43 protein-coding genes, 2 tRNA genes and 4 pseudogenes (1 of these 49 cut by a window edge) are annotated in these 57,671 nt (G+C 54.7%); 31 read left to right on the top strand and 18 right to left on the bottom strand.

Annotated elements, in window-relative coordinates; genetic code table 11:
• Nucleotides 1-2,617, top strand: partial view of a GAF domain-containing sensor histidine kinase gene (locus HPC62_RS06800; RefSeq protein WP_172354327.1) — the 3' portion only. The gene continues 176 nt to the left of window position 1, outside the view; the window shows 2,617 of its 2,793 coding nt (coding positions 177-2,793); its start codon lies beyond the left edge, outside the window; it ends in the stop codon at nucleotides 2,615-2,617.
• A 59-nt stretch (nucleotides 2,618-2,676) separates the two neighbouring features.
• Here the strand turns inward: HPC62_RS06800 and HPC62_RS06795 are convergent.
• The 4 genes from HPC62_RS06795 to HPC62_RS06780 form a co-directional block, all read right to left on the bottom strand.
• Nucleotides 2,677-2,749: transfer RNA gene (locus tag HPC62_RS06795), tRNA-Trp, on the bottom strand.
• 129 nt (nucleotides 2,750-2,878) lie between these two features.
• Nucleotides 2,879-3,241, bottom strand: coding sequence for a 50S ribosomal protein L19 (gene rplS / locus HPC62_RS06790; protein WP_172354326.1), 363 nt, complete (start codon nucleotides 3,239-3,241; stop codon nucleotides 2,879-2,881).
• A gap of 164 nt (nucleotides 3,242-3,405) precedes the next feature.
• Nucleotides 3,406-5,142, bottom strand: coding sequence for a sulfotransferase family 2 domain-containing protein (locus HPC62_RS06785; protein ID WP_172354325.1), 1,737 nt, complete (start codon nucleotides 5,140-5,142; stop codon nucleotides 3,406-3,408).
• 137 nt (nucleotides 5,143-5,279) lie between these two features.
• Nucleotides 5,280-6,092, bottom strand: coding sequence for an ABC transporter ATP-binding protein (locus HPC62_RS06780; RefSeq protein ID WP_172354324.1), 813 nt, complete (start codon nucleotides 6,090-6,092; stop codon nucleotides 5,280-5,282).
• Between the two features lie 482 nt (nucleotides 6,093-6,574).
• On the opposite strand from HPC62_RS06780, the gene HPC62_RS06775 reads away from it, so the two are divergent.
• Entirely contained in the window at nucleotides 6,575-6,817 is a 243-nt protein-coding gene (locus HPC62_RS06775) for a hypothetical protein (RefSeq protein WP_172354323.1), read from the top strand.
• Nucleotides 6,818-6,963: 146 nt separating this feature from the next.
• Here the strand turns inward: HPC62_RS06775 and HPC62_RS06770 are convergent, their stop codons facing one another.
• Both HPC62_RS06770 and HPC62_RS06765 read right to left on the bottom strand, forming a co-directional pair.
• Entirely contained in the window at nucleotides 6,964-8,058 is a 1,095-nt protein-coding gene (locus HPC62_RS06770; protein ID WP_172354322.1) for a sensor histidine kinase, read from the bottom strand.
• 48 nt (nucleotides 8,059-8,106) lie between these two features.
• The gene (locus HPC62_RS06765; RefSeq protein ID WP_172354321.1) at nucleotides 8,107-9,579 is read right to left on the bottom strand and encodes a hypothetical protein; all 1,473 of its coding nucleotides are present in this window, start codon (nucleotides 9,577-9,579) and stop codon (nucleotides 8,107-8,109) included.
• Between the two features lie 456 nt (nucleotides 9,580-10,035).
• On the opposite strand from HPC62_RS06765, the gene HPC62_RS06760 reads away from it, so the two are divergent.
• Complete coding sequence (locus HPC62_RS06760) at nucleotides 10,036-10,602, top strand: DUF721 domain-containing protein (protein ID WP_172354320.1); 567 nt, start codon at nucleotides 10,036-10,038, stop codon at nucleotides 10,600-10,602.
• 638 nt (nucleotides 10,603-11,240) lie between these two features.
• Nucleotides 11,241-11,579 carry a hypothetical protein gene (locus tag HPC62_RS06755; RefSeq protein ID WP_172354319.1) on the top strand — a complete coding sequence of 113 codons (339 nt, stop codon included), beginning with the start codon at nucleotides 11,241-11,243 and terminating at the stop codon, nucleotides 11,577-11,579.
• Nucleotides 11,580-11,649: 70 nt separating this feature from the next.
• Here HPC62_RS06755 and HPC62_RS06750 read toward each other — a convergent pair whose 3' ends face one another.
• The 3 genes from HPC62_RS06750 to HPC62_RS23885 form a co-directional block, all read right to left on the bottom strand.
• On the bottom strand, nucleotides 11,650-12,726 hold the full coding sequence (locus HPC62_RS06750; RefSeq protein WP_216655339.1) for an AEC family transporter: 1,077 nt from the start codon (nucleotides 12,724-12,726) through the stop codon (nucleotides 11,650-11,652).
• A 188-nt stretch (nucleotides 12,727-12,914) separates the two neighbouring features.
• The gene (locus HPC62_RS06745; protein WP_172354318.1) at nucleotides 12,915-15,323 is read right to left on the bottom strand and encodes an IMS domain-containing protein; all 2,409 of its coding nucleotides are present in this window, start codon (nucleotides 15,321-15,323) and stop codon (nucleotides 12,915-12,917) included.
• Between the two features lie 1,060 nt (nucleotides 15,324-16,383).
• Nucleotides 16,384-16,509, bottom strand: a complete 126-nt coding sequence (locus tag HPC62_RS23885) for a hypothetical protein (RefSeq protein WP_267313432.1) — start codon at nucleotides 16,507-16,509, stop codon at nucleotides 16,384-16,386.
• Between HPC62_RS23885 and pdhA the strand changes: the two genes are divergently transcribed.
• Together pdhA and HPC62_RS06735 are read left to right on the top strand one after the other, a co-directional pair.
• On the top strand, nucleotides 16,508-17,536 hold the full coding sequence (pdhA, locus tag HPC62_RS06740) for a pyruvate dehydrogenase (acetyl-transferring) E1 component subunit alpha (RefSeq protein ID WP_172354317.1): 1,029 nt from the start codon (nucleotides 16,508-16,510) through the stop codon (nucleotides 17,534-17,536). The two genes, HPC62_RS23885 and pdhA, sit on opposite strands and share 2 nt — an antisense overlap.
• A 14-nt stretch (nucleotides 17,537-17,550) precedes the next feature.
• Nucleotides 17,551-17,808: a chlororespiratory reduction protein 7 gene (locus HPC62_RS06735; RefSeq protein ID WP_172354316.1), complete on the top strand. Its 258-nt coding sequence runs from the start codon at nucleotides 17,551-17,553 to the stop codon at nucleotides 17,806-17,808.
• A gap of 107 nt (nucleotides 17,809-17,915) precedes the next feature.
• Here the strand turns inward: HPC62_RS06735 and HPC62_RS06730 are convergent, their stop codons facing one another.
• Entirely contained in the window at nucleotides 17,916-19,268 is a 1,353-nt protein-coding gene (locus HPC62_RS06730) for a DUF58 domain-containing protein (RefSeq protein WP_172354315.1), read from the bottom strand.
• Between the two features lie 125 nt (nucleotides 19,269-19,393).
• On the opposite strand from HPC62_RS06730, the gene HPC62_RS06725 reads away from it, so the two are divergent.
• The 4 genes from HPC62_RS06725 (at nucleotide 19,394) to HPC62_RS06710 (ending at nucleotide 24,391) form a co-directional block, all read left to right on the top strand.
• Complete coding sequence (locus HPC62_RS06725; protein ID WP_172354314.1) at nucleotides 19,394-19,750, top strand: hypothetical protein; 357 nt, start codon at nucleotides 19,394-19,396, stop codon at nucleotides 19,748-19,750.
• Nucleotides 19,751-20,262: 512 nt separating this feature from the next.
• Nucleotides 20,263-21,822 carry an Ig-like domain-containing protein gene (locus HPC62_RS06720; protein WP_172354313.1) on the top strand — a complete coding sequence of 520 codons (1,560 nt, stop codon included), beginning with the start codon at nucleotides 20,263-20,265 and terminating at the stop codon, nucleotides 21,820-21,822.
• Nucleotides 21,823-22,476: 654 nt separating this feature from the next.
• Nucleotides 22,477-23,406: a glycine betaine ABC transporter substrate-binding protein gene (locus HPC62_RS06715; protein WP_172354312.1), complete on the top strand. Its 930-nt coding sequence runs from the start codon at nucleotides 22,477-22,479 to the stop codon at nucleotides 23,404-23,406.
• A gap of 10 nt (nucleotides 23,407-23,416) precedes the next feature.
• Entirely contained in the window at nucleotides 23,417-24,391 is a 975-nt protein-coding gene (locus tag HPC62_RS06710) for an ABC transporter ATP-binding protein (protein ID WP_172354311.1), read from the top strand.
• A 78-nt stretch (nucleotides 24,392-24,469) separates the two neighbouring features.
• Here the strand turns inward: HPC62_RS06710 and HPC62_RS06705 are convergent, their stop codons facing one another.
• Complete coding sequence (locus HPC62_RS06705) at nucleotides 24,470-25,552, bottom strand: aromatic ring-hydroxylating dioxygenase subunit alpha (protein WP_225906657.1); 1,083 nt, start codon at nucleotides 25,550-25,552, stop codon at nucleotides 24,470-24,472.
• Nucleotides 25,534-26,643 carry a RuBisCO accumulation factor 1 gene (locus tag HPC62_RS06700; protein ID WP_172354310.1) on the bottom strand — a complete coding sequence of 370 codons (1,110 nt, stop codon included), beginning with the start codon at nucleotides 26,641-26,643 and terminating at the stop codon, nucleotides 25,534-25,536. The genes HPC62_RS06705 and HPC62_RS06700 overlap by 19 nt, the downstream gene beginning before the upstream one ends.
• A gap of 129 nt (nucleotides 26,644-26,772) precedes the next feature.
• Between HPC62_RS06700 and HPC62_RS06695 the strand changes: the two genes are divergently transcribed.
• From HPC62_RS06695 to HPC62_RS06635, 13 genes are all read left to right on the top strand, one after another.
• Nucleotides 26,773-26,845, top strand: a tRNA-Ala gene (locus tag HPC62_RS06695).
• A gap of 278 nt (nucleotides 26,846-27,123) precedes the next feature.
• Nucleotides 27,124-28,086 carry a DUF4007 family protein gene (locus tag HPC62_RS06690; RefSeq protein WP_172354309.1) on the top strand — a complete coding sequence of 321 codons (963 nt, stop codon included), beginning with the start codon at nucleotides 27,124-27,126 and terminating at the stop codon, nucleotides 28,084-28,086.
• Nucleotides 28,087-28,091: 5 nt separating this feature from the next.
• Nucleotides 28,092-31,025 carry a hypothetical protein gene (locus HPC62_RS06685; RefSeq protein ID WP_216655338.1) on the top strand — a complete coding sequence of 978 codons (2,934 nt, stop codon included), beginning with the start codon at nucleotides 28,092-28,094 and terminating at the stop codon, nucleotides 31,023-31,025.
• 59 nt (nucleotides 31,026-31,084) lie between these two features.
• A protein-coding gene (locus tag HPC62_RS06680; protein ID WP_172353248.1) for an ISKra4 family transposase occupies nucleotides 31,085-32,145 on the top strand; the annotation gives its coding sequence in 2 pieces (ribosomal slippage) (nucleotides 31,085-31,241 and nucleotides 31,241-32,145; 1,062 coding nt in all).
• A gap of 16 nt (nucleotides 32,146-32,161) precedes the next feature.
• Nucleotides 32,162-32,704 (top strand): hypothetical protein, encoded by a 543-nt coding sequence (locus HPC62_RS06675; RefSeq protein ID WP_216655337.1) that lies wholly within the window; start codon nucleotides 32,162-32,164, stop codon nucleotides 32,702-32,704.
• A 68-nt stretch (nucleotides 32,705-32,772) separates the two neighbouring features.
• Complete coding sequence (locus HPC62_RS06670) at nucleotides 32,773-33,747, top strand: transposase (protein WP_172358810.1); 975 nt, start codon at nucleotides 32,773-32,775, stop codon at nucleotides 33,745-33,747.
• 136 nt (nucleotides 33,748-33,883) lie between these two features.
• Nucleotides 33,884-34,690: a phosphoadenosine phosphosulfate reductase family protein gene (locus HPC62_RS06665; protein ID WP_172354308.1), complete on the top strand. Its 807-nt coding sequence runs from the start codon at nucleotides 33,884-33,886 to the stop codon at nucleotides 34,688-34,690.
• 50 nt (nucleotides 34,691-34,740) lie between these two features.
• Nucleotides 34,741-35,337, top strand: coding sequence for a Uma2 family endonuclease (locus HPC62_RS06660; protein ID WP_172354307.1), 597 nt, complete (start codon nucleotides 34,741-34,743; stop codon nucleotides 35,335-35,337).
• A gap of 23 nt (nucleotides 35,338-35,360) precedes the next feature.
• The gene (locus HPC62_RS06655; RefSeq protein WP_172354306.1) at nucleotides 35,361-36,308 is read left to right on the top strand and encodes a DUF4007 family protein; all 948 of its coding nucleotides are present in this window, start codon (nucleotides 35,361-35,363) and stop codon (nucleotides 36,306-36,308) included.
• 286 nt (nucleotides 36,309-36,594) lie between these two features.
• Nucleotides 36,595-37,908: an NF041680 family putative transposase gene (locus HPC62_RS06650; protein ID WP_172353244.1), complete on the top strand. Its 1,314-nt coding sequence runs from the start codon at nucleotides 36,595-36,597 to the stop codon at nucleotides 37,906-37,908.
• A 171-nt stretch (nucleotides 37,909-38,079) separates the two neighbouring features.
• The gene (locus HPC62_RS06645; RefSeq protein WP_225906658.1) at nucleotides 38,080-38,337 is read left to right on the top strand and encodes a helix-turn-helix transcriptional regulator; all 258 of its coding nucleotides are present in this window, start codon (nucleotides 38,080-38,082) and stop codon (nucleotides 38,335-38,337) included.
• Nucleotides 38,338-38,559: 222 nt separating this feature from the next.
• A protein-coding gene (locus tag HPC62_RS06640; RefSeq protein ID WP_172353248.1) for an ISKra4 family transposase occupies nucleotides 38,560-39,620 on the top strand; the annotation gives its coding sequence in 2 pieces (ribosomal slippage) (nucleotides 38,560-38,716 and nucleotides 38,716-39,620; 1,062 coding nt in all).
• Between the two features lie 54 nt (nucleotides 39,621-39,674).
• A complete protein-coding gene (locus tag HPC62_RS06635) occupies nucleotides 39,675-40,418 on the top strand; it encodes a DEAD/DEAH box helicase family protein (RefSeq protein ID WP_172354305.1) in 744 nt (247 codons plus the stop codon).
• Nucleotides 40,419-40,515: 97 nt separating this feature from the next.
• Here the strand turns inward: HPC62_RS06635 and HPC62_RS06630 are convergent, their stop codons facing one another.
• Nucleotides 40,516-41,829, bottom strand: a complete 1,314-nt coding sequence (locus tag HPC62_RS06630; protein ID WP_172353244.1) for an NF041680 family putative transposase — start codon at nucleotides 41,827-41,829, stop codon at nucleotides 40,516-40,518.
• A 265-nt stretch (nucleotides 41,830-42,094) separates the two neighbouring features.
• On the opposite strand from HPC62_RS06630, the gene HPC62_RS06625 reads away from it, so the two are divergent.
• The 5 genes and pseudogenes from HPC62_RS06625 to HPC62_RS06605 form a co-directional block, all read left to right on the top strand.
• Complete coding sequence (locus HPC62_RS06625; RefSeq protein WP_172354304.1) at nucleotides 42,095-42,937, top strand: DEAD/DEAH box helicase; 843 nt, start codon at nucleotides 42,095-42,097, stop codon at nucleotides 42,935-42,937.
• A 75-nt stretch (nucleotides 42,938-43,012) separates the two neighbouring features.
• Complete coding sequence (locus HPC62_RS06620; protein WP_172358810.1) at nucleotides 43,013-43,987, top strand: transposase; 975 nt, start codon at nucleotides 43,013-43,015, stop codon at nucleotides 43,985-43,987.
• A gap of 109 nt (nucleotides 43,988-44,096) precedes the next feature.
• On the top strand, nucleotides 44,097-44,516 hold the full coding sequence (locus HPC62_RS06615; RefSeq protein ID WP_172354303.1) for a hypothetical protein: 420 nt from the start codon (nucleotides 44,097-44,099) through the stop codon (nucleotides 44,514-44,516).
• Nucleotides 44,494-45,240, top strand: coding sequence for a Uma2 family endonuclease (locus tag HPC62_RS06610; RefSeq protein WP_172354302.1), 747 nt, complete (start codon nucleotides 44,494-44,496; stop codon nucleotides 45,238-45,240). Before HPC62_RS06615 ends, HPC62_RS06610 begins: the two co-directional genes overlap by 23 nt.
• Nucleotides 45,237-46,352, top strand: a pseudogene (locus tag HPC62_RS06605) (cysteine desulfurase family protein); the annotation flags it as partial. The gene HPC62_RS06610 and the pseudogene HPC62_RS06605, both read left to right, overlap by 4 nt.
• Before the next feature lie 36 nt (nucleotides 46,353-46,388).
• On the opposite strand, the pseudogene HPC62_RS06600 reads toward HPC62_RS06605, so the two are convergent.
• Together HPC62_RS06600 and HPC62_RS06595 are read right to left on the bottom strand one after the other, a co-directional pair.
• Nucleotides 46,389-46,583, bottom strand: a pseudogene (locus HPC62_RS06600) (ISKra4 family transposase); the annotation flags it as partial.
• A gap of 120 nt (nucleotides 46,584-46,703) precedes the next feature.
• A complete protein-coding gene (locus HPC62_RS06595; protein ID WP_172353244.1) occupies nucleotides 46,704-48,017 on the bottom strand; it encodes an NF041680 family putative transposase in 1,314 nt (437 codons plus the stop codon).
• Nucleotides 48,018-48,101: 84 nt separating this feature from the next.
• Between HPC62_RS06595 and HPC62_RS06590 the strand changes: the two are divergent.
• Nucleotides 48,102-48,566, top strand: a pseudogene (locus tag HPC62_RS06590) (NF041680 family putative transposase); the annotation flags it as partial.
• Nucleotides 48,567-48,684: 118 nt separating this feature from the next.
• Here HPC62_RS06590 and HPC62_RS06585 read toward each other — a convergent pair.
• Nucleotides 48,685-49,547, bottom strand: a pseudogene (locus tag HPC62_RS06585) (ISKra4 family transposase); the annotation flags it as partial.
• A gap of 427 nt (nucleotides 49,548-49,974) precedes the next feature.
• On the opposite strand from HPC62_RS06585, the gene HPC62_RS06580 reads away from it, so the two are divergent.
• Together HPC62_RS06580 and HPC62_RS06575 are read left to right on the top strand one after the other, a co-directional pair.
• Nucleotides 49,975-51,399 (top strand): sensor histidine kinase, encoded by a 1,425-nt coding sequence (locus HPC62_RS06580; protein ID WP_172354299.1) that lies wholly within the window; start codon nucleotides 49,975-49,977, stop codon nucleotides 51,397-51,399.
• Nucleotides 51,400-51,498: 99 nt separating this feature from the next.
• A complete protein-coding gene (locus tag HPC62_RS06575; RefSeq protein ID WP_276568594.1) occupies nucleotides 51,499-52,173 on the top strand; it encodes a response regulator transcription factor in 675 nt (224 codons plus the stop codon).
• An 18-nt stretch (nucleotides 52,174-52,191) separates the two neighbouring features.
• On the opposite strand, the gene glgP is transcribed toward HPC62_RS06575, so the two are convergent.
• Together glgP and HPC62_RS23880 are read right to left on the bottom strand one after the other, a co-directional pair.
• Nucleotides 52,192-54,822, bottom strand: a complete 2,631-nt coding sequence (gene glgP / locus HPC62_RS06570) for an alpha-glucan family phosphorylase (RefSeq protein ID WP_172354297.1) — start codon at nucleotides 54,820-54,822, stop codon at nucleotides 52,192-52,194.
• Nucleotides 54,823-55,201: 379 nt separating this feature from the next.
• Entirely contained in the window at nucleotides 55,202-57,664 is a 2,463-nt protein-coding gene (locus tag HPC62_RS23880) for a calcium-binding protein (protein ID WP_172354296.1), read from the bottom strand.
• Nucleotides 57,665-57,671 lie beyond the last annotated feature (7 nt).

The raw sequence follows: 57,671 nt of genomic DNA, 5'->3' as shown, positions 1-57,671 counted from the left end.
GCACTGTCTGCGCGGGCGGGGTGGGCGCGTGCCCAATGGTGACACCGGCCCCCTACGGCAGCAGTTTGGGCTAAATCCGGGCGATTTAATGGAGCAGGTGGTGATTCAGCAGCGGCCGATGGGCGTGCCGGATCTGCGCGAAGAGATGCGGGCAGGCGACTGGCGCAAGCTGGCCCAAAAGTATGCCATCCAGGGAGCCTCCATCTTTCCCTTACGGCATCGGGATCAATGTCTGGGTGTGGTAATTTTGGGGTCGTTTCTCTGGGGGGTGTCGCCCCATGCCGACGAGCGAACCCGACTGTCGATGGTCTTTGGGGCGCTGGCATCGTCGCTCTTTCAGCTTGAAGCAGAGCGACAGCGGCAGCAGACCAAGCGCCCCGCCGAGCCGCTCTTGGCGCTGTTGGGCAAGCTGCGATCGCTCCCAGATCTCTCCGCTCGTCTGGCGGCAGTGGTGGACGAAACCCAGCGCTTTGTCGCCCCTACGCGCACCAACGTCTACTGGTTTGAGACTGAGCGACGCTACTTTTGGCTGCGGGCCAGCAGCCGCGATGGCAACGGCTACGGCAGCGGACAAGCCATCACGGGTTTTACTGCCCAGGAAGTGAACAGCTTTTATCAGGCGTTGGCGGCGGATCAACTGGTGTCGGTGGGCGAGGCCCATAGCTCGCTCAAGGCAGAAGTGACGGGGCGACTGATGCAGCAGATTCAGGCGCGATCGCTCTTGGTGGCTCCCATTCTGCTGCACAACGAGCTACACGGCTTTTTGGCCGTCGAGGGCAGCGAACCCCGCATCTGGTCAGACGAGGAAAAGAGCTACGTGCGCGGCGCGGCTCAACTGATCGCCCTGACTGCGCCCCTGGAGGGTATGGAGGAAACCATTCAGCAGGTGAAGCTGGATCAGGCGCTCACGGCTGAACTGTCCACCGCCATCTTCAGCGACTATGACTGGAACCAAACCCTGAAGCGGGCCTCCGACTTGCTGAGCCAACGGCTGCGGGCCGAAACCTTTGCGGTGCTGCTTTACAGTTTCGATCAGGAGGGCTTTGAGGTGGTCTATCAAAGTCATGGGTCGCAGCGACGCAATTTGCCCCCCTGGCTAGACGCGCTCAACCAGGTCGATTGGCAAATGCTGGAGCGCAGCACCGACCCCGTCGGCATTGAAAACCTGACCGAAGACCTGAAGCTGATGGCTTGGCGGCAGGCGTTTCTGGATGCGGGGCTGCAATCAGTCGTGGTGTGCCATACCGCGATCGGGCGATCGCTCGAAGGGCTGGTGGTCTTGGGTCACGACCTGCCCCGCACCTGGAACCGCGCCGAACGGGCCGTGCTGCGCGTCGCTAGCCAGCAAATCGGCGTAATCCTGCACCAGTGGCAACTCCAGCGGCAGACCGAGCAACAGCAAAAGATCAACCAGACGATTCAGTGGGGCATGACCACCCTCCAGCAAATCCACACCCTGGAAACGCTGGAGCGCTCAGCCATGCAGCAAATTGCCCAAATTCTTGAGGTTCCCTTGGCGGCGCTAGTCACTTGGCAGCCGGGCCGCAATCTGGGATACATCACCTCCGCCGTGGTCGGCAATGCTCGCTTTTCGATTCATCTGGATGCGGCGGTCGCCCTCCATTCTGACTCACTCGTGCAGTGGGCCAAGCACACCGACGGACTCCTCCCGCTTACCATCGACGACATCGATGCCGAAACGCGCCGCTGGCTCAACGGCAGCGACATTGGGCAAATTCTGGTCATGGCGCTGCGAACCACGCCTGAGCATGAACCGGGTGGCATGGTCATCGTGGCAGATCACCTGGATCGCTACTGGCACGAGCGTCAGCTCAATGCCTTTGGCACCCTCGTTAGCCAGCTAGCCTGGTCGCGACGCTACCTCATCCTGTCGGAAGCCCTCACCCTGCGACAGCGCGATCTAGAGCAAATCAACTGGTATAAGCATCGGCAACTGGAAGAGATCTACCGGGCGCTGGGCATTGGGGTGAAACGGCTCAACGAACTCAGCAACCAAAAAGACCCCCTGGCCAACAACCGCTATCAGCAGGTCGTGCGGCAACTGGGGGGTCTGCTGTCGGCGATCGCCCCAGTGCTGAAAAACGAGCAGTGGCAACTCCACAGCGAATACGAGACGACCCCCCTGGCCTCGCTGCTCAAGCGGGCAATGGAGCGCGTCGAGCCGCTGATTCGCCAGCGCCAACTCTGGCACCAGGTTCACAACGAGGAAAGCAGCCTGAATATCGGCGGCGACCTGACCAAGCTAGAGCTCGTGCTGCACGAAGTGTTGACCAATGCCTGCTTGCGATCGCCCGCGGGCAGCCGCCTCGACGTATGGTGTCGCCCGCTGGATGCCCGCTGGCTGGAGTTGTCCATCACCGACAACGGCATCATCGAACCGCGACTGCTTGAAGAACTGCAAACGGGCCGCCCCGAAGATCTGCTAGCGCCCTCCATCCTCGACACCCCACCTGGGCTGCACCTGGAAATCTGCCAGGCCCTCATGCAGCAGATGGGCAGCGAACTGAGCCTGTATCAGCTTGAAGACGGCCGCATTCTCAGCCGGATGTTGCTGCCAATCGCCCTGGGAATGCCGCCCGACAAGCCAAAACCCTAAAAAGCCCAGAGCGCTGCGCCGAGCGGAGGCGACTGGATGAATATTTGAAAATTTGAAAACGCGCCCTGGAGGACTCGAACCCCCGACATCAGGTTTTGGAGACCTGCGTTCTACCAACTGAACTAAGAGCGCAAAGCTGTAGGTTTTTGACAGGATTTACTACAACTAGCAAAGCCTGTTTACCCAAGTCTATCAGGTTGCGATCGCCCAGCCTAGCCCAGTGTTGAAGATTTCTGAGCGATCGCCCCTGAGAAACCAGACCTAGAGCGGGCGATCGAAGCGCTGCTTCAGACGGGTTGCCTTGCCCACGCGATCGCGCAGATAGTAGAGCTTGGCGCGACGGGCCTTGCCTCGGCGCAGCACCTTGATGCTGGCGACGCGGGGCGAATGGAGCAGAAACACCCGCTCTACCCCAACGCCCTGAAAAATTCGGCGAACCGTGATGGTTTCATTGATGCCGCCATTCCGCATGGCGATCACGGTGCCCTCATAGGGCTGAACCCGCTCCTTGCCACCTTCTTGAATCACAACTCCGACCTTGACCGTATCGCCGACGTGGATGACGGGCAGATCGGTCTTCAACTGTTCCGACTCAATGGAGCGGATGATCTCCTGGGCTTTCATGGCTCTCTGGCTCTTTGCAAAAACTCACAGTCTTCTATAGTAAACTGCTGGGTCGCTTTGCGTCTAGTGCGATCGCCCAAATCAAATATTTTTTCTCGACGAGTAGATGACTAGCCCCAGGCTCAGCCATGACGACGAAGCTACGATAACCCAGATTGCCTGCATCAGGATCGCTTCAAGCTGGCAACCTTTTGGCGGAGGCTATTGAGGTAGCGACCGACGTAGAGATGCCGGACATCGGGCGTGAAATAGGATAGCGAGGGCACGTCTGGACGGCGGCGGACAAAGACCACGTACACCTCATTGGCAAACACTGGGCGAAAGCCGCAGCGGGCAAGTTGAAACAGCAGTGCCTCCACAGGTAGCGCCATGCCTTTGTGCAACACGAGCCAGTGATAGCGACCGGGCGATCGCAAAAAGTCTGCATATCCTTCTACCTGGCCCGAAAACGGTAGCCGAAACTGGGGTGGCGCGGCGATCTGCTCTTGGGGCTTGAGGCGATCGCGCATAAAGTCGATGGTTGCCGTGGTCAGGGCATCCTGCAAGAGCGATCGCAGCAGGCTGAATTCTGCTTCTCGCGCAGCGGGGAACAGTTGCAGGTAGCTTAGCGCCACGCCTACCAGCCGTTTATCTTTGGGGTCGGGATTCTTGTGGTTGATTGGCGCAACTCGGTCAACCTGAAGCGTGAGTTCTGCAAACAGTCGATCCGGCGGTAGCCAATCTGCTGGAATTTGCGCCTGATAGAGCCGCGTGGTGTCGCTGCTATAGGCGATCGCCAGCTCGCTTGGATGCCCATTGACCAGACATTTCAGGCTATCCAGCACCTCCGGTGCGGTGGCCCAGACTTGAGTTACCTGAAACTCGACTCGATAATCGGTCGGCGTGGGGGCAATAGGCAAATCTAGAGTTGACATGGTGACGGGGCCCGTCCAGCGATGGGCGGCGTTGGGCCGGTTCTGGTCACAGTCGCGCCGCTGCCAGCCCAGCCCTCGTAGCGGCTGACAGAAGTTGTAAACCGACACCTCCGAAGGGGGCGGGTTTTGCGCCTGGTAGCGGTCTTGGGAGTGCCATTCCAGCAGTTGTTGCAGCGTGGCAAACTCCAGCACTTGACCCGGTGGCGGCGCATCTAGAGCGAGGCGATCGCCATAGCGCTGCACCAGATCTTGCTGCATTTCGTCAAACCGCTGCTGGAAAATCTCGCAGCCATCGTCATATAGCGCCCGATCCAGCGACATGGCTTCCCGAATCCGCGCCAGCGCTTCCGGCGGAATCTCGCTCAGGGGCGTTTTGGATTTGGCGACGTTTTCGCGGCGGCTGTTGACAATTGGCTTCCAGCCAAAAATGTAGGACAGCAGAAACAGCGACTCTTGAAATCGCTCTAGAATTCCAGCAAAAGCGCACAGATTCAGGCTTTTTTGCGCCAGCGACAGCGCCTCTTCTGGCTCCAGGCTGCCAATGTCGTATTGCAGCAGCCGCGCAATGTGGTATACCTGCACGTTTTTCCCGATGCGCCCTGGCCCTTCGCCCGTGGCGAACTCCTCCAGCGACATCTGGCTGACGGATTCGTAATAGGGGTCATCCGGCGTGCGGCGGATGTATTCGTAGTGCGAAATCACCCGCGACACGGGTTCGCGCAGCACGGTTACCTTGATCAGGTTTTTGCCTGCCAGCAGCCCCGGAATGTTGACAAAGCCCAAATGCCCGCGAAACAGGCGATATTCGCGCAGTTGCTCTGGTGTGTAGTCGGCAATCTGGTTGGACAGCGTGGCTGGGCAAATCTCCTCGCAGGCGAAGTAATCTTCCAGAATCGTCCGAAACGTCATCCCTGCCGTTTTGGGAATGTGGCAGAAATAGAGCGTGTCGTCGGGCTGCAAGTCGTATTGAGCAGGAAAATGTCTCATTGTTCCCCAGAGCTTTCCAGAGCGATCGCCCGGCTGCCGCATTACGGTAAAACTATACCAGGCGAACCGTATCAGGCTAAAACGAGTCCGGCCGAAACCAGACTAGCCGAAACCAGACCCGCCAAAACCTGGCCGGGCTAGAACAGCGGCCCGCTGACCTTTTCTGAAAGCTTGCGGCGATTGATGCGTTTCCCTGCGGCGGCGATGTCAAGCTGGGCGGCGGCGGTATAGGCTTCGGCGACCTCGGTGGCGCTGCCGATCATTTTCACATGGTGGTCTTGAATCCACAGAGCGCGATCGCAAATTTCCGAAACGCTCGTCATGGAGTGGCTCACCAGCACAATCGTCACGCCGCTATTGCGGAACTCCGCCATTTTGTTGATGCACTTTTGCTGAAACCGGATGTCGCCTACGCCCAGCACCTCGTCGATCAGCAAAATCTCTGGGTCGAGATGTGCCACCACGGAAAAGCCCAGCCGCGCCATCATGCCTGTAGAGTAGGTGCGAATTGGCCGTTCAATAAATTCGCCCAGTTCTGAAAACTCGATAATTTCCTCTAGTCTTGCCTTTACCTCGCGGCGGGTCAGCCCCAGCAGCACCCCATTGAGCAAGATATTTTCGCGGCCCGTTAGCTCTGGATGAAAGCCCGTGCCCAGCGCCAGCAGAGGCGAGATCCGCCCGCGCACCACCACGCGCCCACTGCTGGGCTTCAGCACGCCCGCAATCAGCCCCAGGGTGGTGCTTTTCCCTGCGCCGTTATAGCCTACAATGCCAAACTTTTCGCCGCGATAGACCTCAAAGCTAATGTTGTTCAGCGCTTCAAACTGCTGCCTGCGGAGAGCCTTCAGGTTGTGGGGAAAGTTGAACATCAGGTTTTTGACCCCCCGGACGTGGTGATACATCGGGTAGGACTTGTAGACCTGATCGAAGCTGATAACCGGTTCTTCCATAACACATCCGCAGGCTGTAAACAAACGGCGCTCTCTTCTCTTTAGTAAGACTGCGCTTCCTGAATGCTATGTTGCCAGAGGGCGATCGCCCTATGCCTGGAACATACGCTATCGAAGCATTCGAGCGCATTAAAAACGCCCGCTGGCGAAGTCTAAAGCCAATCTTAAAAACGTGGCATTCCAAGGCTGATAATACTCTACTCCTGCCCGCTGCGACATCCGGCAAGTTTGTGGCGGTGAAGGGTAGGGCACAATGCACCTGGACTTGGGGCGATCGCGCTCTTGCCGGACTGTTGACCTTCGCTCCCAAAGCAAGAGGTTTAGAACTTACGAAGTCGTCCACAATCCAGAAAGCCTATTGCAACTGCATATACTCTGAGGTTATTAAAAGATTCTGGTTAAATTTGGGGCGACCGTGACCCCACCGTGTAGAGTGCTAGTATGCTCTATAACCTTACAGGATTAAGTTTTTCAAAGTTCTTATGGAAATCGAGCGTCCGAATGCAAAACCGCTGACCCGCGAAGACCTGGCAAACCTAGATCGCCTCAAGGCAGTAATTGAAAGGGCGATCGCCGATGGAGTACTAACCGCAGACGAGCAATACAGAATCAAGCAGGTCATTTATAGCAACCACGTTGTGAGTCCTGAGGAAATGGAGCTAGTGCGGGAACTCATCTGGAACAAGCTAAGCAGCGGTGAACTGGTTCGGGATTGGGGCTGGTAGCATTTTATGGCAACTTTAGGTACGGCAACTTTAAAACACCCTCAGAACACCTTTAGAACTGTTAGATAGGTAGAACTGTTAGATAGAATTGTTAGAATTGGCGGTTCCCAGGCTTCTATTTCTGATTCTTCTAGGCTGCATTCTGTTCAGGCAAGCGGGAGCGAAAATCGGAACGTGCTGCCCTTGCCCACTTCGCTTTCCACCTCGATCTCGCCCCCCTGAAGCTGCACTAGCCGCTGGGAAATGGCCAGCCCCAGTCCCGTGCCTCCAGAGTGGCGATTGCGGGAGCGATCGGCCCGCCAAAACCGCTCAAAGACGTGGGGCAGGTCTTCGGGCGCGATGCCCTGTCCCGTATCGCTCACGGCAATCCAGGCGTGGGTTTCGGTATGCCAGACTCGGAGCGTAATTTTGCCGACGGGCGTGTAGCGTAGCGCGTTGCTCAGCAGGTTGACGAGAATCTGCTCGACCCGGCCAGCATCGGCCAGCACCAGCGGCGTTTCCGGCGGACATTCCAGGCTGATCAGCGGGCCGTCGCCGGTCAAAAGCTGGTCAGAAAATCGCTGCACCACTGAGGTCAGCAGCGGATACAGATCCATCTGCTGCGCGTCGATAGGCAAGTAGCCTGTTTCAATCTTGGACAGTTCTTGCAAATCATTGACTAGACGGCGCATTCGGACCGTTTCTTTGCCCAGCAGTTCATAAACCTCTGGAGTCGGGGCGATGGTTCCGTCTGCCAGTCCTTCCAGATAGCCCTCCAGCACCGTCAGCGGCGTTCGCAGTTCATGGGTCAGGTCGGTCACTAAGTCACGGCGGCGCTGCTCGACCCCCTGGAGGTCAGCCGCCATTCGGTTAAAGCTGGCAGCAAGCTGGTTGAGTTCTGGGATTTCGCTGGCGGGAACCCGCTCGTCGAGTTCTCCGGCGGCAAATTTCTGCGTAATCTCTTCCATCTGAATTAGCGGCTGCACAATCCGCTTGGCTACCAGATAGCTGAGCGCTCCGGCAGCACTGGCTCCCAGCGCCATTGACCAGAGTGCGCCCCGGCTCCAGGCAAACTCAAAGCCGCGCACGAGCTCGGTTCGCAGGGTTCGAATGCTGATGACGCGCCCTTCGATGTGCTGGAGATAAACTACAAAAAAGCGGGGTGACGACACCTTGCCAATCACCGTCAGCGTCACCAAACCCACCAGCATCACGGCAAAGTGAGAGAGGAAGAGGCGCGATCTCAAATCAGGCTTGGCCATGCCGTGTGGGGATTTGGATGGGACGCGATTAGATCAGGGCTGATAGGCTTAGGGCTGGTAGACTTGGGCGGGGAGTCCTTGCTGTTGGAGCGAGGCGGCCAGGTCGCGGGCGCTAGCGGCATCGCCAAATACGCCAAGCTGAATTTTTGCCCCATTGTCGAAGTTGCGAACCCAGGCATCGCCGACCACTTCGCGGGCTTGCTCTAGGCTGCGATCGCCGCTGAAGTCCACCACTACATAGTAGCGATTTGACGAGGGAGCCGCAGGACTAGGGGCGATCGCAGGCTGGCGGGGCGCAGTAGCTACGTCTTGAGGTGCAGCAGGCTCAGCACTGGGCACAGGACGCGGGGCTGGCTCGGCTGCTCGGCTGGTGGCGCTGGATGCGCTAGCACGGGGCGCTGGTGCAGCAGCGGTGGCAGCAGGACGGCTCTCGCTGCGGGAACTGGCGGCAGGCTGAGAACGGGCTGGGGCGCTGGGGCGGCTAGCGGGGCGAGGAGGGGTTGGGCTAGAAGGCGTGCTTCTAGCAGCAGGTTGGGCTGGTGCAACAGGCTCGGTTGTGGAAGCTTCGGCTGGGGCAGTGGGAGCCTCTGCGGGGAGCGGTGAACCCGACAGAACGGGCGGCTCGGACGATGAATCAGCCTCGGCCGAGGGTTCCAGAATGGCAGTGCGTCCGCTGGGAAGCGTACTTAGGGTATCCAGATTCACCTCAGGGAACTCTTGAGCAGATAAATCGGGAGAAATGGCGCTGTTCCCAGCCCCCGCATCCGCCGTCAAGGAGCCGTCTGCGCCCGCATTTGCCCCTGGACTAGAGCCGTCTGCCGTCCTGCGAGCCGCTTCGCCCAGACCAATGACGCTCAATCCAGCCGGGTTCATCACCAGATAGCCAAAGCTAAGGCTCGACAGTAGCAGCAAAATCATCGACCCGATCCCCAGTGGCGTGAGCAAGCTTTGCAGCATTCCTGGCTCTTGCTGGCTGGCCCGCAAGTCGCGCTCGTCTTCCGCCAGATTCCGCAGCAGATATTCAGAGGATTCCAAATAATCGTCTGGCTCGTCCGCTGGTTTGGCGGTGGGGTAGAGGTCGTGGTCATGCTGAGGATGCAGCGGAACTGCACCATAATCCGCAGCAGGAGGAGCCATTTGGGGGGCGATCGCCCCACCCAGCAGCAGTTCTGAGCGAGCTTGTGGCTCAGGGGCATACCCCAGATCTGGCAATGGGCTATGCGAATCGGTATTCCTGGCTGCGTCTGGTGCAAGCTGGAGATAGGGACGAGACTCAGCAGCACCCCTGGATGCCTCGTTCCATCTTGCCGGGAGCGATCGCGCTTCAGCCTGAGCAGTCAGGCTGTCTGCTCGTCGATTGCCCTGAAGCACAGGTGCAATGCCCCGCCGACCTTGCTGACGACGATAGCGGGCTAACTCATCTTCTAGCCGCAAATCCAGATTTTCAAAAATGGCTTGCAGCGCCGGGTGCAGCGGCGTAGAGGAGCTAGATTGGGACGGGGTAGCGGGTGAGCGACGCATCGCAGAACTCCTGGCAAGGCTAAATTTAAGTAGCGATTTATGTTGAAAGCTGTTTGATGAAACGTTGACGACTCCAGTACTGTTTCTAATCCCGTTTAGGTCAGCTCAGCACTGCTCAATCAAATTGAATACATAGAATACTATCTAGACGGTTGCGAGGGATTTGACGATTCTGGAGCAAGTCTTTCGACTAAACCTTCGACTCAACCAAGGAGCCACCGATAGCGGACGACCAAAGAAATTCTAGCGAAGGAGCTCCTGCGCGATATAAGGCTTTGTGCAAAAAGCCAAGCAAACACAGCGTTCGCTCGCCACGTAGAGGTTGAGTTAATCTTAATCACGCGCCAAAGCACGATACACCCAGGCTGCTTATAATTCTCGGTCAAAGCAGCTATCTGGAATTGTAATTAAAGAATCATCCCTTGTTGCATTTGCAATTCACAAATCTTGCCGCTCATGACGTTTCAATCTCTCCAGCGTGTTTTAGGTGACCTCGATCAGCAGTCCTCTTGGCGATCGCACCGACAGATCCAGCAGGTTCTCACGGTTTGGCCAGAACTGGTCGGCCCAGCGGTGGCAGCCCAGACTCGTCCGTGGGCCCTACAAGCGGGGGTGCTTCAGGTGGGCGTGTCTAGCTCTCCCTGGGTGCAAACGCTGATGTTTGAGCGGCTCCACATTTTAGAAAAGCTGAATGCTCGACTGCCCTACCGCATTACCGATATCCGCTTTTCTACGACCTGGTGGCATCGGCGATCGCTCCATAGCTCGGCCGAGTTGCAAACCGAATCCGCGCGAGTCTGGCGAGAACACCCTAGCCGACTAGACGGGACAGCGGGCGATCGCCCTCACCACGGCGCGGCTGCTCAACCCACAGACCCCGAATCAGCCTTTCGCGCCTGGGCCAACCAGATGCGATCGCGCACGGCTCAGATGCCGCTCTGTCCCCGCTGTCAGTGCCCCACCCCCCAGGGAGAACTTGAGCGCTGGTCTTGCTGTGGGCTGTGTGCGGTCAAGCAGTGGTAAACCGGCAATTGTAACACCGTAATTTCACGCTCATTTCACAGTAATTTCACCGTAACGGTCTTTGCGGAGGGCTGCTAGCCTTTAAACGGGCAGGCGTGGGCTAAAATCCGGGTGCTGAAATACGGGTTTAGTTCAACCAGTCAAGGCAGCCTGCGGATGCAGTTTTGGGCTGGTTGCGTTGATGCTTTCAAGGCTGCTTTGTGGCGATCGCCCATCGATGATCTTCTTGTGGTTCTACAGCGGGAAGCCGTTCTATTAGCCCGCTGCTCACGCCTCAAAAGTCTCTTATCTTTGCTTTTACTTACAGTTCTAAAGCTATTATTTTCAATTCTTAAAGGCATCCAAGAAAAATCATTTTTTTCTCATACACATCTCATTTCCTCGTGATCCCCGCTCAGTTTTAAGCAAAACTACGGGGTTTATTGGTGTGCTTGCTTGAATCAGGGGAATTCTAAATTTGGAGATCTCTCAGAATCTGAAGCTAAAAACAATCTAAATACTTACTTTTTATTTGGGATCGCTGAAAGGGTTGCCTGCTCTACAAAGCAACGTTTTTCTGATGATTTTTGACCAAATTTGTTGACTCAGAATAGTAGAGAAGATCCGGTCTTTGCCTCTCCTTTACCGCTCCTCTCGAAATGGATGATTTACATCACAGCATTTCTTCCTGCCGTCGTTGTGCCCATTACCACATTGAGGGGCGACGCGGCGGACATTGCCAACTCTTGGGGGTTCCCGTGCAGGGCGCTTGGGACGCTTGCCCGATGGCGCAGCCGCAGTTTTTGCCAGTGGCGATCGCCGCTGCGGTGGCAGATGTCGAGCAGGTGATTCATTGCCCGCCGCTTGTTCTTCCAGAACCTCAGCCCATTGCCCTACTGGTTGAGATGTTTGTAGACGAAACCCCGCGGACAGAACTGGAGCCTGTGGCGGCGGCTGCGGCTGTGGAAGCTCCATCGCTGCTGCCGAGATCCTTCTAGCGCTGGGTGCTGATCTGCCGAACCCAGGCTGGCTTTTGGGTTATCGCTATTTGGGTTATCGCTATCTGGGTTATCTAAGTAGCAGCCACACCGGAATGGTAAACAGCAGCGTGGCCGTTGTGAGGACAATGCTGCTGGCGATCAGCTCACGGTCGAGGTCGTATTCCTCAGCCAGAATGAGTCCGGCAAAGGCTGTCGGCATTCCCGACATCAGCACCAGTGCTAGTCTTGGCTCGGCAGACAGGCCCAGCAGCGTGGCTAGTCCGGCCACCCCAACGGGCAGCACCATGACCTTGAGCAATGCTGGGGCGATTGCCCCCTTGAGGCTACGCCAGCCGTGGATTTGCCGCAGCCGCAGCCCCATCAGCAGCAGCGCAGCAGGAATAATCACCCACCACAGCGCCCCCCGCAGCCCTGTATCGACTCTATCCGGCAGGGCGATCGCCCGCGTCAGCATTCCCAGCCCAAAGGCCCACAGCGAGGGCACTGTCAGCACGTCGCGCAGGTGAACCCACCAGGCTTTGCCGCCGTGCGATCGCCCATAGATGCTCGCCAGCCATACGCCCAGTCCGTAGGTTCCAACCACGTTCTGCGTGACGCTGTAGAACACTAGCCAGCCCAGGTAAGGCTCGGAAATCAGACTGGGGGCGATCGCCAGCCCCACAAAGCCCGTGTTGCCTAACACCGCAGAGATGAGGAAACTGCCGCGCCGGGCCGAATCTTCCCAACCGGAATCGACCGGGCGTGCCAAACCTGGCTCATCTAGCGCTGGAGTGGACGTTAGCGGGTCTACGCTTGCGGAGGAACTGGAAACGCTGGTCATGATCTTTGGCGGATTTGCGGCGAGGGGGTTCCAGGGCGATCGCCCTAGCTCAAGCCAGCGCAGCCCTTGCAGCGTCCCCCAGGCAACACCCAGCCCACCTACCAGGGCCAGCATGACCACCAGCGGAGCCAGCCCCACCTGCGACGAGAAATCCGTCTGCCGAGCCAGCGTAAAGATTTGTATCGGCACGCCCACCCAATACAGACCGCGCCCTAGCACGCGCGGCAGCGAATCGGGCAAGAGCGAACAGGACAGCAGCCCTAGCCCCGTCCAAAAGATCAGCGGCCCATAGGCATGGAGCAGCGTATCAGACATTTCCAGCATCAGAGTGTCAGCAATCAGCGCCTTCGACTACTGGGTACTTTACGGGAACAGCCGCCATTCGCCAAGCCAGTCCGCACTTAATACCCCGGTCATTAGCCAGATTATGGCTTGAGTGCATCTCAATGCCTCACTGAAATGCCTCACTGAAATGCCTCATCGCAAGGCCTCACCGCAATGCCTTGCGAACCCTAATTACTGGCATCTGCCGGATCGATTCTGCCAGAAGTTCCACTCCCCGCAGGAGCGGCATTAGGCGCACCGGGAACCGCGCTGCTTGGTGCAGGCAAGGAGCCTTCGGGGAGCGGGCTAGGGCCAGGGCTTTGGGGCAGCGCAGGGGAGGGCGCAGGCCGCAAGCCTGGAGAAGTCATAGGCAACGCAGCAGGGTTGCTGGCCGGGTCAGAGGGTTCATTGGTGGTCATGCTCTCTAGCGGCCCATCCGGCAAAATTTCATTGCTGCGAATCCGCCACTGTCCTCCTTGGCGAGTCAGGTAATAGCGGACATTTAGCGTATCGCCGTTTTCCACCACCACTGCATCGATCTGGGCTTCGTCGGTGCTGCTAGAAGCGGTCGGGGGCAGCACGTTGACCTGCTGAACCTGGTGGGTATAGGTCAGGGGTTCGCCCGCCAGTCGCGCCGCATCGGAGTTGCTGCGCCACTGCGACAGCATGGGATCTGCCAGGATTTGACCAAGCTGGCTGGTGTCGTAGCTGCTGCCCATTGCGGCAGATTTCGCCCGCAGCCAAGTTTCAACTAGTGTCTTCCCAGACTCAGCCGTGAGGGGGGTGCTGGAGTCAGCAGGGGAGGGCGACGGCTCTGTTTCTTCGGGAATTGGAACGACGGGTTCTGCAAGGCTGATGCTGAGCTGTTCGCCTTCCAGCACCGGGCCGCTGTTGAACGAACGGGCCACCCAGCTAAACAATAGCCACAGGAGTCCCAAGCTGAGCACGCCCAGCGCCAGCAGCAGCATCAGCCGATCCAGCCGCAGCGTAATGCCCCCGCCGCCGGAACTGCTGGGCAGCGAGGTGGTGGTGCGGCGGCTGCTGTCGCTGAAGGAAGTCCGGGGCGATCGCCCGCCGCCGTCCCCCGTGGTCAGCCGTCCCGAAGGAGACATCTGGGACACGCGCTCGGCTGTTGGAACGGCTGAAGTGCCGTTTGTGGCAGTGTAGGCGGCGGCCGCAGGCTCTAGCGTCGCCGTGCCACCCATGCCGAGTCCATTACCTGCCGTGCCGGCCTGGCCATAGCGGCTCTGGGGCGCAGTCGCCCGACGGGCAAAGGGCGTGGTCGTGCTGCCCACTGGAGCCGGAGCCGACTCCCACTGAGCTGTGTCCGGTTCGCTGGGCAGTTCCTCTAGATACGCCTGCACCTGATCGTCGGCAAAATAATCCTTCAGGGATGCCCGCTGCTGGGACAAGTCGCGGAAATGAGGGAACACCTCGTTTTGCAGCCAGCGTTCGCCGTAGAGACACAGCCCCGGCAGCAGGTCGGGTGAGCCTTGGGAATGTTCGCGAATGAAGGTCAGGGAATCATGCTCCTGGCTGCGTTCTAGGGCGCGGGTGGCTTCTTCGGTTTGCCCCAGCAGCAGGGCGCACACTGCCTGCTCTAGATACACATCCTGGCGCGTACCCAGACGCATCAGCATTTGCTTGGCGCGACGAATCAGGGCGGGCTGGCGATAGGCAAAGCCGCGGGCCAGCAGGGCATACACTGCCAGGTAGGTCGCCACAGCCGACGGGCGACGGGCTTCGACCTCAAACAGGGCGTGCTGCTCGGCGGCGGTGAGGTAGCCCCGGAGTTGCTGCATAAACCGCAGAAAATCTTCTACATTTAGCCCAGAGCGGTCGTCGCCGGTGCCGTCGATGCCGCCGCGATCTTGCAGCATGTCGCGCAGCAAGTTCATGCCCTGGCCCCGCTCAATCTCGTGGGCTTCGGGCAGCGCCAGCAGTTCCAGAATGCGGTAGGGGCGTAGCTTGTAGAGGTCGGACTGCATTTCGCCGCGCACTCCGGCAAACATGCCCTCCCGCAACAGCAGTTCTTGTCCTGCTTCTAGAGATTCGGCAGCGCTTTCGTACTGTCCCTGCTGCCACTGTTCGCGGCCCAGTTCTAGGTAGGCGAAGGCAAGTGTCAGCACGACATCTGACCGGGCAATATCGGCCTGGGCGCTGCGGCCCGCGCTGCCGCTGAAGGCGCTATTAGACAGGTAGGGATGCCCCAGCTTCAGCACCAGTTCGTACTCTCCCAACTCCAGCAGGATCAGCAGCGCCCCGACCAACTGGCTGTCGTCGATGTCGATGCTGGGGGCGTAGGGGTCTGCCTCGGTTTCTAGGGCGATCGCCCCCGATTCTGCCCCAGCAAAGCGATCGCTCGTTGGGTCGTAGCTGCTGGCGAGGAAGGTGGCATCGTAGGCGCGGCGCTGCTCCGGGTTCGACAGGGCGGCGTAGGCCTCGTCCAGAAGCTGCTTGCGAGAGGCGATCGCCGCTTCGGAATATTCGCGTCGGGGAAGCTGCTGCGTGCGATCGCGGTGGGCCTGCTGAAGCTGGTCAGCCGTTGCCTGAATAGGTAGCCCCAAAATGCGGTAATAATCAAGCGGAATTCTCACGGCCCACTTCCCCAAAACTCAACGTTATCAAGACATCTTCTAAATCGACCCATGCCAGCAGGCGGCATCACGTAGCCTTGTAAGACCAGCTAGACTAACTTCCAACAGGCTTTAGCACCTACCATATCCAGGCTCCCAAAGCGGCTTCTAAAAGCAGCATCTAAGCTCAGCAAGCTGACCTCAGATGCTATCAAGCAACGATTCACCCAACGATTCACCGACAAATCACCGAACGAATCACCAACAAAGACTCAACCCATGCTCAAGAAAACTCAGTGCGGGTAGAAGCACGTTTCGTAAACCCCTCGAACCCTGCATATTCCAGGCACTACTCCATTGAGCAGAATTGAGCAGACCCGTCAGGCGGACATTTGTTTACAGGCGGATGTTTACAGGCAGACACCTTCACAGGCGGACACCTATTATCAGCATTAACTGCTGGATGAGCAACCTCAACGTGTCCTCCGAACAAAAGTCCTGATTTGAGTTTTGCATTTGAGTTCCATGATGGGCCACGCCAGTCTATGCTACGTCAATCTCTCTTATCCCAGTCATCTTCTTCTCTTAGCAAACTGCGTCAAGTGAGCGACTCCTGAGACAAAATTTACTCATCAGCATACAAAAAACCTAGAAAAATGCCACAGGTTTTTAGCATTGTGCGAGTTTTGTGCAAACTTCTGTACAAACTTCATGGACGGCCAATGCACCCTGATACACCGATGCACCCGGTTCATTTCCAGTCCCTATAGTTTCCAGTCCCTATAGTTTCACGTAAACCCCTGCATTTGTCAGTGAAGGAAAAGGTTAAGGTTCGCGACACTATATTTCGCTGTATCCGAATATTCCGCCGCATCCAGCAACGCGAACCTCCGGCACAAACAAAACCGGCATCCATTTTAGTGTAGGCAACCGAATTCCTGTTACGATTTGTTACTAGGCAAGTCAAGCCATTGGCGGAGATCCAAGCCATTTGGCAAGTTGATGGCCCTTGGGTTTCTGGCGCTGGTTTCTGGCAGCGGCATTTGGCAGTGGCATTTGGCGAATAGGTCGCTCAGGTATTTTAATAGCCATAGCTGCTTTTCCCAGAAGCCCGCTGGCTTGTACGTGCCAGTTTGGGTTTGCCAAGTTTTTCTGTAGGGGCGATCGCCCTCGCCACATCCTTCTCAACCCCATAGGACAGTCTCATGGTTCAGGAACGTGTATTGCCCGCCTTTTCCGCTAGCCCTTCCCAGATCAGCCGGGAAGATGGGCTGGTGGTCTACGAAGACATGGTGCTGGGACGCACCTTTGAAGACAAGTGTGCCGAGATGTATTACCGGGGCAAGATGTTTGGCTTTGTTCACCTCTACAACGGGCAAGAAGCAGTGTCGTCCGGGGTGATCAAGGCTATGCGGAGCGATGACTATGTGTGCAGCACCTACCGCGACCACGTCCATGCGCTTAGTGCAGGCGTGCCCGCCCGCGAGGTGATGGCAGAGCTGTTTGGCAAGGCGACGGGATGCAGCAAGGGGCGCGGCGGCTCGATGCACCTGTTTTCGGCAGAGCATAACCTGCTCGGTGGCTATGCGTTTGTGGCGGAGGGCATTCCTGTGGCGACGGGCGCGGCGTTTCAAACCAAATATCGCCGCGAAGCGCTGGGAGACGAATCCGCAGATCAGGTGACGGCCTGCTTCTTTGGCGACGGCGCAAGCAACAATGGTCAGTTTTTTGAATGCCTGAACATGGCGGCGCTGTGGAAGCTACCAATCCTGTTTGTGGTGGAAAACAACAAGTGGGCGATCGGCATGGCCCACGACCGCGCTACGTCGCAGCCAGAAATTTACAAAAAAGCCAGCGTGTTTGACATGGTGGGCGTAGAAGTGGACGGGATGGACGTGCTGGCGGTGCGAGCCGTGGCCCAAGAAGCCGTGGCCCGGGCCCGCGCAGGCGAAGGCCCCACCCTGATCGAAGCGCTCACCTACCGCTTCCGGGGGCACTCCCTGGCTGACCCTGACGAACTGCGCTCTAAGGCAGAGAAAGAGTTCTGGTTTGCCCGTGACCCGATCAAGCGCCTTGCCGCCCATCTGATCGAGCAAAACCTGGCGACAGATGAAGAACTGAAGGCGATCGACCGCAAGATTCAGGCAACGGTGGAAGACGCAGTGCAGTTTGCGCTGGAAAGCCCTGAGCCAAATCCTGCCGATTTGTATAAGTATGTCTTTGCGGAAGACTAAAACCCATCCCCCTTATGCCCGACCCGATCATGTTTCGTGAGGATGCGTTTGTCGTGCTGGAAACTAACCAGCCAGAACAATTCCTCACTGCCGAGGAACTGTTGCAGAAGCTGGCATCGGTGCTAGAAACTATGCAGGATAGCTTGCCCCGCGAACTGCAAGACATTCCCACGTTGGCAGCGCAAGCGCGTCACTTGCTCGACACCGCCTGCGAACTAGACATCGGGCCGGGGCAGTTCTTGCAATGGTATGCAGTGCGATTGGAGAAGTAACGAGTGAAGTCACTGGAAGCACCGCAGACGCTCGACTAGCAGTCCAAAATCGCAAATCCGAAATTCAGAATCAATACAGTCCCGACTATCAGCCCGACCATACCCGACTATAAAAGATTTCGGGCTTTGAGTTGGAGATAGCGATCAACCAGTTGCGTGCTGATCCGATCAGCAGGTGCGTCTAGGATTAGCACGCCGCGCTGCTTTAGCTTGGCCAGGGCAAGCTGCCGCTGAGCCAAGAGATCGAGGGCAACAGCGCGACTATAGGCCGTCTGCACGTCTTCGGCGGGGTGGTTTGCTCGGTCGTCTACGCGGCGATCGCGCAGGGCCACGCAAAACGGCAGATAACGGGGTGCAAGCTGAGCCATCGCGCCGAAGAGTTCTGCCGAAGCAGTCTGGTCTATGATATCGGTCAGCAGCACCACCAAGGCGCGGCGGGTCTGGCGCTGGGCGACGGTGGTCACGGCGTTGAGATAGTCTGGCTCCTGGAATACAGGCTCGATGGGCGTGAGCTGAGCCAGCAGTTCTGGTAACTGGTGTGCGCCGCGCTCTGGCGGAATCCAGGCGTGCATTTGTTGATCGAAGACCCCAACCCCGACGCGATCGCCCCGATGCAGCCCCGCCAGCGCCAGCGCCAGCGCCGCATTCAGCGCCCAGTCAAACCGCGCCAGCCCCGCCACCTGCGCCGTCATCAATCGCCCCCGATCCAGCAAAATCACCAGGGTTTGCTCCTGCTCTGGCTCCAACACCCGCATCAGCAGATGACTTTTGCGGGCCGTCGCCTTCCAGTCCACAAACCGCAGGTCGTCCCCGGCGCTGTAGTCCCGCAGTTCCGTAAACTCCGTGCCCATGCCCATGCGCCGCGCCCGGCGGATATTGCCGCTGGTTTGCAGCGTCAGCCGCAGCGACAGTTCCCGCAGACCAATCAGGTCGGGATAGACCGCCACGGAAGCCGCCTGGGGAATGCGCCAGTCGTGCCATGCCAGCCCCCAGGGCCCAAGCTGTCGCAGATAGAGATCGCCCCAGGCGTAGACTCCGCGCTGCTTTGGGAAAACAGTGTAGGTGATTTCCCGCGTTTCCTGGGGAGCGATTTCACATTGGATTGCTTCGCGAAACGCCAGGGGTTCTTCCGCTTGCGGCCTGCCAAAGTCGGTCGGGTAGTCGTCTCGCAGTTTGATCAATGCAGGCGCGTTGCCCGCGGTCACGGTCAAATGCACCGGATTTTCGCGCCCAATCGAGAGCTTGTCTAACGGCCGCCGCGCCACGGACACCCGCCGCGATCGCCCCCGTCGGGCATCCACCACGCCCAGCCCCAGCACCACCCCGTCGTAGAGCAGCGTCAGCCCCAGCGCGATCGCCAGCCCAGAGGGACGAGTCTGACCAGACAGCAGGAGGGCGATCGCCAGTCCCGCACCCGTTCCAGCCAGAATCAATTGATACAGTCGCGCCGCAGGAAGCATAAGGGGTTTGAGTTAGGGGGTTGGGATTGTAATTATGACTTACTGAGTGCAAAAGTTTATATTCTGAAGTTCAACAACATTCATATCAGGGAATCTTAAGAGAGCTGTCAATTGCGAGTTTATCCATGTTACGCAATTTTATTGTCTCAGTAGCATTCATCTGCTTGCTGCTTATTATTGGTTCTATAGCTGTACCTGATAAAGCCATAGCCAACTCACAACAGCTTCAAATTGTATCGGCATACTTGCGACAAATTCCTGATGCTTCACCACGAAATGATCATGAGCTGATCATCGCATTCAACAGACCTTTGACTCGCGTAGAACTTAATCCTGCCGGGTTTCTTAGATATCCATACGGTATAAAATATTGGGTTGAGTCTTATACTGGATGGAAACATGAACCTTCAAGTATTGAAGGAATACAAGAGGGACTGGCGAGAGATGACAATCTTTCATATTGGCCTTTCATATTGGCTTGATAGCGAGAACTCATTCTATCCTATAGGTCGCTACAGCTATGACGAGGAAGTTGATAGATCCTTCAGAAAAGGAAACATTAAAAGCTTGCGCGTTGAGTTATACAAACAGGACAGGAAAAATCCTGATTCAGAATATCAACTGATTCAAACATTTGAAGCTAATGCTCTGTGAAAAATGACACTGGACTGCTAGGCGAGGATGAGCTTAACAGAGTCCTTGCGGACAGACATTTCGCAGTCCGAAGTCAAAATCGCCTAAAGTCTTTGTACGGCAGATGCTTTAGATATCTATTCTCCTTTCTAGAAACCAGTGCCGAAATCTGGCAATCTCATAAAGTTAACAAGCGGCTGATGGGAAATAGCGTACAACAAGCCAGGATATGGAGGCGGGGCTTTTTATCCTGCTGCCTTTTGAGGTTCACTCAATTTCGGCAAACCCTGCCTCTAACCCCTAATCCCTAACCCCTCCTTTTGCTAAGGTAGGCAATGTCGTAATTTTCTGCCGGATTGCTATGGTTCGTCGCATTGCCCCCCCTACTGGTTCCTCTGGCTGGCTCCAGCCGCTCGACCGGGTGGCTTGGCTGATGATGGCGGTGCTGCTGGTGCTGACGGGGCTGCTGCTGGCGGGGGGCGACCATGCTTCGCCACGGGTGCGCGATTTTAGCTGGGACGGGCGGCAGGTGGGCGCGGAAGATCGGGCGTTTTTGATGACCTTTAGCCGTCCGATGGATCGCCAGAGCGTGGAGCAAAATCTGCGAATTGAGCCGCCGCTGTCGGGCAAGATCAGTTGGGCGGGGCGGCGCATGGCCTACACGCTCGATACCCCAGCGCCCTACGGAACCGAGTATCAGGTGCGGCTTCAAGGGGCCCGCGATCGCTTCAATCAGTCCACCGATACCAACCTGCTGCAACCCTTTGAAAGCAGCTTCAAAACGCGCGATCGCGCTTTTGTGTATCTGGGTGCGGAGGGCGACGAGGCGGGGCGGCTGGTGCTGCAAAACCTGACCCGCGACGAAAAGACCATTCTCACCCCGGCGGATCTGGGTATTTTCGACTACGAGCCGTATCCAGAGGGCGATCGCATCCTGTTCTCAGCTGTCGATCGCAAACATCGCGCCGACGATATTAGCCCGTTTCTCTACACGGTCACCACGGGGCTGCTGCCGGAAGCACCCGCCCCCACCATTAGCCAAATCAAAGCGGGAGAACGAGTGAGGAGCGATCGCGCCCCCCAGCCCGCGGGCATCGTGCAACTGGTGCTGGGCGACAATGAGTACCAGAATTTGAAATTTGACCTGTCGCCCGACGGGCAGCGCATCGCCGTGCAGCGGGTCAATCGGCAAAATCCGGCCGAGTTTGGGCTGTGGGTGATCGAGCCTGGTGAGCCTGCCAAGCCCGTGCCGACTGAACCGGGCGGGGACTTTGTGATTGCCCCCGACGGCAAAACGCTGGCCATGGCCCAGGGCGAAGGCATGGCAATCCTGTCGCTCACGCCAGAGGAAGATGCAGCCGAAGAGGGCAAGCCGCTGGACTTTTTGCCAAAGTATGGCCTAGCGCTGAGCTTTAGCAAAGATGGCGCGGCGGCGGCGATGGTGCGCTTTAACCGCGACCCGCAGAACCCGACGCGATCGCTCTTTTTGGTCACCAATCAGGGGCAAGAAAAGGAACTGCTGACCACCGACGGCTCTATTTTCACCGCCCAGTTTGATCCTACAAACTCGCTACTCTACTGTCTGGTTTCCACCCGCCTGCCAGGGGATATTTACGTCGAACAGCCCTATCTCGTGGCCGTTAACCTAAAATCTGGGATTCGGACTGACTTGCTCAAGCTGCCCATCCAGCGGGATATCCAAATCGCGCTGGCCCCGGATGGATTGGGGCTGCTGTTTGATCAGGTGGTGTCCGCCTCAGATAACACTGAGGAAGGTATTGCTCAGGGCAGCGACGGACGGGCGATCGCCACCAGCCGCCTCTGGTTCTTGCCCCTACAGCTTGACGACGAGGGCAATCCCCAAAAAGTCGCCCCCCAGCCATTGGCGGTGGCAGGGCTACGACCGCGATGGTTACCGTAGGCTAGCCTGTCGGGAATGGGGTCTGCGAATGGAACCTTCAGGCACGACTCGCTCAACCCAGCGAAGGAGACGTGCTAAAATTTTTGCCCCCTTGGGCTGAGTTTGCCGGGCAAACGCCTGGATTTGGGCTGAATCCTTTATGATGAGTGAAACCTTTAGGACTTACGCAGTTGAACAATTTCTCGTGGACTGCGCCCGCGAGGAATTGTCCAAAATCCAGAGAACTTATCGCAAGTGCATAAGAGCTAATTTATGAAGCAAATCTTAAGAAGCCTGAAACTCTTGGCATGTGTGGCTTTGAGGTCATGTTTGCCCAGGAAAAGCGGTTTCTCGGAAATCCTTGATTAACAAGGCTTTCAGGCTCCTTTACAAATTAGCTCTAAGTCCTGACTTTTTTCGCTGAGCGATTTTTGGCTCAAAATCGGCCTCTAGACTTCCAATCTTTGGAGGTTGAAAGAAGTTGCAAAAAGTTTCAAGAGGTTGCAAGAAGTTGCAAGCTGCTGTTGCAAGTCGCTAGTGCAATCGTCAGAACAGATATAAAAACCGTTATTCAGAACAATTAGGAAGGTTCAGCAGCCTCGATTAAGCGGGCTTTCCGCACCCTGACTCCCACTCTTCTATCGCGCCCAAATCTAGACTATGCAAGGTTTCAATATGCACGTTTCCAAGTCCCTGCGCCGGCTGCTGATTTTGCCCCTAGTGGCGCTGTTTTCCGCCTTTGTCGTGGTGTCCTGCGCGGGCGGCAGTGGCGGCCCCAGCGGCTCCACCTCCGGAGGGACGGTCACGGTCGGCTCCAAGGACTTCACCGAAGCATTTATCATTGGCGAGATGTATGCGCTGGTGCTGGAAAAGGCAGGGTTGACGGTGAACCGCAAGCTGAACCTGGGGGGAACGCCCGTGGCCCAAGCTGCGCTGATGAGTGGCGAAATCGACTTGTACCCCGAATACACGGGCACGGGGCTGCTGACGGTGCTGAAATTGCCTGCCCGGAGCGATCGCCAGGCCGTGTTTGAAGCCGTCTCTAAAGGCTATAAAGAGCAATTTGACCTGGTGTGGCTGGAACCGTCGCCCATGAACAACACCCAGGCGCTAGCCATGACCCGCGCCAAGTCTGAGCAACTGGGCATTAGAACCATTTCTGAGATGGCTGCTAGAGCCAGCGAACTGACGATTATCGGCCCGCCAGAGTTTGAGCAGCGTGAAGACGGTCTCCCCGGCATCAAAAAAGCCTACGGCGACTTCCAGCTAAAAGGCTACAAAGCCGTTGATCCGGGTCTGCGCTACAAAGGGCTGGTGGATGGCGAAGCCGATGTGGCTGTTGCCTTTGGCACCGATGGCGAAATCGCGGCGTTTGACTTGGTGCTGCTGGAAGATGACAAAAATCTCTTCCCGCCCTATCAGGTTGCGCCCGTGGTTCGGCAAAAGGCGCTGGATGCCAATCCCCAAATTGCGGATGCGCTGAATGCCCTTGCGCCCAAGCTTACCGACGATGTGATGCAAACCCTCAACTTTGAAGTCAGCGGCAACCAGAAGGAACCCGCCGACGTGGCCCGCGAGTTTCTGACCAGCGAAGGGCTGATTTAGGGGCTACTCCATGAGCGCTATCCGATTTGACAATGTGCTGCTCCGCTTTCCGAGCATGGCGCGGGCGGCGGTGGATCACGTCAGTTGCGAGGTGGAGTCCGGCAATCTGGTCGTCATCTTGGGGCCGAGCGGCTGCGGCAAGACGACCCTGCTGAAGATGGTGAATCGGTTGTATGAGCCGACAGCAGGCACCATTTATCTGGGCGACACGGACATTCGCCAACTGCCGAAAACCCGGCTGCGCCAGCAGATTGGCTATGTGATTCAGCAGTCGGGGCTGTTTCCCCACATGACCGTAGCGCAGAACATTGCTGTTGTGCCCAGGCTGCTGGGCTGGGCCAATCCCCGCATTCAGGCGCGGATCGACGAACTGCTGGATCTGGTGGCGCTGCCGCCAGGGGAATATCGCGATCGCTATCCTGCCCAACTCTCCGGCGGACAGCAGCAGCGGGTGGGGCTGGCGCGGGCGCTGGCGGGCGACCCGCAGGTGATGCTGATGGACGAACCCTTTGGGGCGATCGACGCGATTACCCGCGCTACGCTGCAAGACGAAATTTTGCGGCTGCAACGGCAGTTGAAAAAGACGATTCTGTTTGTCTCACACGATGTTGAAGAGGCGCTGCGGCTGGGCGATCGCATTTTGATCATGAAAGCCGGCCAGATCGTGCAATACGACACGCCGTTCAATATTCTGACCAAGCCCACGAACGAGTTTGTGCATGACCTGGTGGGCGCAGACGACATGGTGCGCCAGCTCAGCCTGCTGCGCGTGTCCACCGCCATGACTCGCTTGCCCGACGGCTACGCCCTCAATGGACACAATGGACACCCCACTATCGCCCGCGAAGACAGCCTGCGCGATGCCCTGTCGCTGATTCTTCGCACAGGCGCACCCAAGCTCACGGTTTTAGAAGACGGTTCCCCCGTGGGCACGCTGACGCTAGAGCATATTCGCGACTCTGCTAGCGTGGGCGCGAGGGGCTAGAGGCGTATCGGAAGCGCGACGGCTTGTGTAAATCGTTGATCTTCCGCTGACCCATTTTCCGCGCTAACCCATTTTCCGCTAAGCCATTACGCCGTACTGCACCCCCAACTGCCGGAGCCACTTGCGATAGGCCAGCGACGTGCGATCGCCCGGCAGGTGAAACTCGACCGCAGGATTCAGCGGCAGTTGCGGCGGGTTGTGGGATTCCAGATTGTCTAAGTCTTGCTGCACGATGCGATCCTGAAAGGCAATCAGTTCTGCATCGGGAATCTCCTGCCCAAAGTTCAGCGCCATTGCCATCCAGCCGACGCACTCCGTCTCGCTGACAGGCGTGACGTGATACAGCAGCGCCAAGTTTGCGCCACTGGGATTGGGCTTGCGGAGGTGCGCCGTGAGCGGACGCTCCACGCGGTAATCGTAGACCACCTCGCTGCCGCTGCCTGTGCCATAGGGGTCGGGCTGCCAAATTCGCAGGTTGCGAGCCTCGATACCAGTGGGCGTAACCTGTACCTCATAGTCGGCGATTTCGGGGCGCTGGGGAGAACCCAGGATGTCGGCGTGTAGAATCGGCAGGTGGGTCACGTCCAAAAAGTTCTCGATTGCCCGCGGCCCGCTGGTGTGGATCGTGTAGGGCCCGGCGATCAGCCCGCGATAACCCGGTTCGTGCCATTCGGGAAAGTCCACTATTTCCTGCCCCGGAACACCCAGGCAGACATAGACTAGCCCGTAGCGCTCCTGCACTGCGTAGGTTTCGGCGTGGGACTGGGGCGGCGGCGTATAGCCGGGGTGCGCCGGAACCAACACGCAGCGCCCAGTGGGGTCAAATGCCAGCCCATGATAGGGACACACAAGGCGATCGCCCGCCACCCGCCCTTTTGACAACTGCACGCTGCGATGGGGACAGCGATCGCGCCACGCCTGCACCGCCCCATCTGCACTGCGCCAGAGGACGATGCCCGTATCGAGCAAGCGCGATCGCCCCACTGCGCCAATGGGCACATCCACCGACCGAGCCACCACATACCAGTCGTTCCAAATCACCGGGTCAATCGCCGCCGCAGTTGCCTTCAGTGGATTGGCAGCCGGATTGGCCGGGCGATCGCCAGACTCTTCAAGACCGCCCTCCACGCCCAGATCGAACCCTATTCTTCCAGTTGCCACAGCTCTTTATTAAAGTCTTCGTCCAGCACGCGCTTCGGCCGCATGATCAGCACCACTCGCCCCAGGATTGGCTTGGCAGGCGGCACGTCAAACCACTGAATATCCAAATGTCCTTCTTGGTCTACCACAAAGTAGCTGAACTCGTCCCACTGGCGCTGCGCCCGGTCAAGAATCACTAACACCGGCTCCGACGGGCCCTCCGGCACATTGGGCAACTGGTCGCTGTCGGTGATCAGCGCTACGGGGTCTTCGGCCGCCAAAATCACCTGCCAGCCGGGAACTGGAACCCACGCCCCTATGCCCGAAAATTTGACAATGCCAAAGGGTTCCTCCTCTTGCAGAATCGGCACCGCCTGGAGGTGGGCGCGAGACAGCGGCAGCCGACCCGCCACCGGAATCACCCTCGGCACCTCCGACTCCGTTTCCAGCCGATAAAACGGCAGCCGGGGAGCCTGCTGTACACGAGCCACGCCAAAATCCGTCAGCAAATGCTCGAGCTGCTGGCGGGCACTGTCGCTGCTGGCGAATTTCAACCCCTGGGCAATCAGGCGCGATCGCGCTTGCAGATCCGCCTGCTGCCGCGCCAGGTTCCAGCAAAAATAGGCCACCGCGTCGCCTGGTGCCTGGGGAAACTTCTCTGGCGGGGCCGCCAGCCGCGAATACTCCTTCACCGCCCGCACTAGATCCCGTGCCCCTTCCGAGTCCACGCCTTTTTGGACTACCAGTTCTGCAACCGCCGCGCGATCGCCCTGGCTCAGCACCCGAAACTCGTACAGCGTATCGCTACCCGTCCGCTCAAAACGGGCCCGCACCGCGTCCGACACGCCCACCTTCAGCATCGACAAATACACCTGCGCCGCTACTACAATCTGGTTTTGCTGCACAGGCTCAAACCCCGTTGCCTCAAAAATTTGCTGCGGCGAATACCCTGCTTTTTGCAACTGCAAGCAGGCTTTGCCCCAGTCCATCCAGGTGCCCTGCTTGCGCCGCAGCAACAGGATCAGCGCTTCTATGTCTGGCTCGGCGGGGGCGCGGTCGGGAGCGGGCGACGCTGGAGACGTTTCGGAAGGTTCGGGTGGCAGGTTAATCATAGAGTGTGAGGTTCTGTGCCGAAGGGCGAGCAACAAGGCTATTCCCCATTAAACGCCAAATCTCTTACTTGAAATCCAAAGATTAGTTGACGAAGTTACTGTTCGTCAGGCATTATAGGAAACGCACAAGGGGCTATAGCGCAGTTGGTAGCGCATCTCAATGGCATTGAGAGGGTCAGCGGTTCGAATCCGCTTAGCTCCATTCTTAAGTTCCGTTTGATTTTTCATAGCTCTGTTTCTCTGTTGCTGATTATGCCTGCGCCTAGGCTGCGGAAGTGCTAGCATCAGCCTATTTTCCAGACTCACTGCGAGCCTAAGGGCATCTCGAACTACCTTTCTGCGAATTATTGCTAGAGTTAGCCGTGCTGTATCAAATTTAAGATCAAGCTATTTTTAGCAAGCAACCCTATTTTTCGAGGTGCCCCCAAGCATCAGTGTTAGACAAACGTAGGCAAGTGGGAATGGGCGCTGCGTGAAATTATGGCAACAGAGTCTGTCAGTTCTACTACAGTCAACCAGGGACTAGCGGGCCGTGATGTTTCAAGGCCATGTATCTTTGCTCGTCATGAAACGTTTCACCCTCGCTTTGGTTGGTTGAAGAAGGGTTTTGATCGTGCCTCTATCGATTCAGAAATTTTCTTAAGGGAGGATGCCCCTGTTCGACTCGGCGTGGGAAAGAACATGGTGCGATCGATTCGGTACTGGTGTTCTGCCTTTAAGCTGCTGAAGGATGACCAGCCGACAGAATTTGGTCAGCAACTTTTGGGGCAGGACGGTTGGGACTCTTATTTGGAAGATCCGGCCTCCCTTTGGCTGTTGCATTGGAAATTGCTAGAAGCGCCTAACTTGGCAACTGCCTGGGATGTTGCCTTCAACGATTTTCGCCTGGTCGAGTTTACGGCTGAAGATTTGTTTTACCAGCTTTGTGAATACCGCGATCGGGTTGCGCCTCGTATTTCTGATTCTTCACTCAAAAAAGACGTGAGTTGCATTTTGCGGATGTATGTCGTGCAACCCAGTAAAAAAGCGAAGGTTAGCGAAGACTCTCTGGATTGTCCATTTACGGAACTGGGGTTAATTTACACCGCAGGGGATTCTCGACACTATCGGTTCCGCGTTGGGCAGAAGCCAAGCTTGCCCCCCGAAATTGTGGTCTACGCTTGCTTAGAGCACCACGCTCGAACGGGTAGCCCCGCCAAAACGATTCCAATTGCCAATTTGCTCTACGACCTTGGCAGTCCAGGGCTTGTTTTTAAGCTGACCGAGAGTGCGATCTGCGACGCGATCGAAGTTGTCGCCCGACGGTGGAATCAAATTCGCCTCTCGGATGCCGCCGGAAAGCTGCAATTTTCCTTTGAAGGGGAGCCACTTAAGCTGGCAGCGGCTATCTTAGACGGCTACTATCGGTTCTTCTGTGGAGACGCTCCGCGAACGGGAAGGTGAGCAAAATGACCAATCAGGTTCTATCAACCTATTTTGAGCTACACCGCCGCTACTACCGATCCGTCAATTTAGAGAGAGACTTAGATAAGCCTGATGCGGTTCAGGGCTATGTTCCGACGGAGCGATCGGCGATCGCGTTGCGACGGATTTTATCTGCCATTGGCGATCCGGCTGCTCACCGCGCCTGGACATTAACAGGAGTCTATGGAACAGGAAAGTCGGCATTTGCTCACTATCTGGCGGCTTTATGTGCGCCTGGAGGTAGTCGCGTTGCTGAGGCAGCTAGGGCGATCGCCGAATCCGTTTTTCCGGCTGACAGTCCTGAAATGGCTGTCATCACAAATGTTCCTCAGCCTGGATTATTCAGGGCTGTGGCAACGGCTCAACGAGAACCCCTAAGCTGGACGATCGTCCGTGCCTTATCGCGCGGGTTTGAGCTTTTTTGGAAAAAGAAGCGAAAGCCAGATTTTTGGATGGATCTCAATGAGTGGCGCTTTCAGGCGGAGGCGGGCAACTGCCAAGTGACTGACCAACAAGTGCTGAAATTGCTCCGAACGATCGCCCAGACGGCTGAAACCGATGTGCTGCTGATTATTGATGAGTTGGGCAAGAATCTGGAGTATGCGGCGCATCATCAGGGGATTCAAGATCTTTACCTGCTGCAACAGATTGCTGAACTAGAACTTCAGGGAGACTATCAGGTTCACCTGTTGGGGATTCTCCACCAGTCGTTTGCAGGCTATGGCGATCGCCTCTCCACAGCAGAACAAAGTGAATGGGTAAAGATTCACGGAAGATTCACCGACATCGTTCTCACTGAATCACCCAGCCAGATGACCCGCTTAATCGGGCAAGCTATTCGTTGCTCTGACCCAATCCGACCCAGGGTTTACAGCCAAGCTGAAAGCTGGTTTGATGCGTTGAAAGAGCTACTCTCGGAATACGAGATTTCAGCGAAGGTGCTAGCAGATGCTTACCCCCTGCACCCCCTGACGGCTCTGGTGCTGCCAATGCTCTGTGTGCGTTACGCCCAGAACGATCGCTCTCTATTTACCTTTCTCACGAGCGACGAGCCTTACGCTTTCAGTCAGTTTCTTAAAACTGCCACCCTTGAAGGAGATCAAATTCCTACCTTAAAGCTGCACCAGCTTTATGACTACTTTGTAGAGACCGTCGCCGGGCTGGCATCACGGCTTAATTTACAACGTTGGGTTGAAGTACAAGGGTTGATTCAGGATGCCAAAGACCAGAATCAGGATGTTCTTAAGGTACTGAAAACCATTGGAGTCCTCAATCTGGTCACCTCAACCGGAAGGTTTCGTGCAACGCCTGAATTAGTCGTGCTGGCATTGTGCGACTCTCCCACGGATGCGAAGGGACGTAAGCATTGGCAAAAGACGATCCAGCAACTCAAAGACAAAAGATTAATCACCCACCGCAGTCGAACTCAAGATGAATTGCGGATTTGGCAAGGCTCAGATTTTGACGTTGAAGCGGCAATTCAAACGCAAATCGCGCAAGCCTATCATCCCCTAGCCGATTTGTTGACTACAACCTATCCCTTAAAACCGCTGGTCGCTCAACGCCATTACACCACAACGGGCAACCTCCGCTATTTTGAGCAACGGTACATTGATAGCCGGGTTAATCTACAGACTTTGACGTGTACGACAACAGGGAGTGACGGCTTAATTGCTTACTGGTTAGATCCAGACCCTCTGAAAACCGTTCCACCCTTTACCGCAGATGGCAAGCCTTTAATTGTGATTACAGTTGCCAATCTTGACCTACTGCAAATGCGTAGTGAAGATTTTTTGGCACTGAAAAAGATCTGGAAAGATGCCCCTGAGTTGCAAACGGATGGCGTGGCAAAGCGAGAGGTGAGACAACGCCTTGTGGAAGCAGAGCAACTCCTAAATGAAACCGTTGCTCTAGCGTTCAACTGGTCAGCCCAAAAGAATACTTGCTGGATCGATGGGCGACTTGCTGCCATTGAGTCTGACCGGGGTTTTCAAGCTGCGCTTTCAGACTTGTGCGATCGCGCTTACAACAAAGGCCCAGTGCTGGACAATGAACTGATCAATCGCCGCGAATTGACCTCCCAAGGGGCAAAAGCACGACGTGAACTGATTGAGGCAATGCTGGAACGTTCTAGCCAAGAACGACTAGGGTTAGAAGGTTATGGGCCTGAAGTCGCTATATATGGTTCGGTGCTAGAGGCGACAGGGATTCACCGCCAGGAACAGGGAGTGTGGGGTTTCTATCCGCCTAACCCCGCATCAGGTGTGGCAACGACCTGGCGGGCGATCGCCCAGTTTTGTCTAGAGGCAAAGGAGCGATCGCGCAGCTTGGATCAGATTTACGCCGACCTGCAAGCACCCCCCTACGGAGTTAAGCCAGGAGTAGTTCCCGTCCTGATAGCTGCTTTTCTGCTGGCTCATGTTGACGATGTCGGAATCTACAAGGACGGCACCTACATTCCTGTTTTGGGAGCAGAGCATTTTGAGTTGTTGGTGAAATCGCCCTCGCGCTTTTCGGTGAAGCACTTTGAGATGACTGGACTGCGATCGCAAGTCTTCAAGGAACTGGAAACCGTTCTGAAATCTCCAAATGCCAAAACTCCTGATGGAGTGCGTAATGCATCATTGCTAGCAGTTGCTAAGCCCTTGTTTGGATTTGTCCGTCAACTGCCGGAATTCACGCGATCGACAAAGCGGCTGAGTGCAGAAGCACGAAACGTTTTACAGGCATTACAGACGGCTCAGGAACCTGATGCTTTACTGTTTGTCTCTTTACCAGAAGCTTGTGGGTTCAAGCCAATGACAACGGGTAGTGAGGAAAATGAACAGGAAGCAAAAGCATTTCAAAAGAAACTGGTGCAATGCATCCATGAGATTCAGAGGGTGCATCCCAGTTATGCAATGAGTAGAAGTGCTTAGTGCAGATTAAGGGCAGACGCCGTAGGCTCAGAGCAGTTGCTCTAAGGATAGTTGAAGCGATGGATGCCACCAAGGAAGCCCAAATCAAAGCCCATGCACTGGCGTTAGCGGAGTTGCTTTACGACGAGACAGACCCTGAACAAGTCAAAACATTGGCCGGGATCGAAGTCGCCGTTCGTGACCACCTACTGGAGTATGTGGGGCCTGAGATCGGAAATTTTTTATCTGCACAAGCAGCGGCACAAGCTCTGGGCGAAAGCGGCACATCCAGAGTATCGTCGGACGCTTAAGTCTGAGTCAGCGCCAGAGCCAGCGGCTTAAGGTCAAGGCCCGCACCCAGTGGAGTCCTCAGGTTGAGACGTGCTGCTTGCTGCTGAGTGCCAACGAAGCCTATGCGCGAGCTGCCGACGATATCGCTGTGCTCACCGGGGTGTGCGTGTCAGGGAGTACCCAGCAACGGCTGGTGCATCGTCAAGACCTAGAGCCACCAGCGGTGGACAGCGGGGTTAAGGAAATGAGCTTAGACGGGGGCAAAGTCCGTCTGCGGACTCCTCAGGGGCAGCCCTGCCAGTGGCGCGATTACAAGGGGGTAAACCTGCATCAGTGCAGCATTAGCGCCTTCTACAAAGACAACGACAGCTTGGTCAACTGGCTCAACCAGCAGCCCTTAGCGCATCCCCTCGTTTGTCTTGGGGATGGTCACGACGGCATCTGGAACCTGTTTTCACAGATCGGGCATCGCAGCGAGCGCCTTGAGATCTTGGACTGGTACCACCTGATGGAGAATTTGGGTAACGTGGGTGGGTCTCAACAGCGTCTTGATGCCGTCGAAGCCTGCTTGTGGCAAGGGGATGTGGATGGGGCGGTTAGGCTATTCGACGACTGGTCCCATGAGCGGGTAGACCAGTTTATCGGCTATCTGGCTAAGCATCGGCTCCGTATCGTTAACTACAGCTACTACCAAGCTGAGGGGATTTCAATTGGCTCGGGTGCCGTGGAGTCGACTATCAAGCAAATTGGTAGGCGGGTGAAAATTTCAGGCGCTCAGTGGAAGGAAGACAACGTTCCACAAGTCCTTCGCCATCGCTGCGCTTATCTCAATGGTCAATTCTCATCCTGAGTCTTGTAAGACTGGGATGCACCCGATTCAGACCGCTTACGACAATTTGCTGACTGACTGCCAAAAGCACCTTTATGAAGCATTTGGGGTTCGCAGCAAGGAAGCCAACTTAAGGGAGGATTTGCGAGTTCGTGCCAGCTACTTGATAGGGCAGTGCATCGATCCAGTACTGCGGCATTTTGTCGCTAAAGCTGTGGAAGAGGATTCGTCTGACAGAGATTGGCTAGAGGCACTCGTTAGAATTGTGGCGGACAAGCATCCAAAGGGTTGGATTGACGAGGACTTCAGTCGATATGAAATTGCTTTGAGTGATTTGGTTCGTCGGTTCGAGAATCTAGAAGCCCTTCGGACTGAAGTCAGGCGGCAAGGTAAAGGATTTGATGCTCTGCGAATTACGGTGACTGGGCCAAATGGTCAGGAAGTTCATGAAGTTGTTTGGATCGATGAAGAATATGAAGCGTTATTCGATCGCCTCACTGAAGAGGTGTTGAATACGCCAGCATTGAAAGACAATCCCCGGCTTCAGAAGGGCCTTTTAGCCAGAAGTGTTGAAAGATAGCTCAACATACAAAAAATAGGGGCAGAATATTGTATTCTAGCCCCCAGCAAACAAAAACAATGTTTAAGATGCTAGTGTCATTTCCTGCGCTTGTCAAACCGATACTCAAGCAGTTGTGCCCACATAACTATCCTGTTTTGAACTCTCGCTTATTCTTTGAAATCTGGTTGACCTTCGTTTTAGACCAGGGTTTAACGAGCATGAGAAGCCTGTTTTATCGTCTCAACAAAGCAGGAATCAAGGTTGATATTTCCACCTTTTCTAAAGCCTGCAAGACTCGACAGGATGAACACTTTTGTCGCATCTACGCTGAGCTCATAAGACAGCTAAAACAAAAAAATCCAGCGACAGCACAGATGCTGTTTTCCATTGATTCAACGGTCATCACATTGACAAGCAAGTTGTTCTGGATGCAAGGCTATCATCAAGTCAAATTGCTTAATGGAGTCAACTTAACGCAAGGTAATCCCAGTGAATGCCTGATTCATTTTGGTCAAGGACATGACGCAAAATTTGCTGACAGAGTGACAGGAATGATTCCTGAAGATGCCATCGGCGTCATGGATAGAGGCTTTGCCAGTTGGGATTTCCTTGACCAATTAAGCCAGGATCAGACTCGCTTTGTTGTCCGCCTTAAGAACACGATGAAGACCGAGTTTGAGCATGAGCGATATCGAGTGGTTTGGTTTTGTGACTTAGAGAGCCAAACGGAGTTTCGGCTGGCGACCAATGTAGAACTGATGACGAATGAAGAGATTAGTGAAGTCTATCGCCATCGGTGGCAGATAGAAGTGCTGTGGAAGTTTCTAAAGATGCACTTGAAGCTAGATAAACTAATCTCTAAGAGTGTCAATGGAGTCACCATTCAAATCTACATGGTGTTGATTGCCTATCTGATTCTGCAATTGATAGAAATTCCAGAGTTTTATGGTCATCAATTACTAGATAAGTTGCGCTATTTGCAACTTGAATTGAGTCGTCGTTGTTCGATTGTCCATTGGAGCTACGATCTGCTGCCAGAGACACTCGTAGGAGCTTCGTAGGGTTGAATGTAAAGTTTTATGTCTCAATTCAACACTTCTGCCTTTTAGCAAAGCTCAATGAAAAACTCTTGAGTCGCAAGGATGTTAATTCTCAAGGTGAATTTGGAAAACCTAAACGGAAGCGGGATCAGCCAGCATGAGTAAGAAGAAGGTTCGGCACATAGTAGGTCTCTCTGGTGGCAAGGATAGTACAGCCCTTGCTATCTTTATGCGTCGAGAATATCCTGACTTGGAAATCGAGTACTTCTTCTGTGATACCCATAAGGAATTGAAGGAAACTTACGAGTATCTAGGGCGAATTGAAGATTGGCTTGGGATTAAGATTAACTACCTCGAAGCAGAACGAGGCTTCGACCACTGGCTGGATGTATACGGTGGAGTATTACCGTCTCCCAAAATGCGATGGTGTACCAGGCAGATGAAAATCATTCCCCTGGAAAAGTGGGTAGGTGACGATGAAGTGATTACCTATATTGGTATTCGTGCCGATGAAAATCGAGATGGCTACATCTCGACCAAGCCCAACATCACACCTAAATTTCCTTTCAAAGAACACGGACTTGTTAAAGCTGACATTATCCGCTTACTTGAAGAAAGCGGAATTGGAATGCCTGACTATTACCGCTGGCGATCGCGATCGGGCTGTTACTTTTGTTTCTTCCAGCGCAAATATGAGTGGGTGATGTTAGCACAAGAGCATCCTGACCTCTTCCAAAAGGCGGTCGAATACGAGCAAAATCATCGAGACGGCAGAACTTACACCTGGACACAGGGCGAAACCCTGCTAGAACTATTAGCGCGAAAAGACCAGGTTATCGCTGACCATCACAAGGCAATGGCACGGGAAGCCCAGAAAAAGCCCGATCGCCCCTTGGTGGAAGCATTAGAAGCCGTTCTGGGCGAAGAAGACGAAACCTTACCCTGTCTCGCCTGTCATTTGTAAGCCGAACTCAAGGCATTTTGCACAGTCCTGGATGCCATCAAGGAGACTCAATGATAGTAGCCGCCACAAAACCCCTTCAAACGCCTCAACCCGTGCGGTTTACAGTGCAAGACTATCACCGTTTAGTAGAACTTGGCCTTTTGGGTGAGGATGACCACATCGAACTCATTCGGGGGGAGTTAATTCAAATGGCAGCACGAGGTACTGCCCACGAAACCTGTATCACTCGCTTACTCAGAGTCTTACCTGAGTTAGTGGGCGATCGCGCCACTCTCCGCTGCCAGTCTCCTATTACTTTATCCTTTGATGGGGAACCAGAACCCGATTTTTCGATTGTGCAAAACCGAGAGGATGACTATGAATCAGCCCATCCCACACCTGCGGAAACGCTCTTGGTTATGGAAGTAGCAGATTCGTCGCTGGAGTACGATCGCACAGTGAAGTTGTCTTTGTATGCAGAAGCCGGAATTCGAGACTACTGGTTGTTTAATGTGGTCGATCGCTACCTGGAAGCCTATAGCCAACCTGCTGAAGTGGCTCCTGGTCAGTTTGGGTATCTACATCGACAGATCGTCACAGCACAAGCTGCGATCGCCCTTCCCCCCTTTCCTGAGCAGGTCTTATCCCTGGATTGTATTTTTCCTTAGTCACTTCTGGTTTTTCACGCCCTATGCCTGGTTTACCCACCTCCTTACTGATTAAAGCTGACCTCCGAGTGCTGCTGGCTCAGAGTCTCCAGCCCAATGCCCCAACGGGTTCTTTGTCGGCTCAGGCGCGGCAGAGGGCAAAACAATGGGCGATCGCGGCAAATTTGCTAGACGATCGGGGTTTGACACCCGAAGGAAATCTGGTAGCGACCAAAGATCCTTACCTGGAAGCAACGGTGACAGATTGGTTGATTCATTTTTACTTAAGTTTGAATGATCGCAGTTTATGGCACTATTTCATGTGTGAGTTTTTACCAAACCATTCATCCTTCACTCAAGAGGAGTTAGTCAATAGCTGTATTGAAACTTTTCCAATTGAATCGCCAGAGACGTTAAAAAAGAGCATTCGATTAATCCTGAGGACCTATACAGAATCAGAAGCGATCGCGAAAATTGGGTTTCTGAGACAAGACAAAAAGATATATTCGATCAGTAGTCCAGATCTATCAAATCCTTATACGACTGGATATCTTTTTGCAAAGCTTTGGGAATATAACTACAACATTCGAGCATCTGTTCTAGTGAATGAGATTCTTGACACAGATATGGGTTTAGTTAGTGTTTTGGGAATTAATAAAGCACAGTTGAGACAGCAATTAGACATTCTGGAAAAACATGAAATTATCGAGCAGCGATCGGCAAAGCCACATCTTGCAGGAACAAAACCGCAAACAAAAGATGATGACGAATTTCCCTATCAAGTTCATCGTTGTTGGGATACGGCAATAGAGTTATTGAAGAAAGCATACGAAAATGATATGGCAACTCCAAATAGACCCTTAATTCAATCATTAGGAGAAATCCTTGATGATGACGATAACATTCCTGACTTCTCACAATTTTTAGAATGGGCTTCGAGATTAATAGCCCTGGATGGCGGATCAAACACGATTGTCAAATTAGTGTCGTGAATGTGCTGCCGTAAAAGGCGCAAGTAATTTTCTGCATCGCTTCGACGACGAAACCGATTAATTACGGTACGTTGCATATTGGGCAGCAGACGAACCACCGCCCAGACATGAAGCGGACTAGTATCCATAATATTCCTCAAAATCAACGCAAAGTTTAGCGAGACACTAGCTAAAGTGCCTCCCGAAGTCGTTTAATCTTTAGTTTGGACTAATGGTGAAGAGGAAGGCAGTCAATGAGAAGCACCGACTGCCGTAAGGTCAATGAAGTACAACCAACATTGACCCCATGATTTTCAACGAACTTCAGCAATTTCGCCAAACGTTGTATGCCAGCTTGGGAAACGCCAGAGATGCCCTGTTTGATCTGATGGATGCCGTGTTAGTGAGTGCGTGCATCGTGTCGTTTGTGAGGCTATCGCAGAGTCCTGTCTTTCGTCGCCAGTGGTCGAGCACCTATGAAGCGTTGCGCGATAGCCGCCTACCCCGATCAAAGGTGCTGAAGCTGTTGGTGCAGCAGATACCGACTCAGCAGCAACCGTTGTTGGCAGGTGATGCGAGTCGGTGGAACCGTCCTGCTGCCAGGCGTTTGAAAGACCGCACCTTATCAGGCAGAACAGGACATGCCCCGATAGCCGGACAAAACTACAGTACCTTAGCCTGGATTGCTGAAGACAGGGGCAGTTGGGCATTACCATTGCGGCATGAGCGCATCACCAGCTTTGAAACACCCGCCAGTAAAGCGGCATTCCAACTCAAACAAGTGACTCGGCAGTTAGCGGTGCGTCCGTTGGCGATCTACGACCGAGGGTACGGCAATGCCAGTTTTGTCAACCAAACGGCAGGGATTGAGGCAGACTTGCTGCTGCGGGTTACATCCAATCGATGTGTCTATGGCGCGCCCCCAGCGTATCGAGGGCGAGGCGCACCTGCCAAGCATGGACATAAGATGAAACTCAATGACCCTGACACTTGGAGTGTCCCGGTCGAAACCGTTGAAGTCGATGATCCCAACTGGGGACGAGTGCGGGTCAGTCGTTGGAGTGCATACCATTTCCGCAAATCCCCCAAACGGGCAATGGAAGTGTTGCGCGTGGAGGTGCTGGAGACACAGAGCAGCACGCGACGCTTGGCTCCTTTGTGGTTAGTTTGGCTGGGTGAGCAGATGCCTCCGTTAGAAACCCTGTGGTTGCACTACCTCCGTCGCTTTGCCATTGAACACTGGTATCGCTTTGCCAAGCAGAGGCTATATTGGACACATCCCCAGTTCAGTTCTGTATCGGCAACCGAACAGTGGAGCAGCCTGATGCCGTTGCTCAGTTGGCAGTTGTGGTTAGCGCGAAAGGACTGTACTGACCACCCCTTGCCCTGGCAGGCACCGCAAGAAACGTTGACTCCGGGTCGGGTCGCACAAGCGTTTGCAGGCATTTTGGCAGCGATTGGCACCCCTGCTCCTGCGCCTAAACCTCGTGGTAAATCGCCAGGACGAGGCAAGGGGCACAAGCCAACTCCTCGTCCCTGCTATCCGATGGTCAAAAAACGAGCCTCGAAACGCAAGACATCCGAACAATCCCTGAACAGTCCGGTTGCAACAGCAGCTTAACTGCGAGCAGGATTGTATCCAATTCCTTAAGTTCAACTGTTATGAACGGTTGAGCAGATTCTTTATGGCATCCTGTTGAGCATTATTGTGATGCCAGTTAGTCCAAACTAAAGTTTAATGGAGAATGAGAAAGAACCTCTTACTAGAAAAGTTTTCTAGAAAAGCGGGGAGTTGTCAAGTGTTTCTAAAAACTTTTTCCAGATGGAACAGGATCGACCAAAACTTACCCTAAAACAATTGAGGGAGAAAGCGGAACTCTCGCAGGAAGCTTTGGCACGTCTAGTCGGGGTTAGTAGCAAGACTGTCAGCAACTGGGAACGAGGAACCAATGTGGCTAGCTTGACAGTTCCTCAGATGAAAGCCCTTTGTGAGGCTTTAGGTGTAACACTCAATGAACTGCCGGATGACTTCAGTTCGGAGCGGGAATAATAGGGAATGCTCTCTTAATATATTTCTATGGATACTCCTGATCATCTTACTTCTCACGTTAGACATGATCGAGCCGCTGAAAGTAGTTCTAGTGAGGATTTGTTTATTGATATCTTTCAGGAGACGGGTGCATCCCAGTTATGCAATGAGTAGAAGTGCTTAGTGCAGATTAAGGGCAGACGCCGTAGGCTCAGAGCAGTTGCTCTAAGGATAGTTGAAGCGATGGATGCCACCAAGGAAGCCCAAATCAAAGCCCATGCACTGGCGTTAGCGGAGTTGCTTTACGACGAGACAGACCCTGAACAAGTCAAAACATTGGCCGGGATCGAAGTCGCCGTTCGTGACCACCTACTGGAGTATGTGGGGCCTGAGATCGGAAATTTTTTATCTGCACAAGCAGCGGCACAAGCTCTGGGCGAAAGCGGCACATCCAGAGTATCGTCGGACGCTTAAGTCTGAGTCAGCGCCAGAGCCAGCGGCTTAAGGTCAAGGCCCGCACCCAGTGGAGTCCTCAGGTTGAGACGTGCTGCTTGCTGCTGAGTGCCAACGAAGCCTATGCGCGAGCTGCCGACGATATCGCTGTGCTCACCGGGGTGTGCGTGTCAGGGAGTACCCAGCAACGGCTGGTGCATCGTCAAGACCTAGAGCCACCAGCGGTGGACAGCGGGGTTAAGGAAATGAGCTTAGACGGGGGCAAAGTCCGTCTGCGGACTCCTCAGGGGCAGCCCTGCCAGTGGCGCGATTACAAGGGGGTAAACCTGCATCAGTGCAGCATTAGCGCCTTCTACAAAGACAACGACAGCTTGGTCAACTGGCTCAACCAGCAGCCCTTAGCGCATCCCCTCGTTTGTCTTGGGGATGGTCACGACGGCATCTGGAACCTGTTTTCACAGATCGGGCATCGCAGCGAGCGCCTTGAGATCTTGGACTGGTACCACCTGATGGAGAATTTGGGTAACGTGGGTGGGTCTCAACAGCGTCTTGATGCCGTCGAAGCCTGCTTGTGGCAAGGGGATGTGGATGGGGCGGTTAGGCTATTCGACGACTGGTCCCATGAGCGGGTAGACCAGTTTATCGGCTATCTGGCTAAGCATCGGCTCCGTATCGTTAACTACAGCTACTACCAAGCTGAGGGGATTTCAATTGGCTCGGGTGCCGTGGAGTCGACTATCAAGCAAATTGGTAGGCGGGTGAAAATTTCAGGCGCTCAGTGGAAGGAAGACAACGTTCCACAAGTCCTTCGCCATCGCTGCGCTTATCTCAATGGTCAATTCTCATCCTGAGTCTTGTAAGACTGGGATGCACCCCAGGAGACTCTGGGGTTTGAGCGAACTCAATTGCTCATTCCTCAGTATTCCGTAACAGATATCTACGGCACTAATCGGTTTATTGATTTCGCGTTTCTTTCCCGACTGGATAAGTATGCTTTTGAAATTGACGGTGAAGTGTGGCACGCACCTGATGGTGCAATGGTTAATTCACAAATTTACCGTGACCAATTATTACGTCAGAACAGTTTGGTTTATCAGGGGTGGAAAGTTTATCGTTGGACAGATATTCAATTAAGCACTGAGCGAGAACGCATTCAGGAGCAACTTTTACTCTTCCTGGAAAGAGAAATTGTGCAGGGAACACTAGATGGATTTTTGCCAAAACAGGAAGTTGGAGAGATTTCGTTAAGAGAGCATCAGATGGATGCACTGAAACAACTGGAAGAATTACGAAATCGAGGTAAAACAATTGCTTTACTAACTCATGCAACAGGTACAGGAAAAACCCATGTTGCTATTTCCCATGCTCACTATCTAGGTTTTAGAACTCTGTATCTTGCTCATCGCAAGACTTTAGTTACTCAAACACAGGAGAGATTTTCTGAGCTTTGGTCTGATGCAACTTCTGCTATTTATCAGAAGAAAAAGAGCAAGCCGGATTCTCATATCGTGTTATCTACAATCCAGGCAATTGCAGATTCATTAAATCAATTTGATGAGCGCGAATTTGGTTACATCATTATTGATGAGAGCCATCATGCAGCCGCAGAAACTTACCGCAAGGTGATCAGCTACTTTAGCTTGGACTAACTGGCATCACAATAATGCTCAACAGGATGCCATAAAGAATCTGCTCAACCGTTCATAACAGTTGAACTTAAGGAATTGGATACAATCCTGCTCGCAGTTAAGCTGCTGTTGCAACCGGACTGTTCAGGGATTGTTCGGATGTCTTGCGTTTCGAGGCTCGTTTTTTGACCATCGGATAGCAGGGACGAGGAGTTGGCTTGTGCCCCTTGCCTCGTCCTGGCGATTTACCACGAGGTTTAGGCGCAGGAGCAGGGGTGCCAATCGCTGCCAAAATGCCTGCAAACGCTTGTGCGACCCGACCCGGAGTCAACGTTTCTTGCGGTGCCTGCCAGGGCAAGGGGTGGTCAGTACAGTCCTTTCGCGCTAACCACAACTGCCAACTGAGCAACGGCATCAGGCTGCTCCACTGTTCGGTTGCCGATACAGAACTGAACTGGGGATGTGTCCAATATAGCCTCTGCTTGGCAAAGCGATACCAGTGTTCAATGGCAAAGCGACGGAGGTAGTGCAACCACAGGGTTTCTAACGGAGGCATCTGCTCACCCAGCCAAACTAACCACAAAGGAGCCAAGCGTCGCGTGCTGCTCTGTGTCTCCAGCACCTCCACGCGCAACACTTCCATTGCCCGTTTGGGGGATTTGCGGAAATGGTATGCACTCCAACGACTGACCCGCACTCGTCCCCAGTTGGGATCATCGACTTCAACGGTTTCGACCGGGACACTCCAAGTGTCAGGGTCATTGAGTTTCATCTTATGTCCATGCTTGGCAGGTGCGCCTCGCCCTCGATACGCTGGGGGCGCGCCATAGACACATCGATTGGATGTAACCCGCAGCAGCAAGTCTGCCTCAATCCCTGCCGTTTGGTTGACAAAACTGGCATTGCCGTACCCTCGGTCGTAGATCGCCAACGGACGCACCGCTAACTGCCGAGTCACTTGTTTGAGTTGGAATGCCGCTTTACTGGCGGGTGTTTCAAAGCTGGTGATGCGCTCATGCCGCAATGGTAATGCCCAACTGCCCCTGTCTTCAGCAATCCAGGCTAAGGTACTGTAGTTTTGTCCGGCTATCGGGGCATGTCCTGTTCTGCCTGATAAGGTGCGGTCTTTCAAACGCCTGGCAGCAGGACGGTTCCACCGACTCGCATCACCTGCCAACAACGGTTGCTGCTGAGTCGGTATCTGCTGCACCAACAGCTTCAGCACCTTTGATCGGGGTAGGCGGCTATCGCGCAACGCTTCATAGGTGCTCGACCACTGGCGACGAAAGACAGGACTCTGCGATAGCCTCACAAACGACACGATGCACGCACTCACTAACACGGCATCCATCAGATCAAACAGGGCATCTCTGGCGTTTCCCAAGCTGGCATACAACGTTTGGCGAAATTGCTGAAGTTCGTTGAAAATCATGGGGTCAATGTTGGTTGTACTTCATTGACCTTACGGCAGTCGGTGCTTCTCATTGACTGCCTTCCTCTTCACCATTAGTCCAAACTAAAGCAGCTATTTTCGTGCAAAATTCATTCTTGGACTAACAGCAACGCCGGAACGCCATGATGGGCAATCCTTAACAGAAATTTTTCAGAACTGTGCCCATCGACTTGAATTAGAAGAAGCAATTCAACGAGGTTTGTTAGTTCCAATCCGCTGTATTCGAGTTAAAACGAATGTTGACTTGTCCAAAGTTCGATTTAATGGCGTTGATTACCGGAGTAATGACTTGGGACATGCTTTAAAGGTGCCCGATCGCGATCGCTTAATTGTGGACACTTATTGTAGTCATACGCTGGGTAAACGTGCTGTTTGTTTTTGCATTGATATTGCTCATGCAGAACGAATGGCAGAGCTATTCAATCAGCAGAATGTTCAAGCATCTCATGTGTCTGGGCGCATGGCAGAAAACCAGAAAGAACAGATATTAACAGACTATCGAACTGGTAAAATTCAGGTTCTTTGTGCCTGCGACATCCTTAATGAAGGCTGGGATTCTCCTGAGACAGAAGTATTATTAATGGCACGTCCCACACTGAGCAAAGTTGTTTACATTCAGCAGCTTGGACGTGGCACCCGAACTGCTCCAGGTAAAGAATACCTGCTAGTATTTGACTTTATTGACAATACCAGTCGTTATACTCAGGCACTTAATACTCATCGCTTGTTTAAAAATCCTCACTATCGCCCTGGGGCACTCGTCGCAGCCCCAAATGATATGCTGGCTGAAGAGGCAGCGACCTACGCAAAAGGCGAAAAACCGAGTGTTGTATTGGGGCTTCATTTATGGGTCGATAAGTACGAAGCAATCGACATCTTTCGTTGGCAAGATGAAGTCAAAGAGATGTATCAAACTCGTGAATTGGAAGCTGAATTGGGAGTTGCTGACAATGTTGTAAAACAGTGGGTTGTGACGGGCAAACTTATTCCTGATCACACAATTCCAATTGGGAATCAAACTTATTTCTACTTCAGAAAAGAACGACTAGATGAAATTCAGAAACAATTCAACATCCAGAAGTGTTGAAAGATAGCTCAACATACAAAAAATGGGGGCAGAATATTGTATTCTAGCCCCCAGCAAACAAAAACAATGTTTAAGATGCTAGTGTCATTTCCTGCGCTTGTCAAACCGATACTCAAGCAGTTGTGCCCACATAACTATCCTGTTTTGAACTCTCGCTTATTCTTTGAAATCTGGTTGACCTTCGTTTTAGACCAGGGTTTAACGAGCATGAGAAGCCTGTTTTATCGTCTCAACAAAGCAGGAATCAAGGTTGATATTTCCACCTTTTCTAAAGCCTGCAAGACTCGACAGGATGAACACTTTTGTCGCATCTACGCTGAGCTCATAAGACAGCTAAAACAAAAAAATCCAGCGACAGCACAGATGCTGTTTTCCATTGATTCAACGGTCATCACATTGACAAGCAAGTTGTTCTGGATGCAAGGCTATCATCAAGTCAAATTGCTTAATGGAGTCAACTTAACGCAAGGTAATCCCAGTGAATGCCTGATTCATTTTGGTCAAGGACATGACGCAAAATTTGCTGACAGAGTGACAGGAATGATTCCTGAAGATGCCATCGGCGTCATGGATAGAGGCTTTGCCAGTTGGGATTTCCTTGACCAATTAAGCCAGGATCAGACTCGCTTTGTTGTCCGCCTTAAGAACACGATGAAGACCGAGTTTGAGCATGAGCGATATCGAGTGGTTTGGTTTTGTGACTTAGAGAGCCAAACGGAGTTTCGGCTGGCGACCAATGTAGAACTGATGACGAATGAAGAGATTAGTGAAGTCTATCGCCATCGGTGGCAGATAGAAGTGCTGTGGAAGTTTCTAAAGATGCACTTGAAGCTAGATAAACTAATCTCTAAGAGTGTCAATGGAGTCACCATTCAAATCTACATGGTGTTGATTGCCTATCTGATTCTGCAATTGATAGAAATTCCAGAGTTTTATGGTCATCAATTACTAGATAAGTTGCGCTATTTGCAACTTGAATTGAGTCGTCGTTGTTCGATTGTCCATTGGAGCTACGATCTGCTGCCAGAGACACTCGTAGGAGCTTCGTAGGGTTGAATGTAAAGTTTTGTGTCTCAATTCAACACTTCTGTTCAACATCATACCGATCACAAAAGAGAATATTAAAGTTAAGTTTGTTGAGTTTGTCCAGAACATGGATATGAAATATTCCTATAAACCTGTTTTATTACTGGGCTTACTTCAACTTGCAGACTCTAGCGGAAAAATCAAAATTCCTGATCTTGTTACTTTCTTTAAAGCCTTTTACCTGAAACGATTACAAAATGGTGAAATAGTGGAAAAAACTGGAAGCAAGATGGTGCGAATTGCTGAACTGAGCGATCGCGATATTGAATCTATCCTACTTTCAATGCCTTTCGAGAAATTTGAGCGGCGCAAATTCATCCGTCGCCTGAAAGAACTCACCCTGCTCAAGTTTGACCCTGTACTTTGGAAAAGTCTCACTCAACAGGACAAAGCTGACCTCAAACAACTGGCTGAAACCGCCCTGGTAGAATATTATCAACGTCTGGAAACCCATTCATCTCTCACTCACCATGACGACCGAACGATTGGTTAAGCTACCCCCCTTGGAAAATGGCGATCGCCTCACCCGCAGTGAATTTGAGCAGCGGTACAACGCCATGCCCCAGCTCAAAAAAGCCGAACTAATCGAAGGAGTCGTTTACGTGAGTTCTCCCGTCCGCGTCATTCATAGCCAACCCCATGCCGACCTCATGACTTGGCTGGGTTCCTATCGCGCGGCTACACCGGGTATTGCCTGCTACGACAACCCCACCGTGCGCCTGGATGCCGACAACGAACCTCAACCTGATGCCGTGTTGCGTCTGGAACAGGGGGGCAACTCATGGATTAGCGATGATGGTTACCTAGAAGGCGCGCCCGAACTTGTGGTTGAAATTGCTGCTAGCAGTGCCTCCTACGACTTGCATGACAAACTGCGGGTCTACCGTCGCAATTGCGTACAAGAATACATTGTTTGGTGTACCTACAGCCAGCAGATTGATTGGTTTTACCTCGAAGATGGCCAGTACAAGCCCCAGTCTCCAGATGCTAGCGGCATTCTGCGAAGTCGGCAGTTTCCTGGTCTATGGTTAGCGGCTTCGGCACTCTTGGCGGGTCATCTCGCTGCGGTGCTGCAAACGCTTCAGCAGGGGATTGCTACCGCCGACCACCAGACCTTTGTTGAGTCTTGGGCGGCGGCGGCGGCGGCGCGGGTTGGGCGGATTGCTACCGCCGACCACCAGACCTTTGTTGAGTCGCTCCAGCCAACCCCCTTGTGATTTACCTCGACTACCACGCCACTACTCCCGTCGATCGGCGTGTGGCCGATCGCATCTATCACTTCATGACACTCGAATTTGGCAATGCCAGTAGTGTAGATCATGAGTGGGGCGATCGCGCCGAAGCAGCCATCATGCAAGCGGCTAAACAAGTTGCAGATCTAATTGGAGCCTCACCGAGGGAAATTGTTTGGACATCTGGCGCAACCGAGAGCATCAATCTGGCAATTCAAGGGAGTCTCCCCCCTAACCCCACGAAACCGCATCGCATTGGCTTAATGCCGATCGAACACAAAGCTGTCCTCGATACCTGTCGTGCATTGGAGCAGCGAGGTTGGGCTGAACTGGTTTATCTGCAAGTAGATTCCAGAGGCAGACTTGACCTGGAACATTTGGAACAAGTCTGCGCTGAGGGACTGTCTCTGCTCTGTGTCATGGCAGCTAACAACGAGATTGGCAACCTCTACCCGATTCAAAGAATTGGGCAGATTGCTCAACATTACGGCATTCCTTTTCTATGTGACGGCTCTCAGGCAGTCGGTAAAATTCCCATTCAGTTTGAACAGTGGGGCATCACCTACCTAGCAATCTCTGCCCACAAGTTCTATGGCCCCAAAGGAGTTGGGGCCATAGCTGTTCGTAAAGGCTATCACTTGGAGCCGCTTATATTTGGTGGCGGTCATCAACAAGGAATGCGATCGGGTACTCTTAACGTCCCTGGGATTGTTGGGTTAGGAGAAGCTTGTCGGTTGCGATCGCTGGAGATGGAAGAAGATGAGCGGGCGATCGCCATGAAGCGCGATCGACTTCAAGATCTGCTCCTAGAGAAGATCCCTAACCTAGTGATTAATGGAGATCTAGAGCATCGGCTGGCAGGAAATCTTCACATTTCAATTCCTGGTATTCCCAATAGTGCTGTCATCGCTAGAGTCCGTTCTAAATTAGCGATATCAACTGGATCAGCTTGTTCTTCTGGTCTAGAAGAACCTTCCCATGTGCTACGTGCACTGAAGCTACAAGACACAGTGATTGATGGGGCACTTCGTATTGGGATTGGTAAGTTTAGTCAGGATCAGGAGATTTACGCAGCAGCAGACTTCTTAATAGAAGCCTATGAAATGAGGAGCATCCCACTTTCGATGAAACAGTCAACTGGCGAGCTGTCCATTGAGGTAGGCACAGCGCAGACTCAACATGGCATTAACGGAGGCCGTATTCCAGCGAGCACCCGAAATTTGGAGGCGTCGCCCAATCTGTTTGACAGCCGATTCTACGGCTCCTGATCCAATAGAACAGAGTTGCTCAGCCTGGTAGAACCCATAATTCACGATGCGAGAGCGATGGGTGCTCCTTTAGTTTGGACTAACTGGCATCACAATAATGCTCAACAGGATGCCATAAAGAATCTGCTCAACCGTTCATAACAGTTGAACTTAAGGAATTGGATACAATCCTGCTCGCAGTTAAGCTGCTGTTGCAACCGGACTGTTCAGGGATTGTTCGGATGTCTTGCGTTTCGAGGCTCGTTTTTTGACCATCGGATAGCAGGGACGAGGAGTTGGCTTGTGCCCCTTGCCTCGTCCTGGCGATTTACCACGAGGTTTAGGCGCAGGAGCAGGGGTGCCAATCGCTGCCAAAATGCCTGCAAACGCTTGTGCGACCCGACCCGGAGTCAACGTTTCTTGCGGTGCCTGCCAGGGCAAGGGGTGGTCAGTACAGTCCTTTCGCGCTAACCACAACTGCCAACTGAGCAACGGCATCAGGCTGCTCCACTGTTCGGTTGCCGATACAGAACTGAACTGGGGATGTGTCCAATATAGCCTCTGCTTGGCAAAGCGATACCAGTGTTCAATGGCAAAGCGACGGAGGTAGTGCAACCACAGGGTTTCTAACGGAGGCATCTGCTCACCCAGCCAAACTAACCACAAAGGAGCCAAGCGTCGCGTGCTGCTCTGTGTCTCCAGCACCTCCACGCGCAACACTTCCATTGCCCGTTTGGGGGATTTGCGGAAATGGTATGCACTCCAACGACTGACCCGCACTCGTCCCCAGTTGGGATCATCGACTTCAACGGTTTCGACCGGGACACTCCAAGTGTCAGGGTCATTGAGTTTCATCTTATGTCCATGCTTGGCAGGTGCGCCTCGCCCTCGATACGCTGGGGGCGCGCCATAGACACATCGATTGGATGTAACCCGCAGCAGCAAGTCTGCCTCAATCCCTGCCGTTTGGTTGACAAAACTGGCATTGCCGTACCCTCGGTCGTAGATCGCCAACGGACGCACCGCTAACTGCCGAGTCACTTGTTTGAGTTGGAATGCCGCTTTACTGGCGGGTGTTTCAAAGCTGGTGATGCGCTCATGCCGCAATGGTAATGCCCAACTGCCCCTGTCTTCAGCAATCCAGGCTAAGGTACTGTAGTTTTGTCCGGCTATCGGGGCATGTCCTGTTCTGCCTGATAAGGTGCGGTCTTTCAAACGCCTGGCAGCAGGACGGTTCCACCGACTCGCATCACCTGCCAACAACGGTTGCTGCTGAGTCGGTATCTGCTGCACCAACAGCTTCAGCACCTTTGATCGGGGTAGGCGGCTATCGCGCAACGCTTCATAGGTGCTCGACCACTGGCGACGAAAGACAGGACTCTGCGATAGCCTCACAAACGACACGATGCACGCACTCACTAACACGGCATCCATCAGATCAAACAGGGCATCTCTGGCGTTTCCCAAGCTGGCATACAACGTTTGGCGAAATTGCTGAAGTTCGTTGAAAATCATGGGGTCAATGTTGGTTGTACTTCATTGACCTTACGGCAGTCGGTGCTTCTCATTGACTGCCTTCCTCTTCACCATTAGTCCAAACTAAAGTTAGTTTGGCTGGGTGAGCAGATGCCTCCGTTAGAAACCCTGTGGTTGCACTACCTCCGTCGCTTTGCCATTGAACACTGGTATCGCTTTGCCAAGCAGAGGCTATATTGGACACATCCCCAGTTCAGTTCTGTATCGGCAACCGAACAGTGGAGCAGCCTGATGCCGTTGCTCAGTTGGCAGTTGTGGTTAGCGCGAAAGGACTGTACTGACCACCCCTTGCCCTGGCAGGCACCGCAAGAAACGTTGACTCCGGGTCGGGTCGCACAAGCGTTTGCAGGCATTTTGGCAGCGATTGGCACCCCTGCTCCTGCGCCTAAACCTCGTGGTAAATCGCCAGGACGAGGCAAGGGGCACAAGCCAACTCCTCGTCCCTGCTATCCGATGGTCAAAAAACGAGCCTCGAAACGCAAGACATCCGAACAATCCCTGAACAGTCCGGTTGCAACAGCAGCTTAACTGCGAGCAGGATTGTATCCAATTCCTTAAGTTCAACTGTTATGAACGGTTGAGCAGATTCTTTATGGCATCCTGTTGAGCATTATTGTGATGCCAGTTAGTCCAAACTAAAGGTGCTCAGATAGGCTTCAAAATTGCGGGCTTGCTTGCGCCGACAGTCGGCAAAGAGGGCCCTGGCGGCTTCCACTTGACCTTGCCATAACAGCATTTCCGCCGCTGCTAAGCGCTTGAGCGACCCACCGACTTTGTAGAGGTTTTCTTTGAGATGGTACCAATCGAGGATTTCCCAACGGGTCTCAACGGTGGTGAGTTGAGCAAACAGATTCCACACCCCAGCGTGACCATCGCCCAGACAGACCTGTGGGGAGAGCAAGCGTTGAGCGCTGAGATAATCAATCAAGCTGTCATTGTCTTGGAAGAAGGCGTTGTAATAAATCCCCTCCACCCGCACCGCTTTGTAGTCTCGCCACGGGCTATCGGACTCTAGCAGGTCACGCAGACGGACTTTGCCGCCATCAATGCTGACCTCACTGACGCCTTGTTTAGCCTCGGCAGACTCGAACGACTGACGCCCCACCAGACGTTGTTGGGTCGAGTGCCCGACCCGCATCCCGGTCAGGGCTACGATGTCATCCTCTGCATCTTGAAACGATTCGTTGGCACTTAAGCGTAGGTTGGCTTTCTCTAGGCCACCACTGAGACGGCTGTAAGCCTTTACGCCTAACCGTTCTGCCTGACTTTGACGAATCTCAAGGACCCCTACCAAACTCTTCAATCGGCGAACCCGGCCTCGGGCGGGGTAGGCTTTCTGGTTGACAAAAAAAGGGCAACTCGAGGGCTCACCTCCTCTAGCATTTGCCGTCGTACAGTCTGCTCGATGCCTTCTAGACTATCGAGCCCCTCTCGGTTGCTATTGCGATACAAAATCTCGGCGATCTCTGCTGTACAAGCTTCCAATCGCTTTTGGTCTTCAGGTGTCATGGTGAGTCATCCCTGGGGCTACCCTCCCATTCTCACCCTTCGCACTGTTTTCGCGAAAGTGGGATGCTCCCTATGAAATGACCCGTCAATCTTTGTATGCTTAGGACTAATTCAATCTGTAATTCAATCTGTTAAGCTCTTTTGACGATCGAAGAATATCGAAGAATATTTAGAGCCAGCTTTGTTGAAGATGTTTCGGCTGAAGATCAGCCAGACGTGATTGCAGTCCCTAAAAAACGAACTTTGAGTACACTAAAAGCGCTGCCTGACTTTCAAATTCTGCCCATGCACCCTTGCTGTTGCTCAGCGAGTTCGTTCCTTCTGCTCAGGAAAAACTCATTTCTGGTTTCGGGCATCCAGTTAAATTGGAGACACTCCGAAGATAGCCGCTGGGCTTGCAATGTACCCGCTATATTTGCCAAAACCCATGTCCTCCCCGGCTGACGGAGCTAATTTTCAACGCCCGCTGCGATCGTCCCTGCAAGTGAGGCTGACGCTGGGGGCGATCGCAGCAATTTGGGGTGGGCTTGGGTTGGGGATGCTCTGGATGTCTTGGCGGACGGAGCGAATGTTTTTGTCGGATCACCGGGCCAAGCTGTCGGCCATGGTGCAGCAGATGCCCGATCAGGAAGTGGCGATCGCCCACGGATCTGCCTCCCAGAGCGATTTGCAGGACATGGTCAACCGGCTGTCGTCGGCCAATACCTGGCTGTGGATTCGAGATCACCAAGGCAACATCTTAGCCCGCTCCAACAATCTCCAGGTTTCTGAAAATCAGGATGCGCTGCTGGATCTGTCGGAAACCACCACTACCCCCAAAATCCTGCGGCTACATGGGCAGTTCATCATTTGGTGTACCTATCCGCTACAGCATGACGGGCAGATGATTGGGCAACTCTACGTCGCCAAGGACGTGACCCGCGACTACAGCATGTTGCAGTCGGTCAACCGCGATCTGATGATGGGCACGGGTATGGGCGTGGTGACGATGAGCGGGCTGGCGGCCTGGTTGATTTGGCGATCGCTCTCGCCCCTGCGGCAGGCCAACCAGATCGCTGAAGCCTACAGCGCTGGCAGCACCAACATCTCCCGCCTCGACCCAGATCAGGTGCCCGTCGAGGTGCAGGAATTGGTTCACACCTGCAACCGCCTGGTCGATCGCCTGTCGCAAACCGCCGAACGGCAGCGCCAGTTTACCAACGACGTGTCGCACGAACTTCGCACGCCGCTGAGTCTAGTCTATGGCTATCTGCAAAGCACCCTCCGCCGCAGCCCCAACCTCACCGAGGCGCAGCAGGAGATGCTGTCGATGGCGGTTTCTGAAACCGAGCGCACGATTGAGCTGCTCCAGGGATTGCTAGAACTCGCCCGCACCGACAGCAGCGCGGTGTTGTTTAACCTGGAACCCGTGCCGATTGGCGAAGTGGTTGGTGACGTAATCCGCATGACAGAACAGTTCAAGCAGCGATCGCTCAAGCTAGAAGCGCCCAGCCAGCCGATTGTTGCCCGGGCCGACCGCGAACACCTGCTGCGTGTACTGGTTCACCTAATCGACAACGCCATTCAATATTCCGAACCCAACCAGCCCATCAGCCTGACGCTCAGCCGCAAAGCACCCTGGGCGACGATTCAGGTGCGCGATCGCGGCTGTGGCATCTCCAAAGAAGACCAGGCGCGAATTTTTGAATCCTTTTACCGGGTTGATGCCTCCCGCAGCCGGGCCACAGGCGGCGTGGGGTTGGGGCTGGCGATCGCCAAATCCCTGGTCGAAGGCATGGGCGGGCAGATCGGTGTCGAATCAACTCCCGGTGTAGGAAGTGTGTTTACCGTAAAGCTGCCGCTTTTGGAGTGATGGAGTCGCGGAGCGATGGAGCGATAGGGCATTTCTACGCCTTCACCCCTTCATCCCAATCCTCTCTCCCCCCCCCAATCTTTAACCCCCCAACCCCTGATCATGTCTACTATCCTTTTAGTTGAAGACGAAGAAAAACTGGCTCGCTTCATTCAGCTAGAACTGGGCTGCGAGGGCTATCAGGTAAACGTCGCCCACGACGGACTGAGCGGGCTGACGCTGGCGCGCGAGACTCCGCCCGATCTGGCAATTTTGGACTGGATGCTGCCGGGAATGACAGGCGTGGAACTGTGTCGCCGCTTGCGCTCGACAGGCAGCAAGATTCCGGTGATTTTGCTGACGGCGAAGGATGAAATTGGCGATCGCGTGACGGGGCTGGATGCGGGAGCCGATGATTACGTCGTCAAGCCCTTTAGCATTGAGGAACTGCTGGCCCGCGTCCGCGCCCACCTGCGCCGCACCCAGGAACCCGACCCCGACGCACTGGAGTTTGCTGACCTGACGCTGAATCGCCGTACCCGCGAGGTGTTCCGCAACGGTCGCCTGATCGAACTCACTGCCAAGGAGTTTGACCTGCTGGAACACCTGATGCGCCGCCCCAAACAGGTGATTACGCGCGATCGCATTTTGGAAGAAGTTTGGGGCTACGACTTCATGGGCGACTCCAACATCATCGAAGTCTACATCCGCTACCTGCGCCTAAAACTCGAAGAACAGGGCGACAAACGGCTGATTCAAACCGTGCGCGGCGTGGGCTATGTGCTGCGAGATTAGGGGTTGAGTATGACTAAACTACGCCCAAAGCACCAATCCCGGCTGATAGGGGCTGCTGAGGTTTTCGTGCTTGGGCAAGATGCGGAGGGAAAGTCCCTGAAAGCCGCTGTTGCGATAGGCGATCGCCCGCTGATAGACACTCATGGCAGGATTATCCGAATCAGCCCCAACATACTCCATGACCACAGGCTGCCCGTTGGCGATTTCGCCATGCTCGTCGATTGCCCCCTGGTATAGCTCTACCTGTATGTCGTCCGGTGTCAGTTTGCCCAGGCGGATGTAGGCCGTGACGAGAATCTCCTGTTCCACCTGCACATTGCCATCTGAGGACACGTCCACCCGGTCGATTTTCATGTCATACCAATGCTCAAACAGATGGTGATGCCAGCGGGCCAGGTCTTTGGCCGGGGCATAGTCATTGGAGATCATCGCCCGAGCGCGATCGCTCGCCGGGAAATAGGCCCGCTCTGCATATTCCGCCACCATCCGCGCTGTGTTAAACATGGGCAAATTCAGCCGAATCGCGTCCTTCATCTTGGCGATCCAGCCGTGGGGAATATCGTTTTCGTCACGGTCATAAAATAGCGGCACGATCTCCTCTTCCAGCAAATCATAGAGGTCATTAGCTTCTACCTCGTCCTGCTCCTCTGGGTCATCGTAGTCTTCGCCATGCCCAATCGCCCAGCCCGTCCGCACATAGTCTGCCTCATCCCACCAGCCATCCAGCACGCTGAGGTTGGGCAGTCCGTTCATCGCCGCCTTCATGCCGCTGGTTCCAGACGCTTCGCGGGGGCGGCGTGGCGTGTTTAGCCAGATGTCGCAGCCCGCCACCATCATCCGCGAAACGTGGATGTCGTAATTGGGAATAAACACGATGTGGTGGCGAATGTCGGGGTCGCGGGTAAAGTGGACAATCTCGCGGATTAACTCCTTACCAGGATTGTCTTTGGGGTGGGCTTTGCCCGCGATGATGAACTGTACCGGATGGTTGGACTTGAAGCGATCGCCCAGCCCCAGCATAATCCGCTTGATCCGCTCCACATCTCGCATGAACAGCGTCGCCCGCTTGTAGGTGGCAAAGCGCCGCGCAAAGCCGATGGTCAGCACTTTGGGGTCTAGCACGTCCTGCGTCTGGCTGAGTTCGATGAGGGAACCGCCGCGATCGCGCAAGCTTTGTTGCAACCGCTCCCGCACAAACAGCACCAGTTCCGACCGACAGCGCTCGTGGTTCCGCCAAAATTCTTCATCGGGAATGCTGCTCACCCGCTCCCACAGGGGATCGCTGGCAGGGGCCATGTTCCAAGCTGGGCCCAAGTAGCGATCGTAGAGATCCTGGGTAGATTTGGCCACGCAACTGCGGGCGTGAACGCCGTTGGTGATGGAGGTAATAGGCACCTCTGCTAAGGGTAGCGCCGACCACAGCGTTGCAAACATCGACCGTGACACTGCGCCATGCAGCTTGCTCACCCCGTTTACGAAGGAGGCCATCTTGAGCGCCAGAATTGCCATGCTGAAGGGAGCCGCCAGATCGCCCGGATTTTCGCGCCCTAGCGAGAGAAACTGCTCCCGCGCCAGCCCAAACTTTTCGGCGTAGTGCCCTAGGTAGTAAATGATTTTGTCGGAGGGAAACAGGTCAATGCCAGCGGGCACGGGCGTATGGGTGGTGAAAACCTGACTGGCTAGGGCCACCTGCGCGGCCTCTTCGTAGGTCAGCCCGGCTTCTTCAATCATCAGGCGAATCCGCTCCAGCGCCAAAAACGCCGAGTGCCCCTCATTCATGTGATACACGGTGGGGTTTAGCCCCAGCGCCCGCAGCATCCGCACGCCGCCAATGCCCAGCATGATTTCCTGGTGAATTCGCAGGTCGATATCGCCGCCGTAGAGTTCATCGGTAATGTCCTGGTCGTACTGGTTATTTGGCTCAATATTCGTATCCAGCAGGTAGAGGGGAACCGTGCCCACCTGCACACGCCAGATGCGGGCGTAGACCTTGCGACCGGGATAGTCCACTTCAATGCGGATTTCGGAGCCGTCGGGGTGGCGCTCTAGGTGCAGCGGCATATTGTAAAAGTCGTTGATGGGGTAGCGCTCTTGCTGCCAGCCGTCGGCGTTGAGGTATTGGGCAAAGTAGCCTTCTTGATAGAGCAGGCCCACGCCCACCAGCGGCAACCCCAAGTCGCTGGCGGATTTCAAATGGTCGCCCGCTAGCACGCCCAAGCCGCCGGAGTAGATGGGCAGGCAGGAGGTTAGCCCAAACTCGGCAGAAAAGTAAGCGTAGCAGTCGGTTAGCCCAGTCTCAGGGGCGATTCCCGCTGGGGTTTTGCCGTTGGGGGTAGGGGATTTGGGCGATCGCCGCTTGCGAAACCAGCTTGGCTGCCGCAGATAGTCATCCAACTGCCGCTCTACGCGCTCCATCTGCGCCAAAAATCCGTCGTCTTCGGCCACCTCCCGCAGCCGCGCCTGACTGATCGTCCCTAGCATCAGCACGGGGTTGTGTTTGCTGGTTTCCCACAGGTCTCGATCCAGCCGCCGAAACAGGTCTATCGCTTCATAATCCCAGTCCCAGTGGAGGTTATAAGCAATGCGCCGCAGGGGTTCGAGCAGGGGCGGCAGGGCGGGGGTGACGTTGAAGGTGCGGATGGGTTTCATAGAGGGAAGAAAAAAGAACGAAGAAACAAGAACGAAGAAAAAAGAACGAAGAGGGAAGAACGAAAAATAAGGAGGGAAGGGAGGTTAATGCTTCTGAGGGGAAATGGTGGGGGGCTGGGGATGAGGTTGCTGGGAGCTTTGGAGCTGATGGACTAGTAATCCAGAATCGCAAATCCAAAATCGAGAATCGATCTGACTCCTGTATTGTGTCCTGAGCAGATTCTAAGGATGCGGGGCTTAATACTTTTTCTCTACTGCATTGCGTTGCGTTACGAATGAGCAAAAAATTAGGCAAAAAAAGAGCGGCCAGCGGCCGCTCCTCAGGAGAACTCTGAGCTAGAAAACAGGAGTTAGAAAACCAGAGATTGCATGGATGTGGCTAGATGACGAAGTTGAGGGAGGTGACGCTGCTGACCTGGGTGTTGTTCAGGTTGGCGATCGCCACGAAGTTAGTTCCTGCGCCGCTGCCATCTGCATCGACAAAAATGCGGGTCGCTGTGCCCACCTGCGACAGCTTAACGTAGGCGCTGAGCCGCTGGAACGGCGTGCCACCTGCTAAAAAGGCGGGCTGTTGGAAGATGCCGCGCAGGTCGATGACATCGGTCGTCTTGAAATCGGCGATCGTGTCAATGCCTTCGGCCAGGCTATTGAACACGAACATATTTCTGCCGCCGCCGCCGATTAGCACGTCGTTGCCTGCGCCGCCGATCAAGATATCGTTGCCGGCCTGCCCGCGCAGCGTGTCATCGCCTGCACCGCCGACGAGTTGGTCATTGCCGCCGCCGCCTCGCAGGTCGTCGTTGCCGCTGCCCCCATCCACCAAGTCATTGCCGCCGCGAGCAATCACGCGGTCGTTGCCGCCCCGCGCAATAATCCGATCATTTCGATTGGTTCCCCGCAGGGTTTCTGCTCGGTTGGTGCCTCGGACAACGTTAGGGCGACGGCCTAGCGAAAACACCAAAGGTGTTCCCAGTTGCCCATTGGGGGCTGAGGGAATAACGACGAGTTCTTCGTTGCCTGGCCCCACATCGTCTGCGGTCATTTCCCAGGTGTCGAAGGCTCCCGCAGCCAGCGCGTTGCCGGCTAGGTCGGTGATGTCGCTGACACGCAGCGTCAGGGTATAGGCTCCGGTGCGGCTGGTCAGCCGATTTAGGTTCCCCACCGTAAAGGTGCGGTTGTCGCTGGTGGAGAGCGTGGCGCTGCTCAAGTCCAGCGGGGTGCCGCTACGGGTCAGTTGCAAATCGCTCAGGTCAAAGTTTCTGACGGCTTCGCTGAATTGAATCGTGATCGTGCCCAGCGCAGTTGTCCGGGGGTTGGGAGTAACGTCCACAATGTCCACTGTTGGGGCGATGCGGTCGATTGTGTAGGCGGCCGTGCCGTTGACCCCGGCCACGAGCGCCAAATTCTCTGAATCTTTGATCGAGCCGTCATTCAGCACGTTGAGGCGAACCGTACCGTTGCCTGTGCCCGTGTTGACCACCACCGTAAACTTGCCGTCTGTGCCCGTGACGCTGGCCACGGTTGCCCCGGTCAGCCCAGTGGTCGTCAAGCTGAAGTCGGTGACATCGACCCCGGTCACGGGTTCGCTGAAGATGACCGAAAAGCTGACGGTTGGGGCATTGGTGGCTTCGGGGCCGACGCGGGAAATGGCGAATACGCGAGGAGCCTGGCCCGGCAACTCTGCCGACAGAATCACGCCAAAGAAATTGTCGTTGTTGGCGGGCGAGTTGTTGTCGCTGCTGGCGCTGTTGCCTTGGGCAAAGAGGCGATCGCCCGTCACCGTGGGCAGGCGGGTCGGCATTCCCAGATTGTTGCCGTTGCTATTGGTCAACGAGTTGAGCGCAAAAATCGCGCCGCCCAAGCCCTGACCATCGCCGCCTGCGCCCGCACCGCCCTGAGCGCTGTTGTTGATGAAGCGCGTGTCGGTCATCGTCAGAGACCCCGTGCGGATGAAGATGGCACCACCCATGCCCGCGCCGCCGCCGCCGCCGTTGCTATTGCCATTGCCGCCGCCAAAGCCGCCCTCGCTCGACAGCGTTAGGGTCGTTCCGCCGCCGCCGCCGCCAAAGCCGCCCTTGCCGCCCTGACTACCGTTGGGGTTGGTCGCGCCAGAGCCGCCGCCTGCGCCAAAGCCGCCATCGCCGCCGTTGCCACCAAAGCTGCCGCCGCCGCCGCCACCGCCGCCTGCGCCAAAGCCGCCACTTGCGCCAGAGCCGCCGCCGCCGTCTGTGCCTGCGCTGTTGCCGCCCACACCGCCAATGCCTGCGCTATTCAGCAGCCCGCCGGAACCGCCCGCGCCGCCCGTGCCGTTGGCATTGCCAGGGCTGCCATCGCCGCCAAAGCCACCGCCACCGCCTGCGGCCCCAGAGGGGTGGGCTACTCCGCCATTGCCGCCCATGCCGCCGCCGCCCTGGCCCAGTCCAGCCAGTCCTTGTCCGCCGACGGCAACGTTTTCGCTGAGGGTGATATTGCTCAGGGTGACGTTGCCATCGAAGATAAACAGGGCGCCGCCCATTCCGCCGCCGCCGCCTGAACCGTCACCCCCTTCGGCCCGGCCCAGGGTTAGCGTCAGGTTTTCAAAGGTGACATTGCCGCTTTCAATAAAGAAGAGTCGGACATCTCCTTCGTCATTGATACCGTTGCCGTTGGCATCGCCGCTGAGGCTGAAGGTGTTGCCAGTGCTGCTGCGAATTGTGAGGCTGGCGGATTCTCTAATAAAGGGCAGCGCACTGGTCAGGACGATATTATTAGTAATTTCAATAACATCTGCCTCAGCGTTGGTGTTTGCCGAATTGATAGCGTTGACCAGCTCTTGGAACGTTGCAACCGAAAAAGTAGCCATAACTGCT

The sequence above is a fragment of the Thermoleptolyngbya sichuanensis A183 genome (assembly GCF_013177315.1).
In the GTDB taxonomy this organism is placed as follows: Bacteria; Cyanobacteriota; Cyanobacteriia; order Elainellales; family Elainellaceae; genus Thermoleptolyngbya; species Thermoleptolyngbya sichuanensis.
The sequence above is the reverse complement of the archived record's forward strand: the minus strand, read 5'-3'. Positions and strand labels throughout refer to the sequence as shown.

What these genes read in the sequence shown, in the direction of transcription:
- rplS (WP_172354326.1), bottom strand. Translation starts at nt 3,241, where the DNA reads ATGAAAGCCCAGGAGATCATCCGCTCCATTGAGTCGGAACAGTTGAAG.
- HPC62_RS06785 (WP_172354325.1), bottom strand. Translation starts at nt 5,142, where the DNA reads ATGAGACATTTTCCTGCTCAATACGACTTGCAGCCCGACGACACGCTC.
- HPC62_RS06780 (WP_172354324.1), bottom strand. Translation starts at nt 6,092, where the DNA reads ATGGAAGAACCGGTTATCAGCTTCGATCAGGTCTACAAGTCCTACCCG.
- HPC62_RS06775 (WP_172354323.1), top strand. Translation starts at nt 6,575, where the DNA reads ATGGAAATCGAGCGTCCGAATGCAAAACCGCTGACCCGCGAAGACCTG.
- HPC62_RS06770 (WP_172354322.1), bottom strand. Translation starts at nt 8,058, where the DNA reads ATGGCCAAGCCTGATTTGAGATCGCGCCTCTTCCTCTCTCACTTTGCC.
- HPC62_RS06765 (WP_172354321.1), bottom strand. Translation starts at nt 9,579, where the DNA reads ATGCGTCGCTCACCCGCTACCCCGTCCCAATCTAGCTCCTCTACGCCG.
- HPC62_RS06760 (WP_172354320.1), top strand. Translation starts at nt 10,036, where the DNA reads ATGACGTTTCAATCTCTCCAGCGTGTTTTAGGTGACCTCGATCAGCAG.
- HPC62_RS06755 (WP_172354319.1), top strand. Translation starts at nt 11,241, where the DNA reads ATGGATGATTTACATCACAGCATTTCTTCCTGCCGTCGTTGTGCCCAT.
- HPC62_RS06750 (WP_216655339.1), bottom strand. Translation starts at nt 12,726, where the DNA reads ATGCTGGAAATGTCTGATACGCTGCTCCATGCCTATGGGCCGCTGATC.
- pdhA (WP_172354317.1), top strand. Translation starts at nt 16,508, where the DNA reads ATGGTTCAGGAACGTGTATTGCCCGCCTTTTCCGCTAGCCCTTCCCAG.
- HPC62_RS23885 (WP_267313432.1), bottom strand. Translation starts at nt 16,509, where the DNA reads ATGAGACTGTCCTATGGGGTTGAGAAGGATGTGGCGAGGGCGATCGCC.
- HPC62_RS06735 (WP_172354316.1), top strand. Translation starts at nt 17,551, where the DNA reads ATGCCCGACCCGATCATGTTTCGTGAGGATGCGTTTGTCGTGCTGGAA.
- HPC62_RS06730 (WP_172354315.1), bottom strand. Translation starts at nt 19,268, where the DNA reads ATGCTTCCTGCGGCGCGACTGTATCAATTGATTCTGGCTGGAACGGGT.
- HPC62_RS06725 (WP_172354314.1), top strand. Translation starts at nt 19,394, where the DNA reads ATGTTACGCAATTTTATTGTCTCAGTAGCATTCATCTGCTTGCTGCTT.
- HPC62_RS06720 (WP_172354313.1), top strand. Translation starts at nt 20,263, where the DNA reads ATGGTTCGTCGCATTGCCCCCCCTACTGGTTCCTCTGGCTGGCTCCAG.
- HPC62_RS06715 (WP_172354312.1), top strand. Translation starts at nt 22,477, where the DNA reads ATGCACGTTTCCAAGTCCCTGCGCCGGCTGCTGATTTTGCCCCTAGTG.
- HPC62_RS06710 (WP_172354311.1), top strand. Translation starts at nt 23,417, where the DNA reads ATGAGCGCTATCCGATTTGACAATGTGCTGCTCCGCTTTCCGAGCATG.
- HPC62_RS06700 (WP_172354310.1), bottom strand. Translation starts at nt 26,643, where the DNA reads ATGATTAACCTGCCACCCGAACCTTCCGAAACGTCTCCAGCGTCGCCC.
- HPC62_RS06690 (WP_172354309.1), top strand. Translation starts at nt 27,124, where the DNA reads ATGGCAACAGAGTCTGTCAGTTCTACTACAGTCAACCAGGGACTAGCG.
- HPC62_RS06685 (WP_216655338.1), top strand. Translation starts at nt 28,092, where the DNA reads ATGACCAATCAGGTTCTATCAACCTATTTTGAGCTACACCGCCGCTAC.
- HPC62_RS06675 (WP_216655337.1), top strand. Translation starts at nt 32,162, where the DNA reads ATGCACCCGATTCAGACCGCTTACGACAATTTGCTGACTGACTGCCAA.
- HPC62_RS06670 (WP_172358810.1), top strand. Translation starts at nt 32,773, where the DNA reads ATGCTAGTGTCATTTCCTGCGCTTGTCAAACCGATACTCAAGCAGTTG.
- HPC62_RS06665 (WP_172354308.1), top strand. Translation starts at nt 33,884, where the DNA reads ATGAGTAAGAAGAAGGTTCGGCACATAGTAGGTCTCTCTGGTGGCAAG.
- HPC62_RS06660 (WP_172354307.1), top strand. Translation starts at nt 34,741, where the DNA reads ATGATAGTAGCCGCCACAAAACCCCTTCAAACGCCTCAACCCGTGCGG.
- HPC62_RS06655 (WP_172354306.1), top strand. Translation starts at nt 35,361, where the DNA reads ATGCCTGGTTTACCCACCTCCTTACTGATTAAAGCTGACCTCCGAGTG.
- HPC62_RS06650 (WP_172353244.1), top strand. Translation starts at nt 36,595, where the DNA reads ATGATTTTCAACGAACTTCAGCAATTTCGCCAAACGTTGTATGCCAGC.
- HPC62_RS06630 (WP_172353244.1), bottom strand. Translation starts at nt 41,829, where the DNA reads ATGATTTTCAACGAACTTCAGCAATTTCGCCAAACGTTGTATGCCAGC.
- HPC62_RS06620 (WP_172358810.1), top strand. Translation starts at nt 43,013, where the DNA reads ATGCTAGTGTCATTTCCTGCGCTTGTCAAACCGATACTCAAGCAGTTG.
- HPC62_RS06615 (WP_172354303.1), top strand. Translation starts at nt 44,097, where the DNA reads ATGAAATATTCCTATAAACCTGTTTTATTACTGGGCTTACTTCAACTT.
- HPC62_RS06610 (WP_172354302.1), top strand. Translation starts at nt 44,494, where the DNA reads ATGACGACCGAACGATTGGTTAAGCTACCCCCCTTGGAAAATGGCGAT.
- HPC62_RS06595 (WP_172353244.1), bottom strand. Translation starts at nt 48,017, where the DNA reads ATGATTTTCAACGAACTTCAGCAATTTCGCCAAACGTTGTATGCCAGC.
- HPC62_RS06580 (WP_172354299.1), top strand. Translation starts at nt 49,975, where the DNA reads ATGTCCTCCCCGGCTGACGGAGCTAATTTTCAACGCCCGCTGCGATCG.
- glgP (WP_172354297.1), bottom strand. Translation starts at nt 54,822, where the DNA reads ATGAAACCCATCCGCACCTTCAACGTCACCCCCGCCCTGCCGCCCCTG.
- HPC62_RS23880 (WP_172354296.1), bottom strand. Translation starts at nt 57,664, where the DNA reads ATGGCTACTTTTTCGGTTGCAACGTTCCAAGAGCTGGTCAACGCTATC.